This window comes from Psychrobacter sp. M9-54-1 (genome assembly GCF_016613355.1).
Classification (GTDB): domain Bacteria; phylum Pseudomonadota; class Gammaproteobacteria; order Pseudomonadales; family Moraxellaceae; genus Psychrobacter; species Psychrobacter faecalis.
In genome coordinates, this window is sequence record NZ_JADGFW010000006.1 from 115,344 (window position 1) to 173,014 (window position 57,671).

At 43.2% G+C, this 57,671-nt stretch carries 48 protein-coding genes and 1 other RNA gene (2 of these 49 cut by a window edge); 31 read left to right on the forward strand and 18 right to left on the reverse strand.

Features of this window, described 5'->3' with window-relative positions; genetic code table 11:
• The 3 genes from IQ457_RS03945 to IQ457_RS03955 form a co-directional block, all read right to left on the reverse strand.
• On the reverse strand, positions 1 to 792 hold the 5' portion of the coding sequence (locus IQ457_RS03945; protein WP_198327819.1) for a methylenetetrahydrofolate reductase. It extends 57 nt beyond the left edge of the window; only the first 792 of its 849 coding nucleotides appear in the window; it begins with the start codon at positions 790 to 792; the stop codon falls past the left edge of the window.
• Between the two features lie 13 nt (positions 793 to 805).
• A complete protein-coding gene (gene ahcY, locus IQ457_RS03950) occupies positions 806 to 2,197 on the reverse strand; it encodes an adenosylhomocysteinase (protein WP_198327866.1) in 1,392 nt (463 codons plus the stop codon).
• Between the two features lie 344 nt (positions 2,198 to 2,541).
• Positions 2,542 to 4,476 (reverse strand): TonB-dependent receptor plug domain-containing protein, encoded by a 1,935-nt coding sequence (locus tag IQ457_RS03955; protein WP_200662167.1) that lies wholly within the window; start codon positions 4,474 to 4,476, stop codon positions 2,542 to 2,544.
• 391 nt (positions 4,477 to 4,867) lie between these two features.
• On the opposite strand from IQ457_RS03955, the gene IQ457_RS03960 reads away from it, so the two are divergent.
• Positions 4,868 to 6,820 (forward strand): mechanosensitive ion channel family protein, encoded by a 1,953-nt coding sequence (locus IQ457_RS03960; RefSeq protein ID WP_446737529.1) that lies wholly within the window; start codon positions 4,868 to 4,870, stop codon positions 6,818 to 6,820.
• Positions 6,821 to 6,879: 59 nt separating this feature from the next.
• Here IQ457_RS03960 and IQ457_RS03965 read toward each other — a convergent pair whose 3' ends face one another.
• The 5 genes from IQ457_RS03965 to IQ457_RS03985 form a co-directional block, all read right to left on the reverse strand.
• Positions 6,880 to 7,512: a DNA-3-methyladenine glycosylase family protein gene (locus IQ457_RS03965; protein WP_200662168.1), complete on the reverse strand. Its 633-nt coding sequence runs from the start codon at positions 7,510 to 7,512 to the stop codon at positions 6,880 to 6,882.
• A 135-nt stretch (positions 7,513 to 7,647) separates the two neighbouring features.
• Complete coding sequence (locus IQ457_RS03970) at positions 7,648 to 8,379, reverse strand: Smr/MutS family protein (RefSeq protein ID WP_200662169.1); 732 nt, start codon at positions 8,377 to 8,379, stop codon at positions 7,648 to 7,650.
• A gap of 76 nt (positions 8,380 to 8,455) precedes the next feature.
• Complete coding sequence (trpC, locus tag IQ457_RS03975) at positions 8,456 to 9,343, reverse strand: indole-3-glycerol phosphate synthase TrpC (protein WP_200662170.1); 888 nt, start codon at positions 9,341 to 9,343, stop codon at positions 8,456 to 8,458.
• A 129-nt stretch (positions 9,344 to 9,472) separates the two neighbouring features.
• Positions 9,473 to 10,591, reverse strand: coding sequence for an anthranilate phosphoribosyltransferase (gene trpD / locus IQ457_RS03980; protein WP_102076347.1), 1,119 nt, complete (start codon positions 10,589 to 10,591; stop codon positions 9,473 to 9,475).
• Between the two features lie 120 nt (positions 10,592 to 10,711).
• Positions 10,712 to 11,335, reverse strand: a complete 624-nt coding sequence (locus tag IQ457_RS03985; RefSeq protein ID WP_102076345.1) for an anthranilate synthase component II — start codon at positions 11,333 to 11,335, stop codon at positions 10,712 to 10,714.
• 672 nt (positions 11,336 to 12,007) lie between these two features.
• On the opposite strand from IQ457_RS03985, the gene glnA reads away from it, so the two are divergent.
• The 3 genes from glnA to IQ457_RS04000 all read left to right on the forward strand — a co-directional run bounded on the left by glnA (position 12,008) and on the right by IQ457_RS04000 (position 16,049).
• The gene (gene glnA, locus IQ457_RS03990; protein WP_200662171.1) at positions 12,008 to 13,417 is read left to right on the forward strand and encodes a type I glutamate--ammonia ligase; all 1,410 of its coding nucleotides are present in this window, start codon (positions 12,008 to 12,010) and stop codon (positions 13,415 to 13,417) included.
• A gap of 195 nt (positions 13,418 to 13,612) precedes the next feature.
• The gene (locus IQ457_RS03995; protein WP_200662172.1) at positions 13,613 to 14,449 is read left to right on the forward strand and encodes a DUF4124 domain-containing protein; all 837 of its coding nucleotides are present in this window, start codon (positions 13,613 to 13,615) and stop codon (positions 14,447 to 14,449) included.
• 292 nt (positions 14,450 to 14,741) lie between these two features.
• The gene (locus IQ457_RS04000; protein WP_200662173.1) at positions 14,742 to 16,049 is read left to right on the forward strand and encodes an RNA-guided endonuclease InsQ/TnpB family protein; all 1,308 of its coding nucleotides are present in this window, start codon (positions 14,742 to 14,744) and stop codon (positions 16,047 to 16,049) included.
• A gap of 85 nt (positions 16,050 to 16,134) precedes the next feature.
• On the opposite strand, the gene IQ457_RS04005 is transcribed toward IQ457_RS04000, so the two are convergent.
• On the reverse strand, positions 16,135 to 16,851 hold the full coding sequence (locus IQ457_RS04005) for an SIMPL domain-containing protein (protein WP_200662174.1): 717 nt from the start codon (positions 16,849 to 16,851) through the stop codon (positions 16,135 to 16,137).
• A gap of 297 nt (positions 16,852 to 17,148) precedes the next feature.
• Between IQ457_RS04005 and ffs the strand changes: the two genes are divergently transcribed.
• The 12 genes from ffs (at position 17,149) to IQ457_RS04065 (ending at position 32,290) form a co-directional block, all read left to right on the forward strand.
• Positions 17,149 to 17,245, forward strand: an RNA gene (gene ffs, locus IQ457_RS04010) — signal recognition particle sRNA small type.
• Between the two features lie 208 nt (positions 17,246 to 17,453).
• Complete coding sequence (locus tag IQ457_RS04015) at positions 17,454 to 18,050, forward strand: LemA family protein (RefSeq protein ID WP_200662175.1); 597 nt, start codon at positions 17,454 to 17,456, stop codon at positions 18,048 to 18,050.
• A 49-nt stretch (positions 18,051 to 18,099) separates the two neighbouring features.
• Positions 18,100 to 21,135 (forward strand): M48 family metalloprotease, encoded by a 3,036-nt coding sequence (locus IQ457_RS04020; protein ID WP_200662176.1) that lies wholly within the window; start codon positions 18,100 to 18,102, stop codon positions 21,133 to 21,135.
• Positions 21,136 to 21,197: 62 nt separating this feature from the next.
• Positions 21,198 to 22,109 (forward strand): DNA polymerase III subunit psi, encoded by a 912-nt coding sequence (locus IQ457_RS04025; RefSeq protein ID WP_200662177.1) that lies wholly within the window; start codon positions 21,198 to 21,200, stop codon positions 22,107 to 22,109.
• Between the two features lie 123 nt (positions 22,110 to 22,232).
• On the forward strand, positions 22,233 to 23,342 hold the full coding sequence (gene serC, locus IQ457_RS04030) for a 3-phosphoserine/phosphohydroxythreonine transaminase (protein ID WP_200662178.1): 1,110 nt from the start codon (positions 22,233 to 22,235) through the stop codon (positions 23,340 to 23,342).
• A 258-nt stretch (positions 23,343 to 23,600) separates the two neighbouring features.
• Positions 23,601 to 25,433, forward strand: a complete 1,833-nt coding sequence (locus IQ457_RS04035; protein WP_200662277.1) for an extracellular solute-binding protein — start codon at positions 23,601 to 23,603, stop codon at positions 25,431 to 25,433.
• A gap of 132 nt (positions 25,434 to 25,565) precedes the next feature.
• Entirely contained in the window at positions 25,566 to 26,345 is a 780-nt protein-coding gene (gene gloB, locus IQ457_RS04040; RefSeq protein ID WP_191689931.1) for a hydroxyacylglutathione hydrolase, read from the forward strand.
• A 213-nt stretch (positions 26,346 to 26,558) separates the two neighbouring features.
• Positions 26,559 to 27,626, forward strand: coding sequence for a microcin C ABC transporter permease YejB (gene yejB / locus IQ457_RS04045; RefSeq protein WP_200662179.1), 1,068 nt, complete (start codon positions 26,559 to 26,561; stop codon positions 27,624 to 27,626).
• Positions 27,626 to 28,708 (forward strand): ABC transporter permease, encoded by a 1,083-nt coding sequence (locus IQ457_RS04050; protein WP_207161687.1) that lies wholly within the window; start codon positions 27,626 to 27,628, stop codon positions 28,706 to 28,708. Before yejB ends, IQ457_RS04050 begins: the two co-directional genes overlap by 1 nt.
• A gap of 31 nt (positions 28,709 to 28,739) precedes the next feature.
• Positions 28,740 to 30,419 carry an ABC transporter ATP-binding protein gene (locus tag IQ457_RS04055; protein ID WP_446737530.1) on the forward strand — a complete coding sequence of 560 codons (1,680 nt, stop codon included), beginning with the start codon at positions 28,740 to 28,742 and terminating at the stop codon, positions 30,417 to 30,419.
• Between the two features lie 34 nt (positions 30,420 to 30,453).
• Positions 30,454 to 30,696 carry a hypothetical protein gene (locus IQ457_RS04060; protein ID WP_200662180.1) on the forward strand — a complete coding sequence of 81 codons (243 nt, stop codon included), beginning with the start codon at positions 30,454 to 30,456 and terminating at the stop codon, positions 30,694 to 30,696.
• 283 nt (positions 30,697 to 30,979) lie between these two features.
• A complete protein-coding gene (locus IQ457_RS04065) occupies positions 30,980 to 32,290 on the forward strand; it encodes an iron-containing alcohol dehydrogenase (protein WP_200662181.1) in 1,311 nt (436 codons plus the stop codon).
• Between the two features lie 87 nt (positions 32,291 to 32,377).
• On the opposite strand, the gene folE is transcribed toward IQ457_RS04065, so the two are convergent.
• Positions 32,378 to 32,974, reverse strand: a complete 597-nt coding sequence (gene folE / locus IQ457_RS04070) for a GTP cyclohydrolase I FolE (protein WP_200662182.1) — start codon at positions 32,972 to 32,974, stop codon at positions 32,378 to 32,380.
• A 382-nt stretch (positions 32,975 to 33,356) separates the two neighbouring features.
• Here folE and IQ457_RS04075 point away from each other — a divergent pair, with 382 nt between their 5' ends.
• Positions 33,357 to 34,163, forward strand: a complete 807-nt coding sequence (locus tag IQ457_RS04075; protein WP_200662183.1) for an enoyl-ACP reductase FabI — start codon at positions 33,357 to 33,359, stop codon at positions 34,161 to 34,163.
• Positions 34,164 to 34,286: 123 nt separating this feature from the next.
• On the forward strand, positions 34,287 to 34,985 hold the full coding sequence (locus tag IQ457_RS04080; RefSeq protein ID WP_102077056.1) for a YoaK family protein: 699 nt from the start codon (positions 34,287 to 34,289) through the stop codon (positions 34,983 to 34,985).
• A 51-nt stretch (positions 34,986 to 35,036) separates the two neighbouring features.
• Here IQ457_RS04080 and IQ457_RS04085 read toward each other — a convergent pair whose 3' ends face one another.
• Positions 35,037 to 35,198 carry a hypothetical protein gene (locus tag IQ457_RS04085; RefSeq protein WP_200662184.1) on the reverse strand — a complete coding sequence of 54 codons (162 nt, stop codon included), beginning with the start codon at positions 35,196 to 35,198 and terminating at the stop codon, positions 35,037 to 35,039.
• A 375-nt stretch (positions 35,199 to 35,573) separates the two neighbouring features.
• On the opposite strand from IQ457_RS04085, the gene IQ457_RS04090 reads away from it, so the two are divergent.
• The 5 genes from IQ457_RS04090 to IQ457_RS04110 all read left to right on the forward strand — a co-directional run bounded on the left by IQ457_RS04090 (position 35,574) and on the right by IQ457_RS04110 (position 42,955).
• Positions 35,574 to 36,995, forward strand: a complete 1,422-nt coding sequence (locus IQ457_RS04090) for an SLC13 family permease (RefSeq protein WP_200662185.1) — start codon at positions 35,574 to 35,576, stop codon at positions 36,993 to 36,995.
• 143 nt (positions 36,996 to 37,138) lie between these two features.
• Positions 37,139 to 37,747, forward strand: coding sequence for a DUF1543 domain-containing protein (locus IQ457_RS04095; protein ID WP_200662186.1), 609 nt, complete (start codon positions 37,139 to 37,141; stop codon positions 37,745 to 37,747).
• A 1-nt stretch (position 37,748) separates the two neighbouring features.
• Positions 37,749 to 38,063 carry a hypothetical protein gene (locus IQ457_RS04100; RefSeq protein ID WP_200662187.1) on the forward strand — a complete coding sequence of 105 codons (315 nt, stop codon included), beginning with the start codon at positions 37,749 to 37,751 and terminating at the stop codon, positions 38,061 to 38,063.
• Positions 38,064 to 38,163: 100 nt separating this feature from the next.
• On the forward strand, positions 38,164 to 42,492 hold the full coding sequence (hrpA, locus tag IQ457_RS04105; protein WP_200662188.1) for an ATP-dependent RNA helicase HrpA: 4,329 nt from the start codon (positions 38,164 to 38,166) through the stop codon (positions 42,490 to 42,492).
• Positions 42,493 to 42,586: 94 nt separating this feature from the next.
• Entirely contained in the window at positions 42,587 to 42,955 is a 369-nt protein-coding gene (locus tag IQ457_RS04110; RefSeq protein WP_156508500.1) for a hypothetical protein, read from the forward strand.
• Positions 42,956 to 43,071: 116 nt separating this feature from the next.
• Here IQ457_RS04110 and IQ457_RS04115 read toward each other — a convergent pair whose 3' ends face one another.
• Together IQ457_RS04115 and IQ457_RS04120 are read right to left on the reverse strand one after the other, a co-directional pair.
• Entirely contained in the window at positions 43,072 to 44,484 is a 1,413-nt protein-coding gene (locus IQ457_RS04115) for an aspartate ammonia-lyase (RefSeq protein ID WP_068405282.1), read from the reverse strand.
• A gap of 457 nt (positions 44,485 to 44,941) precedes the next feature.
• A complete protein-coding gene (locus IQ457_RS04120; RefSeq protein ID WP_068405285.1) occupies positions 44,942 to 45,277 on the reverse strand; it encodes a hypothetical protein in 336 nt (111 codons plus the stop codon).
• A 253-nt stretch (positions 45,278 to 45,530) separates the two neighbouring features.
• Between IQ457_RS04120 and IQ457_RS04125 the strand changes: the two genes are divergently transcribed.
• Positions 45,531 to 46,151, forward strand: a complete 621-nt coding sequence (locus IQ457_RS04125) for a class I SAM-dependent methyltransferase (protein ID WP_200662189.1) — start codon at positions 45,531 to 45,533, stop codon at positions 46,149 to 46,151.
• A gap of 61 nt (positions 46,152 to 46,212) precedes the next feature.
• Here IQ457_RS04125 and IQ457_RS04130 read toward each other — a convergent pair whose 3' ends face one another.
• Entirely contained in the window at positions 46,213 to 47,070 is an 858-nt protein-coding gene (locus IQ457_RS04130) for an AraC family transcriptional regulator (RefSeq protein ID WP_200662190.1), read from the reverse strand.
• Positions 47,071 to 47,251: 181 nt separating this feature from the next.
• On the opposite strand from IQ457_RS04130, the gene IQ457_RS04135 reads away from it, so the two are divergent.
• From IQ457_RS04135 to IQ457_RS04150, 4 genes are all read left to right on the forward strand, one after another.
• Positions 47,252 to 47,665 carry an organic hydroperoxide resistance protein gene (locus tag IQ457_RS04135; protein ID WP_068405296.1) on the forward strand — a complete coding sequence of 138 codons (414 nt, stop codon included), beginning with the start codon at positions 47,252 to 47,254 and terminating at the stop codon, positions 47,663 to 47,665.
• A 413-nt stretch (positions 47,666 to 48,078) separates the two neighbouring features.
• Positions 48,079 to 48,726: a hypothetical protein gene (locus IQ457_RS04140; protein ID WP_226928921.1), complete on the forward strand. Its 648-nt coding sequence runs from the start codon at positions 48,079 to 48,081 to the stop codon at positions 48,724 to 48,726.
• 129 nt (positions 48,727 to 48,855) lie between these two features.
• A complete protein-coding gene (locus tag IQ457_RS04145; RefSeq protein ID WP_200662191.1) occupies positions 48,856 to 50,430 on the forward strand; it encodes a Dyp-type peroxidase in 1,575 nt (524 codons plus the stop codon).
• Positions 50,431 to 50,489: 59 nt separating this feature from the next.
• On the forward strand, positions 50,490 to 51,638 hold the full coding sequence (locus IQ457_RS04150) for a catalase family protein (RefSeq protein WP_200662192.1): 1,149 nt from the start codon (positions 50,490 to 50,492) through the stop codon (positions 51,636 to 51,638).
• A 172-nt stretch (positions 51,639 to 51,810) separates the two neighbouring features.
• On the opposite strand, the gene IQ457_RS04155 is transcribed toward IQ457_RS04150, so the two are convergent.
• From IQ457_RS04155 to pnuC, 4 genes are all read right to left on the reverse strand, one after another.
• Positions 51,811 to 52,182 carry an MliC family protein gene (locus IQ457_RS04155; protein WP_068405303.1) on the reverse strand — a complete coding sequence of 124 codons (372 nt, stop codon included), beginning with the start codon at positions 52,180 to 52,182 and terminating at the stop codon, positions 51,811 to 51,813.
• Between the two features lie 136 nt (positions 52,183 to 52,318).
• Positions 52,319 to 53,227: a DMT family transporter gene (locus IQ457_RS04160; RefSeq protein WP_200662193.1), complete on the reverse strand. Its 909-nt coding sequence runs from the start codon at positions 53,225 to 53,227 to the stop codon at positions 52,319 to 52,321.
• 45 nt (positions 53,228 to 53,272) lie between these two features.
• On the reverse strand, positions 53,273 to 53,869 hold the full coding sequence (locus IQ457_RS04165; RefSeq protein WP_200662194.1) for an AAA family ATPase: 597 nt from the start codon (positions 53,867 to 53,869) through the stop codon (positions 53,273 to 53,275).
• Positions 53,820 to 54,581, reverse strand: coding sequence for a nicotinamide riboside transporter PnuC (pnuC, locus tag IQ457_RS04170; RefSeq protein WP_200662195.1), 762 nt, complete (start codon positions 54,579 to 54,581; stop codon positions 53,820 to 53,822). The genes IQ457_RS04165 and pnuC overlap by 50 nt, the downstream gene beginning before the upstream one ends.
• A 290-nt stretch (positions 54,582 to 54,871) precedes the next feature.
• On the opposite strand from pnuC, the gene IQ457_RS04175 reads away from it, so the two are divergent.
• The 3 genes from IQ457_RS04175 to lysS all read left to right on the forward strand — a co-directional run.
• Positions 54,872 to 56,017, forward strand: coding sequence for a beta-ketoacyl-ACP synthase III (locus IQ457_RS04175; protein WP_200662196.1), 1,146 nt, complete (start codon positions 54,872 to 54,874; stop codon positions 56,015 to 56,017).
• Between the two features lie 269 nt (positions 56,018 to 56,286).
• Positions 56,287 to 57,378: a peptide chain release factor 1 gene (gene prfA / locus IQ457_RS04180; protein ID WP_102077065.1), complete on the forward strand. Its 1,092-nt coding sequence runs from the start codon at positions 56,287 to 56,289 to the stop codon at positions 57,376 to 57,378.
• Positions 57,379 to 57,527: 149 nt separating this feature from the next.
• Positions 57,528 to 57,671: the 5' portion of a lysine--tRNA ligase gene (gene lysS, locus IQ457_RS04185; RefSeq protein WP_200662197.1), read on the forward strand. Its footprint extends 1,395 nt past the window's final position; only the first 144 of its 1,539 coding nucleotides appear in the window; it begins with the start codon at positions 57,528 to 57,530; its stop codon lies beyond the right edge, outside the window.

Sequence of the window (57,671 nt, forward strand, 5' to 3'; positions counted from 1 at the left end):
GCTATAAAAATGCATGGCAGGTACGCCCTCAGAGATTAGACGCTCACACAAACGATAAACGACATCAAAGCCGAACTCTCGGATAGCAGTACGGTCATCGCCAAAATCTGCCAAGCGCTTACGCACGTAACGTGGGATATCAGCGCCACAGCTATCAGCAAAGCGTACGAGATTGCTTGAGTTGGTAATCGGCATGATGCCAGCGACCAAAGGCTGCGCTACCGTGTCAATACCACGTTTTTCTAAGGTGTCACGCAGATATAAATAGCTATCGGCATTATAGAAAAACTGGGTAATCGACGCATTGGCGCCCGCTTGATATTTATTCACCAAATTGTCGACATCAAATTCAAAGCTACGTGCTTGCGGATGCATCTCAGGGTAGGCTGCGACCTCGATACGGAAGTGATCGCCTGAATATTCGCGGATAAACTTTACTAAGTCTAAGGCAAACGGCAGTTCTCCCATACCGACCTGACCTGACGGTAAATCACCACGCAAGGCAACCAAGCGTGTGATGCCCAAACTTTTATAAAGATCGAGTAGTTCAGCGATTTGACTTTTGTCATCACCAATACAAGACATATGCGGCGCAATATCCGTGTCACCGCGCGCACACAACGCTTGCACGATATCAAGCGTGCGGCCACGGGTTGAACCGCCAGCCCCATAGGTCACCGAAAAATACGCAGGTGATAGCTTATTTAACTCATCATAAGTACTGAGGAGCTTTTCTTGGCCTTGCTCGGTTTTGGCTGGGAAAAACTCAAAGGAGAAAGCAGGCTTAGTCACAGTCTGGCTCCTATTAGTATTTATAAGCGTCAGGCTTAAACGGACCTTCGACAGGTACGCCTAGATACTCGGCTTGTTTTTCAGTCAGTTTCGTCAATGTACCGTTAAAACCAGCAACCATCGCCGCCGCAACTTCTTCATCGAGCTTTTTCGGTAACACTTTGACATATAAATTATCAAAGCGCTCATCGACTGGCAGCTCAGCGAATTTTTCTTCAAACAAGTACATTTGTGCCAATACTTGATTAGCAAATGAGCCATCCATCACGCGTGATGGGTGACCAGTGGCATTACCTAAGTTCACCAAGCGACCTTCAGCAAGCAAAATCAAATAATCGTTCTCGTCATCCGAGCGGAACACTTGATGCACTTGCGGCTTAATCTCAACCCAGCGCCAGTTGTCACGCATAAACTGCGTGTCGATTTCGGTGTCGAAGTGACCGATGTTACAAACAACCGCCCCCGGCTTTAGCGCAGCTAGCATATGTTTGTCACAAACGTGATAGTTACCGGTAGTGGTAACAATTAAGTCAGTATCTTCTAGCAGGCGGGTGTTGATGTTTTCTGCGCCGCCGGTGTTATCGCCGTTGATGTAAGGTGACAATACTTCATAGCCGTCCATACAAGCCTGCATAGCACAGATAGGATCAACTTCTGATACACGTACGATCATGCCTTCTTGACGTAAGCTTTGGGTAGAGCCTTTACCCACATCGCCATAACCGATGACTAGCGCACGGCGACCGGCAAGGAACATATCGGTAGCACGTTTGATGGCGTCATTTAAGCTATGACGGCAGCCGTATTTATTGTCATTTTTAGACTTGGTAACCGCGTCGTTAACGTTGATAGCCGGTACTTTTAGCGTACCTTTACCCAGCATTTCAACCAAACGATGGACACCTGTAGTAGTTTCTTCGGAGATACCATGGATGTTATCAAGCATTTGGGCATAATCGTTATGAATCAAAGCAGTCAAATCACCGCCGTCGTCCAAGATTAAGTTTGCATCCCAAAGCTGACCGGACGCTTCGCCGCCAACGTGGATTTGTTGACGCAAGCACCACTCGTACTCTTCTTCGGTTTCGCCTTTCCAAGCATAAACAGAGATACCAGCAGCAGCAATTGCTGCCGCAGCATGGTCTTGGGTTGAGAAGATGTTACATGAGGTCCAGCGTACTTCTGCACCTAGCGCGACAAGCGTCTCGATGAGAACAGCCGTCTGAATAGTCATGTGGATACAGCCAGCGATTTTTGCGCCTTTAAGCGGCTGGTCGGCTTCGTAGCGACGACGTAAACCCATCAGGGCAGGCATTTCGGCTTCAGCTAGGGTGATTTCACGGCGACCGTAATCAGCAAGGCTAATGTCGGCGACTTTATAGTCAGTGAAAGAGGGGTCGATCATATGGGCAGATGGGGTGTTAGACACTGCGTCCATAATATGCTCCTATCAGTTAATAGATAAAAAGAATAAAAACGCAGGTGCCGTTATTTGCGCTGTTCGTAACCCAAAATGGTCATAAACAGTTAACCGAGCCTAACATAACAAATGATTTGCAAAGCGATAAAGCTTATATGCAATAAGATTTATTATGGTGCAACACCTCTCGGAGGTCGTTATTGTAATTGATGAGGATTAATTTGTCACCTATTGGCTGCGGAAAATCGTAAGTGCTTGCGTCATAAAAAAGGCCATCGATCGATAGCCTTGATTATTTATATATAAGTTCTGGTTCTTACCAAATAAGCTTAAAACCAGTTATAGGTGAGTGAGGTGAAGAAGTTGATACCATCTTGGTTGTAACGTGAACCATATTCCCCAAAAATTTCATTAGTTGAGTAATCTACGTTAGTTAAGTTGTTGATGCGGCTTGTCCATGTTAGATTTGGGCTAAGGTAATAATTACCACTAATATTAAGTAGTGTATAGTCATCCATAAAAGTACTATTGTCTGCTGAGTTATGTATCTTGCCAATATACTCGGCTTCGGTACGAATATCGAAATCAGTTGCTTGATAGCCTACGTAAATAAGCCCAGTATGCTCAGGACGAAATACTAACTGTTTACCTTTATTGACTTCCGAACGATTTTCGGCATTTGTATATGTATAATGTCCACCAAATAGAACATTACTCAATTGCCAGTCCGAGGTGAAGCTATAGCCTGACAGTTTAGCTTCATCCACGTTCCGTGCTTGGAATTTTCCAGTAGCTTCGTCAAATTCATTGTTAATGAGATTATCAACATCACCATTAAAGCCAGTTAACCGTGTATTTTGAAAATTGGTGTTTGATTCAACAAATAACTCTATGTTTTTGCTTTTCTCAACTTTTAAATCTTCATTCGGTACATAATATGAGCTTTCAACGTATAAGTCATTTAAAGAAGGTGATTTATATCCCGTAGCGAAGCTTGTACCAATACGCAGGTTAGGCATTAGTTTAAAAGCATAGCCTAAACCAAACGTGGTTTCATCATCAAATTGAGAATTATCATCAAAACGTACATTCGCTTGAAAGTCGTGTCTACTTTCATTAACTTGATAGCCCAAAAAACCACTATTTATTTTACGTTCATTAATTTTATAGCTATCGACTCCGTTAGCAGGCGTATTATCATTGATGTCTACTTCTTGCTTTAGCCATTCCCCACCAGCCTGTACTTGTCCTATAGGTAACTGATAGGTGGTTAACAAGTTAACCTGTTTCTGTTTGGTTTCAAATTCATCACCAACTTTATTATCCAACTTATCCAAACTCTGACCTGCTGATAAGCGTACTGTCAGCTTATCGTTTTCGTATTGTGAAAATGCGGATACAGCACCGTTTTCCTGCTCGATTTCTGCATCGGCGCTATTATTAAAATCATCAAATTCAGTCGTTGATTTGGCAAAAAGACCTGTTGCACCAATGCTAATATTTTGTGTTAGAGGAATGCTTGCATTTAGTGCAAAGTTATTGCTTTTAAAGCCATCATCATCTTTATTATTACCAGATTGGTATTCAAGGGCACTAATTCCCTTAGTTTGGTTACGACTAGCCGATAGGCTAAGTTTGCTGCCTTGAGCACTTGCAAACTGTGCACTAGCACCGTAAACGTAATGATCGTGTGAACCAACGCCAGCAATAACAGAAAAGTTGCTTTGTTGAACATCGCTACCTTTAGTGAAAATTTGAACAACTCCGCCCATGGCATCAGAGCCATAAATACTAGAGCCTGATGCTCCGTATAGTATTTCAATGCGATCAATCTGGCTTGTTGGTAATAATGCTAAAGCAGGCTGACCTGTGGACATTGAGCCATAGCGTACGCCATCAAGTAATATCAGTACACGTTTGCTATCATAACCACGCACATAAAAGTTACTACTGCTACCCATGCCACCATCTTGCTTAATACTAAAACCAGGCTGGCGCTTTAAAACTTCTAATACTGTCTGACCCTGATAACGCTGCAATTCCTCACTATCAATGACCCGAGTTTGGGCAATGACATTACTGGTCTTAGTTGGCGTCCGCGTCGCCGTCACGACGATTTTATCAAGCTCAACTTGTGGCGACTCGCTGTGATTGATAACGCTACTATCACCAGTCGCAGCTGTAGCACTCATGGCAAAGACGCCTAAAGCACTTAAGATACAAAAGCGAAGATAGGTGGTCGAAGATGAACGAGATAAAGCCATAGTTAATTCCAAAGTTGAATGACAAATTGAACAAAGTAAAAAGTTACAGAAGCGAGAGCCTAAAAGTAAAAAATTACAAAAAGTAATACGAATATTACATAAGGTTATTATCTATAAAACCAGCACATTTATAAACTACTTTGTCCTAATATTTATTCAGCATACGCTGAGTGGTGCTCATGATGGTTGAGGTTTATCTGGGTTGTTTAGCTATTTCCAGTGTTTTTTAGGCTTTTAAATAAATATCATCTGTAAAGGCAAGCGCTATTTTCAACAGTAATAAAAACATGCAATCAAACGCATTGCTGTGATTAATAATTGCTATTATAGTGGCAAATTTCATTTATTTTTTTGTGCTGCCATTCATAAAGTTAAGAGGTTTGTTTTGTCTATTCAGCGTCATCTGAGTGCTCGTACTGCGACATCTTCATCATTTACATCTTTAAAAACAAAAACGCCGCTCATGATAACGGTGTTTTTCTTTGCGATGCTATTGAGTGTATTAAGCGTGGTTTTTTCACATAAGGCGCTTGCTGCCGAAGCCAACATATTAGGCGTGGGTGGTCAAACTGAAGAGGTGGTCAATACCTCGGTGCCCGATTCTTTCGGACGTGATACGCCGCGCCATACTGTACAAGGCTTTATTAAAGCGTTGGGCGATAACGACTATCTGCTGGCCAGTAATTATCTAAATTTATCCAAGTCTGATAATCCAACCACTGTGGTACGCCAATTTAAGCAAGCGCTCGATGCGGGCGGGCGTTTTCAGCCTGATTTGCAAATTAACAATACGCCTGAGGGAAATTTAAGCGATCAGCTACCGCCAAGCCAAGAAAACGTTGGCGTGATTAATGTCGGTGATAAGAGCGTGCCGCTGGTGCTCGAAAGAGTGGCCTCTAAGCAAGGCGAGCAATATTGGCAGTTTTCAAACGATACCCTAAGCTCGATACCAGAAGTGATAGAGAATTATCAGCCGACGCTGGTTTCGCGCTACACCATTGACTCATTAGATGGTAAAAAGCTATTTGGTTATCAGATTTCTGATATATTGGCGGCATTAGCCATTATAGTCAGTAGTTTTATTTTTACTTACATCGTGGTTTGGCTGCTCTATTATTTATTAAAACTGATTTATCCTCGCCTACGAGGTGAGACGTTACCTTTACCTAATAATGTGATATTGCCACTGACCGTCGTTATCACGGCGCTGATATTGGCCGAGGTGATGGTATATGCCGGTATATCAGTGACACTGCGTGAACCAATTAAGCGCTTTACCGACATTGCCTCTTGGGTAGCGACGACATGGCTATTACTGCGGGTTATTGATTCGATATTTACCCGTGCGGTCAATTTAAGTTATAAGAAAAACTATACCGAGCGAGTTTCTATCTTGGGTTTGATGCGCAAGGTGGTCAAAGCGCTATTATTAATCTTTGCGGTTATTGTCATTTTTGGAAATTTAGGATTTGATTTGACCACAGGGATTGCCGCATTAGGGGTCGGTGGTTTAGCCTTGGCACTAGGTGCGCAAAAGACGATTGAGAACTTGGTCGGCAGTGTGGTGGTGGTGGCAGATTCGCCAGTACGCATCGGCGACTATTGTAGCTTCGGCAACCAAGCAGGTACGGTGATTGATATTGGTATTCGTTCATCACGGGTGCGCACACTGAACCGGACGATTGTGACGGTTCCTAATAGTGATTTTTCATCGATGCAAATTGAAAACTATACCTCGCGGGATATGTTTCACTTTTTGCATAACTTATATATCAAACGCAATGCGGATATTGATGTGGTCTTTAAGATGGTCAAAAAATTAGATCAATTTTTGGACGAGCACGAGCTGACCAATCAGGAGTGGAATCAGGCTAATATTTCGGAGCTGCGCCAAGACTGCTACGTCATTCAACTGCGCGCTTATATTAATGCTGTCGATTCGATAGAGTTTTATCGCAAGCAAGATGACTTGTTGGTCGATGTGTTGACCCTGGTGAAAAAATACGATGTCGAGCATGCGCTGCCAACGCAGCAGCTGATTGTCAATCAAGCCGAGCTTGAGCCACAACCTCAGCTAGAAACCGTGACTGATGATTCGATAAACGAAGTAGTGGACGCAAGCGATGCGAGTGAAGCAGACACTGATGCAAATAACGATAATGCTAATGAGCAAAAGGCGCTTGATTTAAATAAAAACGCTGACAGTGCGACGAGTGAGAAAGAGGCTCGTAAAGACACCACTAAAAAGCAAAAACTACAAAGGCATAAACATCGTCTGTTAAAAAAAGGTAAGTTTAAACACGCCAAAAAGAAATTTGGTTTTTCTATATGGAATCAGCCTTAACATTTTGTGTGGTTATTTTGCTTAAGGTTTATTGAACGTTTTATTTATAAAGCTATGGCTTATAAAGGAATAGCAGTTTTTTGACGTAAAAAACCATAATATTGCCATAACAATAAGCTGGCAGCGCTACGGTGCGGTGACCAATCTTGGGTCAGGTTTTTTAATTGTTTTGGCGTTGGGCGCTCTTCTAAATCTAACAATTCCATCGCTGCGACTTTAATGGCTAGATCATCAACTGCCAGCACATCAGCGCGCTGTAACGAAAATAGCAGATACATCTCAGCGGTCCAGCGTCCAATGCCAACCACAGCAGTCAGGGTATCGATAACGTCGTCGTCGGGTAGGGTTGTTAAGGCAGCAAAATCTATATCGTGCTCGACCAAAGAGCGCGTATAACGAATTTTTTGCTTAGAGAGCCCCTGCGCCCGTAAATCCTCGTCTGTCGCTGCTTGAATCGCTGATGGCGTCGTCAAGCCTGCCTCTACCAAGCGTTGCCATATACTGGCTGCCGCTGCGACTGATAACTGCTGTCCAACCATCGCTCTCATTATTTGCGTAAAGCCGCCCGCGTTATGGCGTAAATCAGGCACACCTACTTGCTCATAAACAGGCGCAAATCTTGGTTCGAGAGCAATCAAAGCGTTGATATGTGCTTTTAATTCTTGTTTGTTTTCGATGATTTGTATATTCATAGAGAAATCACTTACTAAAAAATATGCAGCAAAATGATAGGAAGATTTATCAAAGCGCGACTACACAACGAGAGGGTGAACCTTTGATATAAAAAAGGACTGCATGGTGGCAGTCCTTTTTTTCGATCTATAATTTTATTCTTTATCGGTCTGGGTTTTTTTAAGTAGTACCAGTACCGCACCATTGCCACCATCTTTCGGCGGAGCCGAGCAAAATGCCAGTACTTCTGGCAGTTGACGTAACCAACCATTGACGCAGGTTTTTAAAATAGCCTCAGAACCTTTACCATGGACGATTTTTACCACAGTTTCATTGTTTTGCTTGGCTTGGCTGAGCAGTTGGGTCATTGCATCGCGCGCTTCTTCAATGGTGCAACCATGGATGTCTACCGCATCATACCAGCGTAGCTTACCTTTTTTAAGCTGATCAAAGATTTTGTTTTGTAAGGTCGGCTGCTTATAAGACAAATAAGCTTCACCGGCGACAGGGTTTAATAGCGCTTGCATATCTGACAAGCCTGCGCCCAAATCACCAGCTTCGCTCCCTTGAGCAGCCGCACGTTTTGAAAGCGTTGCAGCGTCAGGCTTACCCGCTTTAGAGGCGTTGGCAGGTGTGCGTACATTTTTGTCTTTTAGTTGGTTGACGCCATGCATCGCTTGCATAAATAGCACTTTATCGTCGTCGATATGTTCGCTATCTAATTGCTTGACCGTTTTTTTGACTTGTTTTTGGGTCAAGAGCGAGACAGGTTCGGTTGGTTTTTCATTTTCACCTTCTGGTGAATTGGTATCGCGACCTTTACTCAGTTGCCCTTTAAGCTCTTTTAATTGGTCTTGCATTTCTTTTGAAAACAGAGAGTTTGACATAATAATTAACGTATCGTTGGTGAGTGAATGAGTGATTTAATAATTTATATCGTACATAAAATAGATGTGGTCTACTTTACGCCTGTGCTGCGACGCTCGCAAGTAAGGATTGTAACGCTTGTCCGGGATGATCGGTCTTCATAAACTGCTCGCCGATTAAAAAATGCTGAATATCATGATTGAGCATCAAACGAATATCATGACTGCTATGAATGCCACTTTCGGTGACAATAAGCGGCCGTTCTAGACGGTCATTGGGGTTGGCAGCGAGCGCATCATCGATAGCCAATTCGCGCAGCAGGGTATTTTTTAAATCAAGCGTCGTTTGTAAGTCGACATAAAAGGTATTTAAATCGCGATTATTAATACCGTAAATATTATGCGCTGAACGTGGCAACTGTAGCGCACGCTCAAGCTCATCTGCTGTATGAACTTCAATCAACACATCCATACCCAGCTCAATGCTTAGCGCATGCAGCTCTTGTACTTGCGCGTCATCAAGACAGGCCATAATCAATAAAATACAATCAGCGCCCATTAAGTAAGATTGGTAAATCTGATAAATATCTACCATAAAATCTTTGCGCAATATCGGCAAGCTGCAAGATTCGCGCGCTTGGATTAAGTAGCTGTCATCTCCTTGGAAATAATCACGGTCGGTGAGCACCGACAGACAACTGGCTCCCGCTTGTTCGTATTGCTTAGCAAATTCTGCAGGCGCAAAGTTATGATTAATAATTCCTTTAGACGGCGAGGCTTTCTTAATCTCCGCAATGACACCAATATCGGCGTTGCGTAAAGCATTGGCAAAACCGCGACGGGGCTTTGTATCAGCAGCAACTTGAGACTTTAATGCCTCAAGCGATACTGCCGCCCGAGCAGCAGCAACTTCCTCATGTTTGGTGGCGACGATACGCTGCAACACTGAAGGAATCGCGGTGTCTGATTTTGGCTTGGCGGTCATGGCTATATTCCGTTATTTGGTAAAAAAATTAGGGTAACAATTAGGCTAATAAATTAAGGCTGCATACATAGTTGCGATTAATAAGGTTATGAGCCACGTATTTCTTATTAATTTTAGGCATTTAGCTTATTAAGCTTGGTCAGCTAATTGCTGCGTATATTTGGCTAAGTCATCAAGCTTAATCAAAGCGTCACCATTTTGAATGACTTTTTGGGCGCGGCTCACGCCATTCGGATAGTTGCTGGCAAGTCCTGCGGTATATATCGCAGCTCCGGCATTTAAGGCAATCATATCACGGGCTTTTAGAACAGCGCGGTCATTAGTATCTTCACCTGATAAAGCGGCACGAATCAGCTCAAGACTCTGTGATGGGGAATCGACATCAAGGCCAATTAAGGTTTGTGACTCGACACCCGCATCTTCTGGCATCATCTCATAAACAGAGATTTCACCGTCTTTTAACTCGGCTACCGTGGTTGAAGTTGCAAGACTGATTTCATCCAAACCATCTTTGGCACCGACCACCATTACATGACGCGCGCCCAGATTTTTCATCACTTTTGCCAAAGGCTCACATAACTGGGCGGTAAAGACGCCGATGACCAGATTTGGCGTGCCAGCAGGGTTGGTCAGTGGACCTAAGATATTAAAAATCGTCCGCGCTTTTAACTCACGGCGTACCGGATTGGCGTAACGCATTGCGCTATGGTGGTTGGGTGCAAATAAGAAGCCAATCCCTTGATTCTCAATACACTGCTGCGCTTGCTCTGGTGTCAAGGTTAGGCTAATACCGGCTTGCTCAAGTAAGTCTGAGCTACCAGATTTGGTCGAAACGCCGCGGTTACCATGCTTCGCAACTTGTGCCCCTGCTGCGGCTGCGACCAAGGCAGCGGCTGTCGATACGTTAAATAAGTTAGCGCCATCGCCGCCAGTACCGACGATATCGACCATATAATGACAGTCTTTTGGGCTGATATTGGCAGCTAAGTCACGCATCGCACTGGCTGAAGCCGTAATCTCATCGATGGATTCGCCTTTCATCCGCAGGCCCGTCAAAATCGCGCCCATCATGGCATCGCTGCATCTGCCTTGCATGATGATGAGCATGACTTGATACATCTCATCAAAGGTCAAATCAATATGCTGAAAAATCCTGCCTAATGCGGTGGTCAGAAGCTTATGAATACTCTCATCTGGCAGCTGATTGATGCTCTCAGCATTTTGCAGGCTTTGCTTATCTTGATTCATGATTGATTTTTTGTCCTGCATAGCGGCAGCGGTCATAATATTCTCACTTATTATTATCTTTTATAGTTGTCGTTTAAATACATTCATTGGATTAAAAAGTGGGTTCGTCTTTTAAAGCACTTATCCTACTTTTGGTAAATTATCTGAGGACAAAACTGCTAATTGATGCGTTTGTAAAAAGTTATTCAGTAGCTGATAACCCGCTTCGCTTAAAATCGACTCAGGATGAAACTGTACGCCCTCAATTGCAAACTCGCGGTGGCGAATGCCCATAATTTCTTCGATATTGCCATCAGCATTTTGAGTCCAAGCGCTAACTTCAAAGCAGTCGGGTAAGCTTGCCTGCTCAATCACCAATGAGTGATAACGGGTAAACTGGGCTGGATTTGGCAAGTTGGTAAAAGCGCCTTGACCATTATGATAAATAGCCGATAACCGCCCATGCATGACTGCGCTTGCTTTGACGATTTTACCGCCAAAGGCTTGGCCGATTGCCTGATGACCCAAGCAAATGCCTAATATCGGGATAATGCCTTTAAAGGTCGCAATCACCTCTAGCGAGATACCAGCACTGTCAGGGTCACAGGGGCCGGGACCAATAACAATGGCATCTGGCGCAAGTGCTTTAATCTCATCAATACTGATTTCATCGTTGTGCCAAACTCTGATGTCCTGCTGCAATTCACCGAAGTACTGTACAATATTGTAGGTAAAGCTGTCGTAATTATCGATCATCAAAATCATTATTTGTTCAACTTAGTCTTTTTAACTTTAACTTAGTGTCTTGAGCTTGGTGTTTTTAGCTTAGTATCTTTGACTTAATAGGTTCAACAGCGATGTGATTTTAAACGCTGTTATCTTAACACTATTTCGTTATCTATCAAACGTAGCGCCGTTGCACGCTGATAGCAATAAATGCCCTATAGAGGTGCATTACTAAGTTAAAACTTCTAAAGTTTGCACTGTTATGGGACGTTATTTAATATATTAATCTTTGAGTTTGCTAGCTAGACATAATAATTGCTATGCAAATAACGCTTTAATATAAAAGATTTATATTACGTAAATGTTTGTATTTATTGAAGATAATTATTACTTTCAGCCTTTGGAAATTTTAAAAACTTGATGGCCCGAAGATGAGTTGGCATAGTAGCTGCAATTCTTATAGGTGTGAATAGCTCGCTATTAAAGCGATGTAATATTATTTACCAAGATGCATTTGAAGAGTTCAGCATTATTGGCCAGATGTTGCTAAAATAGCACCTGCATTTATTTGGCTCATAAAAATACTTAAAGCTTAACGCCAGAAAATCAGCTAGGCTTTAAGCAAAAAACAACTTTAAAAAAACTTTCCGTCTAAAATTTTCATTCTACGTTACAATTCTATTACCATGTTAACCATAAGGGAAACTTTCCATGTCGAACAAATTACTTGATCTTATCGAATCATCCAATGCCAAATGGGTCGATTTCCGTTTCACCGATACTCGCGGTAAAGAGCAACACATCAGTTTTCCTGCCTCTACCATCGACGAAGAAGTGCTAGAAGACGGCAAAATGTTTGATGGTTCATCTATCGCTGGCTGGAAGGGTATCGAAGCCTCAGATATGATTTTGCGCCCTGACCCAGAAACTGCTTTTATCGACCCATTCTTTGATGCCGTTACAGTCGTCGTGACCTGCGATATCATCGAGCCATCAACGCTGCAAGGCTATGACCGTGATCCGCGCTCTATTGCTCGCCGGGCCGAAGAATACTTAAAATCAACGGGTATTGGTGATACCGCTTTTTTTGGTCCTGAGCCTGAATTCTTTGTATTTGATGATGTTAAGTGGTCAGTTGATATGTCTGGCGTGAGCCACAAGATCACTGCTGAAGAAGCGGCTTGGTCAACCAACGAGACATACGAGTGGGGCAACATGGCGCATCGTCCACGCGTTAAGGGCGGTTACTTCCCAGTACCACCGGTTGATAGCTCACAAGACATGCGTTCTGTCATGTGTGAGCGTATCGAAGAGATCGTTGGTGAAGGCCGCGTAGAAGTTCATCATCACGAAGTGGCTTCTTGCCAGTCTGAGATTGGTGTTGCATTCAACACGATGGTACGTAAAGCGGATGAAGTTCAGCAATTGAAATATGTTGTCCATAACGTGGCGCACCAGTTTGGTAAAACAGCGACCTTTATGCCAAAACCAATCGTTGGTGACAACGGTTCAGGTATGCACGTACATATGTCGATCTCAAAAGATGGCGTAAACACGTTCTCTGGTGATGAGTATGCTGGTCTGTCTGAGACAGCATTGTACTTCATTGGTGGTATCATCAAGCATGCTCGTGCGCTGAATGCGATTACCAACCCATCGACCAACAGCTACAAGCGTCTGGTACCGCATTACGAAGCACCTATCAAGCTTGCGTATTCTGCATCAAACCGCTCAGCGTCTATCCGTATTCCGCACGTGAGCAGTCCAAAAGCAGTACGCGTCGAAGCACGCTTCCCTGATCCAACGGCGAACCCATACTTGGCATTTGCTGCGCTATTGATGGCAGGTCTTGACGGTATCCAAAACAAGATGCATCCAGGTGAAGCGGCTGACAAGAACTTATATGACTTGCCACCAGAAGAAGAAGCACAAATCCCAACGGTTGCAGAGAGTCTAGATGTTGCACTACAGGCGCTAAAAGACGACCACGAGTTTTTGTTAAAAGGCGATGTGTTCACTAAAGACATGCTAGAAGCGTTTATTGCTTTGAAAGAAGAAGAAGTACAACGTGTCAATATCACCGTCCATCCTGTTGAGTTTGATTTGTACTATAGCTGCTAATTAATAATTAATAGGCTCAATTGTTTTAAATAAGAAAAACCAGCTAAATTATATTTAGCTGGTTTTTTTGTGGGCAATTAAAGTAGACGTTTAATTGTTAAATTTAGTGTAAAGTCATTACTGATTTAATGGCAAAAATATCGCATAATGGTTACGTCTATATATTAATAACAAATCGCTTTAGGCTGATTGATTATGAGTTCATCATTTAAAAGTACTGTTTTTTTAAATAAAGGGTTGTCGGTAAGTTTGCTGACAGGGCTGATTATTAGCACCGCAAGCCTTTACGCGCCGATGGCAAATGCTGCTGCTATTTATAAAGTTGTCGATGAAAAGACCGGTCAAGTGACCTTTACCGACCGTCCGCAAAACTACGAACAGCAAGCTGGCAAACAAATTAGCCAAACCAGCGTCATGACTGGCAGCGACAGTGTGGGTGCAAATAGTTCTAGTCAAACCAGTAATGCCAACAATCAGCCTGTCAATACCGCCCAAGCGCCTGCTGCCGCTAATACCACTGGCACCACTGCTAACAGTAACAAAACCGCTAATAAAGCACCCATTAATTATCAGCTGACGATAACAGAGCCTAGCGAAGAGCGGGCGTATCGTCGTCCGGTACAAAGCATCGATGTCAAGGTGCAAGTAAAACCAGCCCTACAAGTGGGCGATAGTGTGAGCATTTACTTAGATGGCAACGAGGTGGCGCAGGGTTTAAGCGCTTCGATTGCAACTGTTGATATCTTGCCAGGCACGCATAATATCAAAGCGGTGATAAAAGATAAAAAAGGGCAGGCAGCAAAACAGGTCGAGCGTACCGTCTACGTCATTCAAAACACGCAAACCTTGCAAAAAAATAAAAAATTGGCAGAGCAGCTGTTGGCGTATCAGCGCCTACCTTGGCACCAAAAAGTACTATTAAAACTGCGTCAAGATGGCAAACAGCCAAATATGCAGTCCTTTACTAAGCCAATAGTTGATAAACCCATAGTTGATACACCCATGACGCTTGAAGAACCTGTAAAAAAATAACTCTGAGTCATTGTGTTAAAGGCTAGTAGTGAAAGGTTAACAGTGAAAAGATAGCGGCAGTCCATTAACAATAATTGCTAGACATAAAATAAGGGCAGTCACTGAAAGCAGTGATTGCCCTTATTGGTAGAAGTTAGTAATAATATCTATCAAACCGCGAAAGAGGACTCCATCGGACATTAGGGTGGAGGTGAATTTCGCCTCATTGTTACTGTTTATTTACAAATCCTGACCGTGAATTTGGTATGCTTATTAAGCATTATTATATTAATAAACTCGCCAAGACTATTCCATGAAAATCAATAAAGCATATAAATTTAGGCTTGAGCCTAATGCAGAGCAACAGATTATTCTAAATAGTCTTGTCGGCTCTGCACGTTTTGTTTGGAATCAAATACTAGCGATCTCATTTGAGATGTTTGCTAAAAATGAGTATATTAATGCCACCAGTTTGGTCAATAAAATAACTGATTTAAAGAACAATCCTGATTTTTCTTTTTTAAAATCTCAATCAAATGCGGTGTCCTTGCAGCAAAAGATTCGTGACTTGGCATCGGCTTGGTCAAGGTTTTTCGACCCTAAAGTCCATGCCCGATACGAAGAAAATAAGAAGAAACCTAAAAAGCCCAAATCCTTTAAGTTGCTTGATGGCACTGAGCTTCAATTACGACCCCTGATGCCGCAGTGGAAACGTAAAATTGACCGCCGCGACTCCATGCGCTTGGTTCAGTTTGATAAATATTGCCGTGTTGAGGGTAATCGCGTCAAACTACCTAATGGCGTGGGCTTTGTGAAATTTAGAAAATCGCAAGACATCATCGGCACCATTAAAAACATCACCATCAGCAAGAAATCAGGGCACTGGTACGTGTCTTTTGGGTGTGAGCGAGAAATGGATCAAAACCCAATTCACCCCTCTAAAAGCGCCATAGGTATTGATTTAGGCATCACTAAACTGATTACTACCTCAGACGGTCAGCACATCAAACCCAAAAACAGCTTTAAAGCCAATCAAATTAAACTGGCCGCATTACAGCGCCAATTAAGTAGAAAAGTCTTATTCAGTCAAAACTGGAAAAAGCAGAACCGTAAGATTCAAAAATTACACCATCATATTGCCAATATCCGCCATGACTACTTGCATAAAATCACCACCACAATCAGCAAAAACCACGCCATGATTGCTTGTGAGGACTTAAAAGTAGCCAATATGTCGAAATCTGCTAGTGGCTCTGCTACTCAGCATGGGCGCAACGTCAAAGCCAAGTCAGGATTGAATAAATCCATTTTGGATCAAGGCTGGGGCATGATGATTGATATGCTTGAGTACAAGCAGCATTGGACAGGCGGATTACTTGTCAAAGTCAATCCGCAATACACCAGTCAGACCTGCTCTCAATGTCAGCATATTACCAAAGAGAATAGACAAACTCAGGCTAAATTTGAGTGCGTCAAATGCGGGCATAAAGCAAATGCTGATGTGAATGCAGCTAAAAATATTCTTGCGGCAGGACATGCCGTGTTGTCTGTGGAGGGAGGACGCAGTAAAGGTCGCCCGATGAAGCAGAAAACTTGTGATATTCGTGAGAATGTCGCCTAAGAGCTTATGCTTTTAGAATCCCCCACTTGAGCTTGGCGAAAGTGGAGGAGTATGTCAATGCTTAACTCATTACTTACCTCTGCGTTTATTTCGTTAACTCAATCGTGCCATTCGCAGTCACTGAAATGGTACTGTTGCCCGATTCAAAGCTTTGGCTTGGTACTGAGGCATCCGCCGCTTCAGCTTTCATATTCATCGCGCTATACATAGGGCGAGGGTAGTTGCTACCGGTATTTAGATTGACAGTGACGACACGATAACCGCGCGCATCCCATGCACGAGTCAGGTTTTTAGCCTGCTGCTGAAAAGCGCGAGAAGCATCGGTCATAAGCTTTTGCTCTAGCGCATCTTTTTTGGCATCAGAAACCCCAAAGTTTAGGTTTTCCATCACTAAGGTCTCTTGCAAGTCTGCAATCAGCTGACTGGTCGCGGCAAAGTCAGTGCTCTTTAAGTCGATGCTCGCTTGTCCTGTCCAACCAATGATTTTGTCATTTTTATCATAGCGCGGATAAGTGCGCTGCTGACCGGTACTAACCGTCACGCTAGGGTAGCGTTTGGCGATTTTCATGGCGTTATTGATCGAAGTATTAAGCGTTGTAGCTAGCGTCTTAGCATCTGTAGCCTGTGCTTTTTTATACATAGTGGCGCGAACTTCGTCGTTTTGGACTTCTTCTTTGACTTCCGTTTGAAAAGTCAGCTGATCGTAGCCTGTGGGTTCTGCATGGGCGCTACCCATCATCGCGGTCAGAAGGGCGGCCGTACCCGTAGCAAGTGCTGCTTTGTTCATCCAAGTGTTTTTCATAATTATCTCCTAATTAGTGCTAGTAATGGTCATGATAGTTGTATGAGGGATATGGTCAGAAAACTCATTTTTATATGAGTGTTTTCTATATTGGTTTTTATGCAACATACCTTGACTAAAATAGCAAAAAATCAACAATTTGCTATGAGTATTTTGTCAGTTAAGTTGCTGTTTAAATTTGGCTACATCGTCACTTGCACGTAGTACTGATAAGGTTGTCTATTGCCTAAAGCAAACAGTTTGACAATGGGGGTTGTAATAATAAAAAAATCTTGTATAATCTGCAACTGGTGGCTCCATTGGTAGCCTCGCAACATTGTTCTATGAATCCCGCCAGGACCGGAAGGTAGCAACGGTAATAGTTATAATGTGTGCCGAGGATGTGCTGATGGAGTCGCTTTTTCTTGCCTAAAATTTGCCCATAGTTCTGCTATATTGCTTTGAACGAGTCAAACCTTATAATAAGCCCTTCATTGTAAAGGGCTTTTTTTTCGCCTGCATTTCGTCTGATTTTAGACTTTAAACAAAATATATGAGTTAAAATACAATATAGTAACCTTTAATAACAATTTTGTGAACAAAAAACCTTTTGGAGTCTGATAATGAAAATGTTCGTTTGGCTATTCATTGCAGTGGTGATATTGATCGTGGTGTTTGGAGTGTCAGTATTTAATAAGCTGGTACGTGCCCGCAACCAAGCAAAAAATGGCTTTGCACAAATCGATGTGCAGCTAAAGCGCCGTCACGATTTGATTCCAAATTTGGTCGAAACCGCTAAACGTTATCTGACCCATGAAGAAGAGACGCTGACCCGTGTGATTAATGCGCGTAATCATGCCCAAAGCTTGCAAGATTCTACTAAGCATCAGCCAGACTCCCTTGAACATATGGCGTTGTTTGCCAAAGCAGAGGGTATGTTGTCAAAAGCCTTGGGGCAATTCTCAGCGGTTGTAGAAGCCTATCCTGAGTTAAAAGCGGATAGTATGATTAAAGAGCTGATGGATGAGCTCGCCAATACCGAAAATAGGATTGGCTTTGCCCGTCAGCATTATAATGATAGCGTGATGTTTTATAACAATGACCGCGAAGTGTTTCCTAATAATCTTGTCAGCACAACCTTTGGCTTTCGTCCACTTAGCCCATTGGTATTTGAAGATAGAAAGGTAATTGCTCAAGCACCTGTCGTCGATATGGGCTGATGCTCAAATAATGTTAAATGTGTTTAGCTAGCGTTAGGTAAATAAATAGATGGATTTTTTTGGTGCACAGCGTAGCCGTACTCAGCGCAGCTTGTTGCTTTATGGACTATTTTTTCTGATTGTCTTTGCCCATATTGCTGTAGCACTTGGTGTCATGGCGTTGCTGCTCACGCTATTTACCGGTGGCATTTATCATTGGGTATTAATACTGGTGGTCGTATGGACAATCGGTAGCTTTGTCGTTGGTAGTTTTTTAGAGTATAGGCGCTTAAAAGCAGGTGGTCGGGCGATTGCTCAACGTGTGGGTGCAGTGCGCTTATTTATCGACCAAAGCCAAGACACTTGGGAGCATAGCCAAGGAGTTGCCCATCAGCATCAGCCTGTATCAAAAGTTCGCTTTAGTGCCCGCCAGATTGCCGTGCGTGATGAGCGGGATTTTCCGCCTGTTTATCGGCGTTATTATGAGATTGCCCAGCAGCTGGCCATTGCTTCAGGTTTGCGAATGCCAATTTTATATGTGCTGCCTGAAGAACAAGGCATTAATGGTTTTGTGGCGGGTCGCCATAGCCAAGATATGGTACTCGTCGTCACCCAAGGCGCCCTCGATAAACTATCTGATGAGGCGCTATACGGGCTGATAGGGCATGAGTATGGTCATATCTTGCATGGCGATGCGACGTTTAATTTACAGCTAATGGTGGTACTAGCAGGTTTGCAATTACTCTATGACTGGAGTGATTCTATTAATGATTTTGGTTCTGGTTATAAAGTCAGTCATCAAACCACGCAGCAAAACTATTTTGATGGCTCTTTTATTAATAGTGCGGTCAATCAAAGCAACCCTTTACCGCAAAAAGCAATCGATAGCCATGCGCGTCGCACTGAAGCGCAGACAGCCAACTTTACCACTCATAGCGAATGGGTAGCCTACTGGCAAAACCAGTCGCAAAGCCAGCAATCTTCAGCTAAGAGTCAGTCAAGATGGGTACAACATAATAATAAGTTTGATAATCAAGCACCGCGCAATATTTGGACATTATTAATTCATGGTTTGAGCTTTTCTAGTATGGCCAGTGCGCAGCTGATTAAACACAGCTTTAACCGTGAGCGCGAGTTGCTTGCTGATGCGACCAGTGTGCAGCTGACACGTTCGCCGGCTATTATGGAAACCTTAAAGGCCATTCATCAAGATGCGCTTGGTTCGCGCTTAACTGGCATCGCCGATATCAATGGATTAAGTCATTTCTTTTTTGCCAGTAGTGGTGCCGATTTGGGTGACGTATCATGGTTTGCCACGCATCCAAGTTTAAGCGAGCGTATGAGTGCCATCAATGCCAACGCTTATCACGATTTCGCCGTGCAAGTGGCTAAAGAAAAACGTCTCAATCAGCAAAAGATAAAAGAAATTTATGAGCAGCGCCGCTTGGGTGATTGGGGCGTGATAGTAACAAATAGCCTAAGTGAAAATAAATTCACTGATAAAAATATTAATAATACATTCAATGATGTTATTGACGAAGATGCCATTCAAAAAAATACTATTCAAAAAAATACTATTCATAAAGCTGCTATCGAAAAAGAAATCGCAACCTATTCTACTAGTGAGATAAATAATGAATTGCAGAGCGACAGTGGGCTTGAATTTGTTGTAGAGCAAGATGTTGTTATTAATGGGCGTTTGCAGGTGCAAGCAGAAGATATCGGTACTCATCAGCTGCTTAAGCCGTGGCAAGCTAAACCTGATAGTGATTTGCCATCAGATACCTTGATTGGTATCGAAGATATACAAAAGGTATCGCTACCGCAGTATGTGCTCAATCACAGTTATCATCCGCTCGGAGCGCAAGCTCTGATTGAAGCTGTGCTGCTTTGTCATCAGGGTTATGTGCTGTCAACAACAGCAACGTATGATTTAACTGAAATCTGGCTTGGGCTTGATGAGGATAAGAGATTTTCTGCTGAAACTAAAGTCGATATAGATAACACGCGAGTTTTACCGCATACACTCGATCATAAATTATTAGCGGTAGTGGCAAATCTTGATCGGCGCGTAGACAGTGCTTTGATTGCATTGGCGCTAAAGCAACTACGCCAGCATAATTTATCAGAAAACGCTATCAATGAGTTGCGCTTAAAATATGAAGCCAGTCATCGTAATCAAGATCATCAACATTACGTGCAGCAAAAAAAGTGTCGGTCAATGCTATTGCGTTATCAGCGAGGTATCATTGAGCTATTTGAAAATTCCCTAACGGCTGATTTAAGTCAAAAATTTGCTGATAATATAGATAACGATGATTCTATTAATAAGCCTCAATCATTATTAAATCCTTTAGAAGATACCCATTGTCGCTCGCCTTCGATTTTAGCGTTATGGCAGGCGCTACAGCTGCAGCAGTTACTACCCGTATTATCTACTGTATTAAACGATAAACAGGTTCAGTCGCATCTTCACTCTCAATATCCATACTATCAATGGCAGCAAGTATTGCATGCCGGCACGGATGATATTTATGCTCAGCTTGACCCATCAGGGCAGGTGTTTGATGGTCTTGATGTTGTCGCAAAAACCGTGCTTACTGTATTGGCTTATCGCTTATCAAAGGATGCCAAAGGGCAGATAATATCCGCACTAGATAGCGAATTACGTAGCTCAGTGCTCAGCTATAATAGTGCTAGCATTGCTCATTATCTTGTAGATTTACGCCGTCATGCACGTTTGATTGATATTGATTTAGCAGCCGCTAGTGAGGCAAATTTGCAATGGTTGTTATTGACTGCGCAAAGTTTAAATAGTGTCCAATTATTAGCATTAATAGCAGCAGTGCCTATTTTTATAGCGTCTACAAGTCAATCATCTAGTCTTAAAGCCAAAGGTGCTGATAATTATCTACAGAGGCAACAGGGCGACGCTCAAATAGATTATAATGTTATTAATAATAAGCCTTATGATTACAATGATTACCGGCAATGGCTGAGCACGTTGCATACAGTGATGTTACACGATACGATAGTCAGTCAAGATGAGTATGATTGTTTGACCTTGCTTGCCCACCATTGGTTAGGCGTTCGGCAGCTTTTTTGAGCAGATTAATTGACAATAAAAGCCTGTAAATCCATTTTAGATAAGTAGGATAGTAAATAAGCATGAGTGATATCCAAGACCCGCTAATTGTATTGCAGCATCGTATGCAGCAGCGCCAGATTTTAGCGATCATGGGTATCAATCAGTGGGTACAGCCGAGCTCTGAGACATTGAGTATCGCGGATATTTCTGCGCCTGCCTTGCCTGATGCGGTTACAGCTAACGCTAGCATTGTTGCATCTCATTCTAATGCTACTGCTTCTACAACGAGCACTGAACAGCCAAGCATTGAATTTTCTAATAATGAATCTTCTCATATTACATCTCCAAATATTCATGCCATATCAGGTATGGTAGATGATGAGTCTAATCATTCTTATGATGACGCTAATGAGACAGGTTTAAGTCATTCTGACCCACAAAGTCCCGTCATCTATCATTTTGACTCGACTGCCCCTGATATCTCCAAGCCCGCCGTTACCTCACTTGTAAATACGGTCGTTCAGCAAACTGCTCTTGGTGACATAAATAATGTTGCAAGCTTTGAAGATGGCAGCTTTAAAGACAGTGGTTTTAAAAAAGAGGGCTTTAAAGAGGAAAGCTTTAAAAAGGTAGCACCATTTGATTTACAAGGTGGTCGCTATGGCGATTGGGTGATTTTGGTTGATATCCAAGCACTTAATAATGACAGCCAAAAGCTTTGGCAAAATATCACCCAAGCGCTATCCATCAATTGTGAGACAACCTCGTTTCCGATTTGTGAAGGCATGGATACGGCTGAGCTTGCCAATGCCAGCCTTGCAGGTTATATCTTTAAGCTTGGTCGTAGCGAAGAGATAAAAGTGGCGGCGTTAACGGCGTTGCCAGACGGCCTTGAGCATCCGAACTTTATCACGGTGCCGACACTTGATGAGATGCTTAAAGATAGTAGCCTTAAACGCCAGCTTTGGCAGCAGTTATCAAAGCAGAATTAAAGACTTGCCACTTACTATTATTACGACTACTACGACAGAGATTAAAAAATAACGCTAACATTTAATCTTTAACATTTAATCTTTAATGACCACGATGATTTCATCATATTTAGGATAATGATTATGACCACTAAAGCCGCTCCTAACCGTGTACCCAACTTTTCAGCGGGGCCTGCCACCATACCGACCGCCGTCTTAGCACGCGCTCAAGAAGAGCTGCTTGATTGGCAGGGACGCGGTATGTCGGTCATGGAAGTGAGTCACCGTAGTAAAGAGTACGTCGCGATTACCGAAAAAGCGGAAGCCAAATTGCGCTCGCTCATGGACATTCCAGATAATTATAAAGTGCTGTTCTTACAGGGCGGTGCCAGCTTACAGTTTTCAGCGATTCCATTAAACTTATTAAATGGTGGACGCGCAGATTATTTAACGACGGGTACTTGGTCCGGTAAAGCGGTTAAAGAAGCACAGCGCTATGCCAAACTGGGTTTGGGCGAGGTCAATGTGGTGGCATCGGGTAAAGACAGTAACTTTACCAACGTGCCAGATGAAAGCGACTGGAACCTAAGTAAAGATGCGGCGTATTTCCATTACTGCGCCAATGAAACCATTCATGGTTTGCAGATTTTTGAGCCACCACAAGTCGATGCGCCAATTATCGCCGATATGTCCTCTTGCATTTTGTCACAGCCCATTGACGTCTCTAAATTTGGCATGATTTACGCCGGTGCACAAAAAAATATCGGGCCAGCAGGGTTAATTATCGTCATTATCCGTGAAGATTTATTAGGGCAGGCAAGTGAGTGGTGCCCACTACTGATGAACTATGAACATCAGGCGGAAAAAGAGTCGATGTCAAACACGCCAGCGACGTATTCTTGGTATTTAGCAGGGCTGGTGTTTGATTGGTTAGAAGAGCAGGGCGGCGTTGCTGCTATCGGCAAAATTAACCAACAAAAAGCGGATTTATTGTATAAAACGATTGATGACAGCAGCTTTTATAGCAATCCAGTTGACCCCAAATATCGCTCTATCATGAATGTGCCGTTTACCTTGGCAGACAGCAGTCTTGATAAAGTGTTTTTAGAAGAGTCGGAAGCGGCAGGCCTCATGAATCTAAAAGGCCACCGCGATGTCGGCGGTATGCGCGCCAGCATTTATAATGCGGTGCCGCTAGAATGGGTACAGCAGTTGGTTGACTTTATGATTGCCTTTGAAAAAAAGTACGCTTAAGTTAGAACACGCCCTAGTACAAGTTTTAAAACAAAAGACGCAACTTTATAAGCTGCGTCTTTTTTTTATGCCTATTAGCATTTTTTTAAGGGGCATATGCGTTATGTAGCCACCTTAACCCTGCAAAGCATTAGGTTAAAAAACCTAAGTTTGTTATGATAAAATTTCGTCAATCGTCTATTTTGCCGTCAGTCGCGCATTTTTTATCCAAGTTGGTTTAGAGTAGAGGGTCGTTATGAGGGTGGTTATACAGTCATGATGCTAAAAAATACCATGCTAAAAGCCGTCTTGCTCGCCATTACTATCAGCTGGATACCTGCTAGTATCGCGGCGCCAATCACTACGACTGCGCTTGGGCATAATAGTACCACTGAATATATTGACGTGCCGTTCATGCCTTATGCCAATCCCAATGCGCCCAAGGGTGGCACATTATCGCTTGAGGCACGCGGCACCTTTAATGCGGCCAATAAATGGATGACCACAGGTGTGGCGATGGTTGGCACCGACTATCTGTATGATACCTTGATGACGGGCTCACTCAATGAAGCCTTTACCATGTATCCGCAGCTGGCAGATAAAGTCACCTATGATCCTGATGATACCAGCTGGATCATTTACCATATTAATCCTGCCGCGCGCTTTTGGGACGGCTCGCCCGTGACCAGTAGTGACGTCAAAGCCACTTATGATGCGATATTGAATAAAGGTCCGATGTATATCCGCAGCTATTTAGGTGATATTAAAGACATTGAGATTATCGATAAGCAGCGGGTAAAGTTTGTTTTTAAGTCTGATGACAATAAAGAGATATTATTGACGGTCGGCCAGTTTCCTGTTTTTGCTAAATCTTCGATTGATACAGATTTTGAGAAAATCACCTTAACGCCGCTCATGGGCAGCGGTCCTTATAAACTTGGCCGCGTCGATGCGGGGCGTGCGGTCAGCTATGTGCGTGATCCTAATTATTGGGGTCGGGATTTGATGGTCAATCGCGGTCGTTATAATTTTGATATGATTAAGTTTGTCTATTATCAAAGTGATGAGATTGCTTTTGAAGGTTTTAAGTCAGGGCAATATCGTTTCCGTCCGGAGAATAAAGCCTCTAATTGGGCAACAGGTTACAATTTCCCCGCTGTCAAAGCCGGTTTGATTCATAAAGAAACCATCAGCAGCGAAAATCCAGTGCCGATGTTGGGTTTGGTAATGAATATGCGCCGGCCACTTTTTCAAGATATTCGCGTTCGCCAAGCATTGACGGCAGCTTACGATTTTGAGTGGATGAACAAAACTTTATTCCATGGGCAATATGAGCGTCTGCAAAGCTTCTTTCATGGCTCAGAGCTTGCTGCTACTGGTACGCCATCTGTAGCTGAGATGCAGGTATTAAGCCCATTGCTCGCCAAGCTTGAACCGATTCAGCGGCAAGCGGTACTAGACGAATGGCGATTGCCAACCAGCGATGGTAGCGGCTTTAATCGTGAGGGGTTGTTAAAGGCGCGGCAGCTATTGCTAGATGCGGGTTTTTATTATCAAGATATGAAGTTGTATCAGCCAAACGGTAAGCTTGCTCAAATTGAGGTTTTGATGATGGGCGATACCATGGGGCGCGTGCTGTTGCCTTATATTCGTAATCTAAAGCGTTTGGGCTTTGATGCAACCTTACGTCAAGTCGATGGGCCGCAATATTACGAGCGCATACGCCGTTTTGACTATGACATGATAGTTGATAAATTTGATCAGAGCTTATCGCCTGGCGCTGAGCAAGTGGGTTTTTGGGGCAGTGCTGCCGCTGAGGAAGCAGGCAATCATAATACTATAGGTATTAAAAACCCAGCGATTGACAGTGTTATTAAAAAACTGGGCGACGCTAAGAGTCGCGATGAGATCGTCTTATATACTCACGTACTTGATCGCCTGCTACGGGCAGGACATTATTTAGTCCCTTTATACGGCAAATCTAGCACCAATGTTGCCTACTGGAATCAATATCGTCATACTGCAAAGCTGCCGACCAATGCGATCGGTATCGATTATTGGTGGTCAGATAAAGCAGCGGAAGCCCGTGTTAATCGATACTTAAAGCAATAGTTTAAGATAATGGCTCAAAACAGTTATTTAAAAATTATCATTTAAACCAATAAGTAAAGTCACGTTTCATTTGGTTTTTAAAATTTAATAAAAAACATCAGTAATAAAGACAATCACTGCTAAGGACTTCATATGAGTATTCGTATTCACCCGATTAAAGCGTTCAATGACAACTATATTTGGACACTCATTAATGAAAATAATAAGCAGGCGATTGTCATTGATCCGGGTCAAGCTGAGCCAGTGATTGCTTATTTAGAGGAGCATGAGCTGGAGCTGACGTCTATCTGGACCACGCATCATCACCATGATCATATCGGCGGTGTTGCCGAGCTACAAGAGTCTTATCCGATGACCCATCTGGTTGCGCATACAGAACACAACGTCGATGAAGACCAGACCATTAAAGACGGCAGTACGGTCAGTGCTTGGGGCTGCGCCGCGCAAGTATGGGATGTGTCCGGTCATACAGCAAGCCACGTGGCGTATATTTTGGATATAGATGGGCAGAAGCATTGTTTTTGCGGTGATACCTTATTTAGTGCCGGTTGTGGTCGCGTCTTTACCGGTACGATTGAGCAATTGCATGAGAGCTTTAAGCGTTTAAATGGCTTGCCAGCTGAGACGCTGCTGTATCCAGCACACGAATATACGGCCAGTAATCTACGCTTTGGCTTATCTATTGAACCGGCTAATGAAGCGATGCAGCAAGCGCTTGCGCAAGCAGAAGAAAAAACCGCCCAAGGTGTCCCGACGCTGCCCGTTACTTTAGAGCATGAGCGCGCAATCAATGTGTTTTTGCGCACGCAAGAGCCAAGTGTGATTGCAGGGGTGAAGTCTGAAGTCACTATTGATGATGATAAGTCTTTAACTATATTTGCAGCATTACGTGAGCTAAAAAATAACTTCTAAATACTAGGGCGTGTCCTCACTTCAAGCGATTGTATCTAAATGGGCTAAAAATGGCTAAATTTTGCCAAACATCGTCAAATAGCTGACTAATATCCCGATATTATTTGCGCTATTTTCCTCGTTTGACTGCAATTTATCTCATTTTTATGACCATTTTTAAAATGAGGACACGCCCTAAATTGTCATATCTCTTTATTTTAGGAAGCCGCCATTATGGGTCGTTATATCTTAAAAAGGTTATTACTGATATTACCGACGCTATTTTTGATATTGCTGGCAAACTTTGTCATTGTACAAGCGGCGCCGGGCGGTCCTGTTGAGCAGCAACTGGCGCTTATTGAGCAAAGCGCAAAGGACAATGCGCTCGGCGGTAATCTTGGTGCGGGCAGTGCCGGTAATACTAGTACTTACCAAGGTACACGCGGTCTATCGGAGGAGATGGTAGCGGCCATCAATGCGCAATACGGCTTCGATAAGTCAGCACCTGAGCGTTTTTGGCTCATGCTCAAGAATTACGCCAAGCTTGATTTTGGTGAGTCGTTTTTTAAAGGTCAATCAGTGACGGATTTGATTGTCGAAAAGCTGCCAGTATCCATCTCGCTTGGGCTTTGGAGCACGCTGCTGATTTATATGATCGCCATTCCACTGGGTGTGTATAAGGCCATGCATCATGGTTCAGGGATTGATAAAGCCACTGCCATGCTGTTGGCTATCGGCCATGCGATACCCGTCTTTGTATTTGCCGTCATACTGTTAGTTTTTTTTGCCGGTGGCAGCTACTGGAATATTTTCCCATTGCAAGGATTAACCTCTGAGAATTTCGATCAATTAAGCGCCCTTGGTAAAGTGAAAGATTACTTTTGGCATCTGGCATTGCCGCTCCTAGCAAGTACCGTTGGCGGCTTTGCTGGCTTGACTTATTTGACCAAGTTTAGCTTTTTAGAAGAGCTCGGTAAGCAATATGTGCTTACCGCGCGAGCCAAAGGCTTGGGCGAACGGCAAGTGTTATACGGCCATGTGTTTCGTAATGCGATGTTGATTATTATCGCCGGTATCCCAGCGGCCATCGTTGGGATTTTCTTTGCCGGTAATTTTTTGATTGAGATTATCTTTAAACTTGATGGTTTGGGGTTGTTGGGTTTCGAAGCCATTCAGCAGCGTGATTATCCGGTGATATTTGGTACGCTGTTTATCTTTACTTTGCTCGGGCTGTTATTGCAGTTAATCAGTGATTTGAGTTATCACTTAATTGATCCGCGTATTGATTTTGAGGGGCGCTAATGTCAAGTCATCCATTATCTTCTGTACCCTCAAACACATCTTCCATTGTCCCAGAAAAAAAACGCCGCCTAAACCCTATCTGGCAGGCGCGTCTAAAGCGTTTTCGTCATAATCGCCTTGGAGTAACATCGCTATTTATTTTTGCCCTGATATTTGTCATTTGTATGGCAGCCAATGTGATTGCCAATGACAAGCCGCTACTGGTGCAGTATCAAGGTGATTATTATTTCCCCGTATTAAAAGCCTATCCTGAAACGACTTTTGGCGGAGTGTTTGAGACCGAAACCAACTATAAGGACCCTGCGGTGCAAGCTCTGATTGATGGGCAGGGCTTTTATATTATGCCGCCCATTCCTTTTGCTGACCAGACACCCAACGTTGAGCTTGGGATTCCATATCCAGCCGCGCCCAATAGCCAGAACTGGCTAGGCACTGATGACTTAGGACGCGATGTACTGGCGCGGATACTTTATGGGTTGCGGGTATCGTTATTGTTTGGACTGGCACTGACGCTCGCGGGGGCACTCATTGGTATTATCGTTGGTGCGATACAAGGGTATTATGGTGGCTGGGTGGATTTGGCCGGGCAGCGCTTTATGGAAGTATGGGGCGGGATGCCTCAGCTGTTTATGATTATTATTTTGGTCAGCTTATTCAGCCCTAGTATCTTTATGCTGTTTGCGATGATGTTGTTATTCGGCTGGATGGGCTTGGTAGGGTTGGTGCGAGCAGAGTTTTTGCGCGCGCGTAATTTTGATTATGTTCGTGCCGCGCGTAACCTTGGGGTATCAGACAGTCAAATCATGCTCAGGCATATCTTGCCAAATGCATTGGCATCAAGCTTGTCACAACTGCCGTTTATTTTAACGGCTAATATTATTGCTTTAACAGCGTTAGACTTTTTAGGGTATGGCTTGCCACCTGGTTCACCGTCGCTTGGTGAGCTGATGGTACAAGGGAAAAACAACCTTGATGCCCCATGGCTTGCGCTATCAGGGTTCTTTAGCTTAACCTTTATCTTATCATTGCTCATCTTCGTTGGCGAAGCGCTACGTGATGCCTTTGATCCGAGGCGCTCCTGATATGACAACTGATAAGATGATAAACGCTAATATGACGACGACTGAGCAAAGTGCTACTGAGCAAAATGCCTATTTAAATCATAGTCATAGCAACAGCCAAAACAAGCTCATGCTGAGCGTAGATAAACTTAGCATCATAACTCATGCAGGTGTTGCTCTGGTAGATAAGCTATCTTATGAGCTTAGGCAAGGGCAGACGTTAGCTATAGTAGGTGAGTCGGGCTCGGGAAAATCGATTGCCAGTCTTGGGCTGTTGGGTTTGCTACCGGACAGTTTGACCGTTACTGGCAATGTAAAATTAGCAGATGTAAAAGGAATGATGACATTACTGGTAGCTAATAATAAGGCACGTAATGCGGCGCTGCGCTCTATTCGAGGGCAGCGTATCGGTATGGTGTTTCAAGAGCCGATGACGGCGCTAAACCCACTACATACCGTCGGCAAACAAATTGCAGAATCCTTGCGTATCAGTGGCTTAGCCAAAAAACAGTGGCGCGATAAAAGTATCGCTTTATTAAACGATGTCAATATCAACGATCCTGCTGATAAACTGAATCGCTTTCCGCATGAGTTATCAGGCGGTCAACGCCAACGAGTCATGGTTGCTATGGCATTGGCGCAGCAGCCTGATATCTTAATCGCCGATGAACCGACGACCGCGCTTGATGTCACCCTGCAACATGAGATTCTTGAGCTACTAGATAATCTCAAACGTCAGCACAATATGGCGATGATATTAATCAGCCATGATCTCAATCTGGTCAGGCGTTATAGTGATGATGTCATCGTTATGCGCCAAGGGCAAACGATTGAGCAAGGGCAAACGGCAGCGGTATTTAATGAGCCGAAAGCAGAATATACCCGCTCGCTTATTCAGCAAGATTTCGGGCACGCGCTCAGTTTATTGGATGATGAAAGTCAGTTACCAACCGTATTGCAGGTCAGTAACCTAAAAGTGCAGTTTTCGATTGAAAAAAGCTTGTTTGGCGGTACCAAACGCTGGTTTGATGCGGTAAAAGATGTCGATATGACCCTGCGGAAAGGGCAGGCATTAGGTATCGTGGGTGAGTCAGGTTCTGGCAAAACGACGATTGCCCTTGCGCTAAGTCAATTACTCAGTAATCAAGCGCGTGTCAGTGGTCAGATAATGGTCAATGGACAGGACATGACAGCATTGTCCAAACGTGATTTGCGCACCTTTCGCTCGCAAAGTCAAATGGTGTTTCAAGACCCCTTTGCCAGTATCAATCCGCGCATGACAGTCATGCAAATCGTCGAAGAAGGGCTGTTAGTTCAAGGTGTCAATAAAGCAGAATGCCAGCAAGCAGTGATGGATAGTTTGGCGACTGTGCATCTACCAGCTGATTTTGCGCAGCGTTATCCGCATGAACTATCAGGTGGTCAGCGTCAGCGCGTCGCCCTTGCGCGTGCCCTTATTATGCAGCCAAGTTTATTGATATTAGATGAGCCAACGTCGGCGCTTGATAGCACCACGCAGGTTACGGTGGTCAACTTGCTACGGGAAATTCAAGCAAAATTGCAAGTCAGCTATGTGTTTATCAGCCACGATTTAAAAGTAGTACGCGCCTTATGTCAGCATATGATGGTGATAAAAGATGGTGTGTGTATTGAGTCGGGCCCTAGCGAAGATGTGTTTAATAACCCACAGCACCCATACGCACAGCAGCTGTTGCAGGCGAATTTGTTATAACAATAAACGCTATCAATTATTATAAGTAAAAAACATGAGAAAATTATGCTTGATGCTTTTATTTAGCGCTCTATCGCTTAGTGGTTGTTCGGATAGTTCAACCGTAGCTAATACAGAAGACAAATATGCCATTGGCGATCTTGGCGGCGTTTCTGTAAATCTACCTAGAGAATTTGTCGAATTGATTGAATATGATGGCGATCCTAGTTGGATAGCCAAGCGCGTGGGCAAAAAGCCTGAACGAACCTACAACAAGTCGCTACTGAGACTATTTTAAGTTTTCGTAAAGAAGCAAGTTGATGGCTGATTTTCTTTGTATAAGTAAAGATGCGACGCTAGATAACCAGAACATCGCAGTTCATAATAATCATGACATCCTAAAAATGGCGGTGGTACAATAAGTTTAAACAGTAGTCTGCTTTATATAGACGCTGATGCAGTATTTTTATTCACCGTGCTTTTGTTTTGCAAGCATTTCTATTTTGACAGCGGTGATGATTCGCTGATTCAAGTTGTCGCTATTGCTAGTATTAGCATTATTAAAAAGGATTTTTATACCTATGAAAAAACAAAATACAATTTATAAATTGGTCAGTAGTACAGGCTTACAACACGCTGGTTATTTGGCGGTTGCTAAGACGCGTGCCAAAGTGCTAAAAGCGTTCGCTTACGTTGTGCCTATCAGAAGACCGATGTTATTTGTCGGTGAGACCTCATGTGAAGATTTGTGCGACATGCTCATCAATGAAGGCAATACCAATGTTTTTATCGTTACGGACGCAGTATTAAACAAACTGGGCATCCCTGCGAAAGTCACAGACTATCTAGATAGCAAAAATATTAGCTATAAAATCTACGACGGCATTACCCCAGATCCTACTTTTAAAGTCGTCGAAGAAGGATTGCGCAAGTCTGTCGATGCTAAGTGCGACTCGATTATTGCCATCGGTGGCGGCTCGGTTATTGATGCCGCTAAAATGATTGCGATGTCACAGGGCAATAACTGTAAGCCAAAACAGCTTATCGGTATCCTAAAAGCCAGAAAGCCTTCGGTTCCGCTTTATTGTATTCCGACCACAGCGGGCACCGGTTCAGAAGCGACGTTGGGTGCGGTGGTGTCAGATGACAAAACGCATCAAAAAGCCCTGTCTATCGACCCAAGAATGGTGCCATTAGCAGCGGCTATCGATCCGATTATTATGAAAGGCATGCCGGCGCATATCACAGCTGATACGGGTATCGACGTCTTAACCCATGCTTTAGAAGCATGGATGAGTGCCAATGCTAGCGTCGAGACCGATTATTATGCTGCCTCTGCGGTTAAAGCTGTGATGCAAAATCTACCCCTAGTTTATAAAGATGGCAGCAACCTCAAAGCCCGTGAAGAGATGGGTATCGCTGCTCATTACGGCGGTATCGCCTTTAATAAAGCTGGTCTTGGCTACGTCCATGCTATCGCTCACCAGTTGGGGGCGCACTATAGTATCCCCCATGGTCGTGCCAATGCCATCGTCTTACCATATGTGCTTGACGTCAATCGTAAAGGCAGCAAAAAAAGATTGGCAGAGTTAGCTCGCAAGACTGGTATGGTCAAATCGGGTCAAGCTGGCAAGAGTGATAGCGATATTGCCGATAGTCTCATCGCACAAGTACGCGAGCTGATTGCTACCTTAAATATCGATCCAACCGTTAAAAATATGCAAAGCAGTGATTTTAATGATATTGCCAAAGCCGCGGCAAAAGAAGTCAGCGATACTTATGCGGTGCCGACTTATCTATCTGCTGCTGAAATTAAGGATATTTTAACCAAGATTAAGCAAGCCAGTGATGAGCACGCCAGTCGTGATGCAAAAACTGGTAAAGTTGCTTAACCTTAAAAGCCAGTGAATAACCTCTAAAAACAAAAAAAGCATATTACTGATAAGGTAATATGCTTTTTTATGATTTTAAAAACCCACTTAAAACGCAGGACGGCGTTTTGGCACGGCATCTAAAAATTCATTACGCGCTTGATTGTCGTGTACATATTCGCCAAGCATCGCTGTGCTGCGCGTGGTCGAATGCTGCTTGCTGACACCGCGCATCATCATACACATATGCGCGGCATCCATGACCACCGCCACACCGCGGCAACCTGTCACATCCATAATGGCTTGTGCCACTTGTTCGCTTAAATTCTCTTGAATTTGCAAACGACGGGCAAACATATCGACGATACGGGCGAATTTTGACAGCCCTAATACTTGTCCATTTGGCAAATAACCAATGTGCGCGATGCCATGGAACGGCAACATATGATGCTCACATAATGAATAAAATTCAATGTTTTGCACCAACACCAATTCACGATTGGTCGATGGGAATACCGCGCCGTTGACGACTTCCTCCAAGCTTTGATGATAACCTTCAGTCAAGTGCGCAAACGCTTTTGCTGCGCGCATCGGGGTTTCTTCTAAGCCGGGACGCTGTAAATTTTCGCCAGTTGAGATGATTAGCTGACGATAAGATTCGATACTTTCTTGGTAATCTGATGTAATTGTTGGGGTATTGCTCATAAGTTTGGCAGCCATCCAAAATGTGGGTGTAGCTTAACGCTAAATCCTCGTTTACAAATAAGCGTTGTAAAGGACTTTATAAAGATTGTGCAAGCTGGGAAGGGTTGTGATTATACTTGAAAAGCACTCAACTTCATACCGTTATGGACAATCCCTATCAGCTATCTGCAAAAATCGTCACTCAAATGCTGGTTATCTGAAGGGTTACGCGCACAAATATAAACAGTAAAGGTGAGCGATTGGCAAAGAGAGTTATAGTTTACGACTGTTTACTTAAATTGATTCGTGTATAATAAAGCCACTTTATATTTTTACTTGCGCTCTCTTATATTGGCTCATTTTAATGAGTTTCAATAGTTTAATCGTTCAACAAGGAAATATTATGCTACTACAAGGACAACGCTTTGTCGTCACCGGCATCGCCAGCAAGCTCTCTATCGCCTGGGCAATCGCTGAAGCGCTACACCGTGAAGGTGCGTCGTTAATTTTGACGTATCCCAATGATAAAATTAAAAAACGTGTCGATATGGCCGCAGAAGCCTTTGAAGCTGACCTAGTGCTTGAGTGTGACGTGGCGTCCGATGAGTCAATTGCCGCGTGCTTTGAGCAAGTGACCGCGCACTGGGGCGATGGCATTGATGGCGTTGTCCATGCGATTGGTTTTGCGCCGATGGATCAGCTAGACGGCGATTTTGTTAAGGCCACGACCCGTGAAGGCAGCCAGATTGCCCATGATATCTCAAGCTACAGCTTTGTCGCATTGGCAAAAGCAGCGCGCGAGCTGTTAGCCATGCGTCACGGTTCTATGCTGACCTTGACTTATGAAGGGAGTATCTCGGTATTGCCAAATTACAACGTCATGGGTATGGCAAAAGCCAGCCTTGAGGCCAGTGTGCGCTACCTTGCTACCTCGATGGGTGGCGAAGGTATTCGTGTCAATGCCATTTCTGCCGGACCTATTCGTACCCTTGCGGCAAGTGGCATCAAATCGTTCCGTAAAATGCTCGACATCAGTGAAAAAATCGCCCCGCTACAGCGTAATATTACCCAAAACGAAGTCGGTAATGCCGCGCTTTTCTTGCTGTCACCGTGGGCATCTGGTATTACTGGCGAGATTATGTTTGTGGATGCAGGTTTTAATACCGTCGCCATCAGCGAGCAGTTAATGATGCTAGATGAGACAAAATAACAGCTACTCATTATACTGCCAATGCTAGATAATGTACTTTAAGCAGGTCGGAAGGCAGCCAATTGGCTGTCTTTTTTGGTTATAATAGGGGCTTTTTTGGTGCTAAGCCATTGGGCGGCGAATATGATAACCAGATTACCAAAATGGATATTGTGGGGCGGCGCTGTGCTGGCATTTAGTGCTGGCTGCGTCAATACGGCGGCATTGATGGGCTTTACCAATTTGTCTGTCTCGCACGTGACGGGCAACGTCAGCTTGTTTTCAGCCGCGATTGCCCATTTAGACGGTCGCAGTATTTTATATATCGGTGCTTTGCTGCTGTCTTTTTTGGCTGGGGCAATATTAAGCGGTTTTGTGATTGGGCAACGATCATTAAAGCTGGGTCGGCGTTACGGCAGTGCGCTGTATATAGAAGCGGCGCTATTATTGATTAGCTATTGGTTATATCAGCAGCATGATTACTTAGGACAATTGGCAGCGGCGATGGCGTGCGGCTTACAGAATGCGATGGTCGCTACCTATAGCGGCGCGGTTATTCGTACCACCCATTTGACCGGTCTGACCTCTGATATGGGCGCTGCTATTGGCAACTGGCTTGCAGGTCGCCGTATTAGTAAGCCTACATTGGGCTTTCAAGCGATTATTTGGTACTGCTTTTGCGGTGGCGGCGCCGTTGGGGCGTTTTTATATGCCAAAGTTGGCTATGGCGCGTTATTTGTCCCTATTAGCATTGTTTTGAGTGCAGCTTTTTTCTATAACTATATGTCAGACCGTTTGCCAGAAAAAAGACAGCCGAGACAAAAAAAGCGCCCATCTGCTTGATGAGCGCTTTTTATTTTAACTTTTTAATTCAAATAAGCTTAACGAGACAAACTACTTATCGTTTTCTTCGTGATCTTCATGTTCATGCAACCCTTGCATCATATCTAATGCGGAATCGTCGGTACGCTGCTGATCTTTTTTATCCAATCCGTCTTGATTGATATCTTTTGGTGCCATTTTTGTGGTCGCATCGGTTTTATTTGAATTTGGCATAACATACTCCTGTTTGTTTTTATCAATGTCCAATAAAGTCCAATAAAAATTTTAAAAATATAATGGGTAAATTTATCGGCTTTTAGTTTTAATTAACTTATTTAGTATGAGATGGCACTGTAAGCTTGTACATACACGGTGTACGCTTGTTTAGTGACGATGTGTAACGATACATCACACGGATTACTGCTTAATTTTTCTATAACCACATTTATTGCAAAATTATTAGCAGCACTCTTAAATCAGTTTTTTGTTATATATCTGCTATGATGACGGCGTGTTTTTTGCGGTTACCGATTGATGAAGGGTATATCGCCAAAATACGCTTTTATTTTAGGTTTTTTACACTGTCTTTGGGGAAAATAAGGACATTTTATGTCAGAGCAAAAACTAGATAGCCATCTTCCTGATGATGGCAACGAGTATTTATTTACCGATACTTTTCCAAAAGGTACAGGTAAAGGGTTGATAGTGGTCGCTATTGCGGCGGTTATCAGTATGATTATCTATAACGTTTTGCCGTTTGATATCAATGCAAATAAAGGCCTGGCGATGTTGTTTTTCATCGGGGTACTATGGCTGACAGAGGCGGTGCACGTTACGATTACGGCGCTTTTGGTCGTCGTCGTTGGTGCGTTGATTGGCATTCCAGAGTTTGATGCGGAGATTGGCTTACAAAGCTTTGCCAATCCGACGATTTATTTATTCTTTGGTGGTTTTGCTTTGGCAGCGGCACTACATGTACAGCAACTGGATAAAAAAATTGCGTTGAAGATTTTATCGATGTCAGGCGGTAAGCTCAGTACGGCAGTATTTTTGATATTTAGTGTGACAGCGTTTTTGTCGATGTGGATATCGAATACTGCGACCGCGGCGATGATGTTGCCACTAGCACTCGGTATTTTGACCCAAGTTGACCGTGAAAAAGACCGTGGCACCTTTGTTTTTGTATTACTGGGTATTGCTTATTCAGCGAGTCTTGGTGGTCTGGGTACGATTGTTGGTTCGCCGCCAAACGCTATTGCCGCAAAGGCGCTTGATATTGCGTTTGTAGACTGGATGAAGTTTGGTATACCGATGATGTTGGTGCTCTTGCCATTGTTACTGGGTGCCATGTATGTGTATTTAAAACCAAATCTAAATCGTAAGATTGTACTGCTTGAAGACGAGCCTATTGCTTGGAATAAACCGCGCATAGTGACAATTATCGTCTTTATCATTACCGCCCTTAGCTGGATCTTTTCCAAAAAAATCGGTGCGGCATTAGATATTACGGATACCGATGCCGTGATTGCCTTATCCGCTGCTGCTGCTGTAGTGAGCTTGGGTTTGGTGTCATGGAAGCAAGTGTCTGATAATACCGATTGGGGCGTACTCATGCTGTTCGGTGGTGGTATCGCGCTATCGACGATTTTGAAAGTATCAGGTGCGTCTTTGGTACTGGGCGAAACGGTTGCCAATGCGCTGTCTTCATCACCGCTTATTATAGTGATGATTGCCGTATCGGCATTTATTATCTTCTTGACAGAGTTTGCTTCTAATACGGCTTCTGCTGCTTTGTTAGTGCCAGTGTTTGCTGCTATCGCTGAGCAAATGGGACTGCCACAGGAAGTGCTCGTCTTGGTCATCGGTATTGGCGCCTCATGTGCCTTTATGCTACCGGTTGCCACGCCGCCGAATGCGATTGTCTTTGGTACGGGGCTGATTAAGCAAAACGAGATGATACGTGTTGGTGTTATTCTCAATATTCTTGCTACCCTAGTCGTCGGGTTGTGGGCGTATTTTTTCTTAATCTAGTTTAAGCCGTCATTTACTGCTTTCAATAAATCCCGATATTTACTTAAATGTCGGGTTTTTTATTTCCTTTTATTTTCAATGACTGTATAACTAAAGCTTTGAGGATGAGCTTTATAGAATGGCTCGGATAAGGACTGATTAAAATGCTAACACTGTTTATGGTACAACTTGGTGGTCGCCCAAAAGGTCGTTTGATTGAGCAGCACGATATATTTTTTGGCGTGGCCAACCAAGTCAGCGAGCTGATAGACGATATCAATCAGCACTGGCCTGAAGTCAAAAATAAATGGCATATTGACTCGTATCGAGCGATTAGAAAAGTTGATAATTATGCGATTAAATTGGTCGAATCAAGTAGCCAAACAGAGAGTGCCAACGATATAGAGAGTACCAACGATTTAAAATTATTCTTTATCAATTTAGGGGGTTATCAGCGCGGCAGTTTCGAGGAGTTTCATTATAAGCTGCTTATCGTTGCTGCTACTCAAGCGGACGCTATTAAGCAAGCAAAGCAGAGCGAATTTTATAAGCAATTTACTTATAAAGATAAAGAGTCGCCTTTTAATGCCGCCTCGCATATTGATGATAAGTTTGAGGTAGATATCGATGACATATACAACGTCAATGACCTTATCTCTAATGTTCGGTTGTCGATTAAGCCGATTACTAACGATAACAATGAGTTTGCGAATACTGATGATAAAGAGTACGTTGGTTATCTGAGTATCAAGAATTTAAGGAGGTTAGCATAATATGGCTTTAAATATGTACTATAAAAATGGCATCATACGCAAAACGCGCAGCCAAATATCTGATGAGCTATTGACCACGCTTTATCAGATTCATAATAATGCCAATTTTCCACAATTGACGTGGTTAATTGATAACTTTTATGAAAATCCACAGATTCAGCCTAATGTCGCTAAATTATTAGCTGATGAGGTGGTGGCGTTTGAAAGACTGTTACTTTCGTTGCACCTGCCTTTTCCTATGCTGCCTCTGCAAAAGCTCTATAGCTTCTTTACGGGAGCTGCAACTAGTGGGCAGGTAATTTATACCAGTAATTAGTGAATTTTTTGCTTTAGCCTGTTTCTATAACCATCTTGAATCACGCCCAAATTACCCCCATAATCTAAGCACTTCCAAATAATAAATAGCCTAAGTAAATATGTCCAATACTTCTAAGAATACTACAGAAACTGCTACTGAAAACACAACCAACGACCTAAGCTCTAATGAATTTAGCTCCAACGAAAATGAAGCAAATAAAGCCGCCAACCCAAATAATGATGACTCAAATGTTAATGTTACTGTAAACAGTGATAAAGCATCTTCGTACGCGAAGGTTGCCACTGACTTACCAGTTTTAGCCAAAGATAGCTATTATCTCAGCCGTTTAGAACGTGAGCTGGCGCGTGCCGCTGTGGCTAATAATAAAAGAGATCAGAAGGGTTCTGATAATAAAGCAGAGGACGGGCTAACCAAAAAACGTGCGCAGTATGACAAAATAAAAACCCGCTCACAGCAAGCGGTGCAAGCGCGTATTGATAGTATTCCTCAAGATTTAGCAGCGAAGTTAAATCTTGACTTGCCCGTAAGCCAACATGCTGATGACTTGGTTCAAGGTATTATTGATAACCAAGTGATTATCGTGGCAGGTGAGACGGGTTCTGGTAAGACGACGCAATTGCCAAAGCTTGCAATGCTGGCAGGTCGCGGTATTACAGGACAAATAGGGCATACTCAGCCAAGACGTCTGGCAGCACGCAGCGTAGCAAACCGTATCGCTGAAGAGTTGGGCGAGCAGCTTGGTAATACCGTCAGCTTTAAGGTTCGTTTTAATGAGCAAGGGTCGGCACAATCTATTGTCAAGCTCATGACCGATGGTATCTTGCTCGCTGAATTGGGTCATGATCGTTTCTTGAGTAAGTACGATACCATTATCATTGATGAAGCGCACGAGCGTAGTTTAAATATTGATTTTATTATGGGGTATCTAAAAAAACTGCTGCCCAAGCGCCCTGATTTAAAAGTCATTATTACCTCGGCGACCCTTGATACTAGACGCTTTAGTGAATATTTTAGCCATTATGATAAGAAGCTAAAACGTAACGTGCCTGCGCCGATTTTTAATGTCGAAGGTCGCAGTTACCCTGTGGAAGTTCGTTATCGTCCGCTCACTGATGAGCCGGTGAATAGCTCGGATGATGACAGCTACGACGACTTTGAAGAGAATCTACCGCGTGCGGTGGTTGCTGCCGTCGAAGAATGTTTTAGCGATGCACAAAATAAAGGTCATGCTGACCAAGCGGATATCTTGATATTTGCGGCGACAGAAGCAGAAATTCGTGAGCTCCAAGAGGTGCTTGAGCGTCATGGGCCAAAACATACCGAAGTGCTGCCACTATTTGCACGGCAGACTTACGAAGAGCAGCAGCGTATCTTTCAGCCCTCAGGTCGCGGTCGGCGTATCGTTATCGCCACCAACGTTGCCGAGACGGCACTGACCGTACCCGGCATTCGCTATGTGATTGACTTAGGATTTGCGCGGATTTCGCGTTATTCGTATCGCTCACGCGTACAGCGTTTACCGATTGAAGCCATCTCACAAGCAGCGGCCAATCAGCGTAAAGGGCGTTGTGGTCGTGTCGCGCCCGGCGTTTGTATTCGGCTTTATAGCGAGGAGGACTTTACTGGTCGTCCAGAGTTCACTGAACCTGAAATTTTACGTACCAATCTTGCCTCCGTTATTTTGCAAATGGCCAACCTGCGCTTAGGCAGTGTCGATGATTTTGCCTTTATTGAGCCACCTGATAGCCGCTTAGTTACTGATGGGCATAAATTGCTCGATGAATTGGGCGCGATTACTTCTAAAAAAGAAGCCTCTTCTGCTAAGCAAACCAACAAGCCCAAAAAAGGTCTTGACCATCTGGTTCTGACACCGACTGGGCAAAAAATGGCACGTATGCCAATCGACCCAAGGTTGGCACGTATGTTGGTTGCCGGTAGCGATTTTGATTGTATTCGCGAAATGCTCATCGTGGTTGCGGCGCTTGCTGTCCAAGATCCGCGCGAGCGTCCTGCCAATAAGCGCCAGCAAGCGGATCAAAAGCATGCAGAATTTCGCCAAGATGACTCCGACTTTTTATTCTATTTAAGTCTCTGGAAAGCCTTGTTTGAAAAAGACGAAGACGGCAACAAACTGTCTGGTAATCAGCGTAAGAATTTTACCAAGAAAAACTATTTGAGCTTCCCGCGTGTGCGCGAGTGGAATCAAACCCATCGTCAGCTGGTACAAATGGTCACTGAGCTAAAACTGACCGACGTTAAGGAGGCAAAAACTACTAATAAAGGTAGCAATAAAAAAGCTTCTTTAGATAATGTGACGAGCGACCCTACCGCGATTGAAGATGAAGAGCTCAAAGCCGTTAAATATGCCAATTTACATCGCGCGCTATTAACAGGTCTTTTATCTACGATTGCGCATAAAACTGAAAATCGTGGTGAATACTTAGCCGCGCGCCAGCAAAAAGCCAAGATTTTCCCAGCCAGTACGGTGTTTAAACAAGTACCGCCTTGGGTCATGGCCTTTGAAGTGGTGGAAACCTCGCAAGTCTTTATGCGTACCGTTGCTAAGATTGAGCCTGAATGGATTATCTCAGCGGCAAGCGACTTGTTAAAATATCACTACTTTGAGCCGCATTGGTCGAAAAAGACGGGACGTGTTAAAGCTTACGCGCAGATTAGTTTATTTGGGCTGATTATTATTAGTAAACAGCTGACCAACTATGAGCAAGTGAACTTGGCTGAATCGCGAGAAATCTTTATCCGTGATGGTTTGGTGACCGGTAATTTGGGTCGGCAAGCGCCATTTTTACAGCATAATATGGATAAAATCGCTGATATTGAACGTATCGAAGATAAATTGCGTCGCCGTGATTTATTGGTTGATGAAGAAGCACTGTATCAGTTTTATGATAAAAAAATCCCTGAGCATATTGCCAGTCGTAAAACGTTTGAAGATTGGCGGGCCGAGGTGGAAAAAACTGATACTAAGTATCTATTCTTCACCGATGATGACGTGCTTAATAGCCAAGCGCCAACGACAGGCGATTTTCCAGAAGTGTGGAAACTGGGTGATTTAAAATTACCGCTGCGTTATGTCTTTGATCCGTCAAGCGATGATGATGGCGTGACCATTCGTGTGCCACTGGTAGCGCTACCGCAGCTTGATGCGATTGAGCTATTGTGGGGCGTACCCGGTTGGCGCTATGAGTTGGTATTGCAATTACTCAAGTCATTGCCCAAAGACATTCGCCGTCAAATCGTCCCCATTCCTGATACTGCCGATAGCTTGTTTGATGAATTGCAGCCTGCTGGTGGTCAAGGTTTATTAAAGCAGCTGTGCCAAGCTTTAAATCGTCGCGGCATTATGTCGGTGACGCCTGAGAGTTTTAATCCTGCTAGCATCGATCGCTATTTACAGCCGCAAATCTGCGTGGTCGATGACAAAAACCGCATTATCGAAAAAGGTCGCGACCTACAAACGCTACAAATTCGCCATGCTAGTGAAACCCGCCAAGCAGTGAATGAGCAGCAAGGCACACATACCGAGTTCCCTGAGCATTTCGCCTTTAGCAAAAACCATCATAGTGCAGGCGTGGTGATGAAACAGTTTGCTGCCTTGGTCGCAGACGCGTCGGGCGAGGCGGTATCGATTCACCAATATACCGATGTCAATGCAGCGTTGCAGGCGCATCGTATCGGGGTTTTAACTTTAATAAAAGCTAAGCTTGGCGCGAAGAAAAAACAGCTGACCAGTCAGATTGATAAGATATTTAAATTGGCTTTTGCTCCCCTTGGCGATATGGAGAAGCTAAAAACCATCGTCATCGATGCGGCATTGGATGCTGCGCTTGAAGAGCATTATGTGCTATTCGATCATACTGCCGATTTACCTGAAAGCGCTGATGATATTGCCGTAGCCCTTGCGGAAGAATTGCCTTTTACGCCAGAGGAGTTTGAAAAAACCTTAGAAGTCGTCGCTGGTAACTTCCTATTAACGGGTCAAGATGTCATAAAAACGCTTAAAAATGTCTATACGCGTTGGCAGCGTATCCGTCAGAGCTTACTCATGCTTGATAGAGAAATATTTGGCGAGTCTATCGAAGATATCGAAGACCAGCTAGAGGATTTGCAATTGGCTGATTTTGTTTATCGCATGGATTATAGCCATTGGCAGCAGTATCCGCGTTATTTGGAAGCATTAGAGATTCGTCTTGAGCGCCTTGAGCATAATCTGGAAGCGGACCTCGATGGTGTCTACGCTCTCGATGAACATATGGAGCGGCTGGCAAATCGTGCCAATGATAAAGCCATTAGCGAATATCGCTGGATGGTTGAGGAATATCGCATTCAGCTATTCGCGCAGCCGATGAAAACCCGCATGGCGGTATCACCGAAGCGTCTAAATAAAATGTGGGAGAAAGTGAATTAAGGCTCAATTTGAGCTTTAGAACTTATTTATTGACAACATTTTTCTGGGCGTTACACAATAGATTGATGTAATTTTTTTAGCAGGATAAAAAATAATGATTAAATTTAGACTGATAATATTAGGATTTGCATCAACTATATTTATGATTACAGGCTGTGGTGAAACACAAGCCAGTAGCAATAGTGACATAAAGGCAGTCGCACTCGATGATGTGGCAAAAGAAGTACAGTTACGCGGTAAGTTTAAAAGAAGCTTTGAGGTTCATGAACTGGTTTCTAATGGCGTCACTTACTACGTATCAGATCCACAGCAGCTATTAATGAAAGATTCAAAAAGTATCAATCAACAAGGCTATTATAAATATTTCGAGACTTGCGTCGTTGGTAACATCAGCGCTATCGGTAAATATGGTCCTTTAGGTAAATATCAAAAGCAAATAACGGTCAGTGAAATCTGCGCCTAGTTTTGATAGCACGGGTGAATGAATGCACCTTCTTGCTCTAAACAATCTTTATCATCAATAAAAAAAGGCTGGATTAGCAATCGCTAATCCAGCCTTTTTATTTAACTATAGATAAACTATAGCAATACTCTAACCTTTGGATACACCATATTGGCAGGAGACAAAATATCATCTAGAGTTTCTTTGTCCATCAGTTTTTCTTCTAATACGATGTCGTAAACACTGCCGCCAGTTTCTTGAGCTCTTCTCGCAACAAAAGAAGAGGCGTCATAACCAAGGTGCGGATTTAGCGCGGTGACCAGACCGATATTATTGAATACCTCGACACTACACGCCTCGTTGTTCATCATCAGACCATCGATACAGCGCGTGGCAAACATCTCACAAATATTGGCCAGCATGCTCATACCGGTAAACAAGTTAAAGGCAATGACGGGCTCAAAGACATTGAGCTGTAGCTGACCGTTTTCTGAGGCCATAGCAATGGTATGATCAATACCCATGACATGGAAGCAAGCTTGGTTCACCACTTCTGGGATCACAGGATTTACTTTACCCGGCATGATGGAGCTACCAGGCTGCATTTCAGGCAAGCGATATTGCGCCAAACCAGCACGCGGACCCGAAGACTGCAAACGTAAATCATGGGCAATCTTAGAAAGTCTAGCAGCAAAAAGACGCAAATTGCCAGACAAAGCCACATAAGCACTGGTGTCTTGTGTCGCTTCAATCAAATCTTCAGCAATATAATAAGGTCTGCCAGTCAAATCAGACAAGGTTTTGGCAACTTCTTCAGAATAGCCCGCTGGTGCATTCAAGCCCGTACCAATTGCTGTGCCGCCCATATTGATTTCATGAAATAGCGCACGAGTAGATTCGATACGATCCATCTCTTTTTTGATCATGGTTGCAAAGGCGTTGAACTCTTGACCCGCGGTCATAGGCACAGCGTCTTGCAAATGCGTGCGACCCATTTTTAATTGATCGGCAAGCTCCGCGCTTTTTTTCTTAAGGCTGTTATACAAGATATCCATTTTACTTAATAGATGGACACAGTATTCATCTAACGCCACATTCATCGCTGTAGGGTAGGCGTCGTTGGTTGATTGTGACAAGTTGACATCGTTATTTGGATGCACGTGCTGATAGTCGCCTTTCTCGTAGCCTAGGATTTCTAAAGCACGGTTAGCAATCACTTCGTTGGCGTTCATATTGGTCGACGTACCTGCACCGCCTTGGAACATATCAACGATAAACTGATCATGATATTTATCAGCAATTAAATCATCGCACGCTGCTGCGATAGCGTCTTTAACGGTGTCATTTAGCACGCCTACTTTATTATTGGCAATCGCTGCCGCTTTTTTAACGGTGGCAAAGGCACGAATAAAGGTCGAAAACTGGTTTAAGCGCACTCCACTGACCGTGAAGTTTTCAAAAGCACGTAAGGTTTGGATACCATAGTAAGCATCAGCGGGCACGTCACGATAGCCGAGTAGGTCATGTTCTTGGCGAGTAGCAGTTGTCATGCAATAAATCCTTTCAATAAAAAGCCCTGATTAAGACGCAAAGATACCGTCATTTGTTAACATGACAGTAATAGCCTTGCATTGGTAAGTCTATATGGTTGACCTTGTAGCATAAGCCTTTTAGGTAGGGATTAACAATGAATATTTATTACATCACGCATAATAAAATAAAAAACTTTATATTATAAATAGTAAGCGCTAAACGTTTTTATCTGAAGAAGGGCGTAAACTCATTAAATCCACCTTCAAAGCAAAGATAATATGATTTTATCTCTACTTTAATATAGTGAGTGTAAAATAAAAGCGACACGTTATAGATTTTTGCGACTGGTATAAATTTTCCTTGCTTGCTGTTATCACAGAGGCTACGAAAAATTCATCCCAGTCGCACTGTATCGATTTTAGAGTAATTCTACTATAGTTAGTTTAAAGCACTTAATAAGCGCCAAAATTTGCTTTAGGGTTTTGCTCTTATATTTTCTGTCACCACGCCCATCGCATAAAACAGCAAGGCGATAAGGGTCATGGCGACGATAAACGGCGTTAAAACCCAAATTACAATGTTAATGAGTAATGATGATAATAGACCATTAAAGATAATGCTGTGCGGCGCGATAAAATCGGTGATGACATCGACAGCGCGTTTGGCAATCGGGAAAAGTAGGGTGCTGACAGCCAGAATATAGAGATATTTGGCGAAGTCAGGATTGCTTGAGAGGACGATAAAGTAAAAGCCTACATAGTAGCTGATACCTAATGCCCAGCATTTGAGAGTGTAGCTAAAACGAATCATGTGACTTCCTCCCTAAATCTGACGGTGATGTGACCATCCATGCATAACACATCAATACCCAATACATTCTAATAATTGAATATACTATTATATGTTATATTACGAATATACAAGTTAAGTCAACTGTTTTTTATCACCATCTTTATTTAACTAACAGCACACTAGCTACGAGATTACACCCTAAGATTTTATCAATAGAAAATAAATAGCCTAAGCAATGATTAAAAACCAATGCAATAAAAAGGAAAAAACCATGTGGAACGAGCGCTACAACAGAGCAGAGTATGTTTTTGGTACAGAACCCAATGATTTTTTAAAAGAAAATTTTCAAAAAATACCGCTAGGTGGCAGAGTTTTGTGTCTGGCTGAAGGCGAAGGCAGGAATGCAGTTTTTTTAGCAGAACAAGGGTACCAAGTGACCGCCATGGATATGTCTAACGTAGGATTAAATAAAGCTTTAAAGCTGGCGCAAGATAGAGGCGTTGATATCATCACTCAAGTTGCTGATTTAGCTGACTATGAGTTTGGTCAAGCACAGTGGGACAGTATCGTTGCTATCTGGGCGCATCTGCCGCCAGCCATACGCCAGCACGTTCATGCGCAGATTGCACCAGCGCTCAAGCCAGAGGGCATGTTTATCTTAGAGGCTTATACCGAGCAGCAGCTAAGCATGGACGCTGTCGGAGGACCTCCTGCAACACAAGAAGAGCGCTTTGGTTCGTTAGCAGTTTTGCGTGCTGAGCTGGCACAGTTAGAAGAAATAACGGGTATCGAAAAGCAGCGCATGATTTCTGAAGGTAAGCGCCATCAAGGTTTGAGTGCGGTGGTACAGTTTATTGCTAAAAAAACAGATGAGCATGAATTTAGGCGCTAATTTATGAACGTGATTGTCAGTTTTGATAATACTTATATTCTTTGATTTTGACTGCTTAATTCTAGACATGTAATTCAGCACTCGGGCTGATGCCAAATAAGCGTTTATATTCTCGGCTAAATTGGCTCGGGCTTTCATAACCGACTTGCATAGCGATTTGGGCGATTTGAGTGTCATTTGCTTGGATCAGTCGTCTTGCTTCCATCAAACGCAGGCTTTTTTGGTATTGAAGCGGGCTTAACTGAGTAATTTCCTTAAAATGATGATGAAACCCTGAGACACTCATCCCGCAGCGACTGGCCAATTCTTCGATAACTATTGCCTCATTTAAATGCGTCTTTATCCAATCGGTAGCTTTGCTAATACGGTGCGTATGGCTGCCATTGACTACCAGTTGGCGCAATTTATTGCCTTGCTCTGCTATAAGCAGGCGATAGTAAATCTCCTGCTGAATTAATGGAGCAAGAAAACCAATATCATTTGGATAATCAAGCAAGTGTATCAGGCGCTCAAATGCCGCCATGATGGTACTGTCCAATTGCCACTTTATTCCTAAATGACCTGCAGTATTAGGTAGTTTCGGCGGTATTTTTGCTAAAACCTCACTAATCATAACAAGGTTTAATTTCATAGACAGCACGATAACCGGACGCTCTACCGTCGCATGCCTTATGTGCATGCTTAAAGGGATATTAACGGGGCAAAACATGAGATTACTTTTGTCAAACCTTTGACAGTCGGCACCTAAGTAAATCTCGCGCGCACCTTGTAAAACGATGCAGATACTAGGTTCTTGAATATAGCTGACGGCTTTACTGGGTTTATCAGCACAGTAAAAAAACAAACCTGAAACGGCGGATTCAATGGTTTTGTTTCTAGGTAATAACGATAGGAGTTGCTCGATGGTTGATTGATTCATTAGCTTTTCTTATTTTATACAATTGCTCGATACTATAGAGTTTTGTAGGATTGGGCAAGAGGTTTGGAGCTATGTTCTAACAGATTGTCGCGCTGAGTCTTATACTAGCCTTATTGAGACTGATGCAGCCTCATGATTGATTGAATCAAATTTTGTGTAAATAAAACATAAGGAATAGATAATGAAAATATTTTATAAAACTCGCGCCACAGCAACCGGCGGTCGTTCTGGTCACACCGGTCTTGATGATGGTTCGTTAGGTTTTGATTTGGTTTCTTTTCAAGAGCAAGATAAAAAAGGTGTCAATCCAGAACAGCTTTTTGCCATGGGTTACGCCGCTTGTTTTGATAGCGCCTTAAATATGACGGCGCAGCACATGAAACTGCCGATCACTGCGTCAAAGACCTCGACCCAAGTTGGTATTGGTATGAAGGCCGATGGCAGCTATAACTTAGATATCGATTTGTACGTTGAGGTGTCTGGTATCGATGAAGTACAAGCGCAAACCCTTGTTGAGGCGGCTCACCAAGTATGCCCGTACTCCAATGCTACTCGCGGTAATGTGGATGCGCGTTTGCACGTGACTGTGGTTTAGATATCATTTTATTAAACAATGGCTTTGATAGCTGAGTGAGTAGATACACTAATAACTATAAACAAGTATAAGAATACCGTGACTTTCAATTGCTTGGATATATAACGTATCCAAGCAATTTTTTTATCCAAACAAGATAAAGGTCATTTGTTTAACTCTATAAACGAATAAAGCGCTCTTTGAGCAAAATAAAAATAATATCAATACTAAAACTTTGTTCGAAATTAAATAGTAGTGACGTTTGCTCTCTGTTCTATTTTGTGTGAATAACTTGCTGCGCTTCGAGTTTTTCTTTATGTCTGTTATGGTAAAAACTAATAAGTTGATAGCGAAATGACAGCTTATTTTTATAAAGTATCTTTTTTACAAAGTGCTTTTCAAATTATAACAACATAATAATAAGGGCAAATATTATGAATAATGACACTAAGAACAATAATGCTAAAGACGCTGATGCTAAGAATAACAAAAAGCGCATTATCGATAATTCTGAAGATTTAAAAGCCAAAATCACCGAATCTATTGATGACTTTAGGTTGCGCGCTGAGCTTTTGATAGCTAATTTAAAAGAGGGCGGCGATGATGGTTATGACCATTCGACGACCACTGCCGGTGAGAAAGGGCTTAAATCCGGAAAAGTTTCAGAGCTAACGGTGATTGCACCGTTAAAAGAAGGTGGGGCAGAACGGCTAAAAAAAGTCTTAGAGATTGCTGGCGGTAATTTGGCAGGGGCAACGCGGGTTGGTACGTTGCACGACTTGCGTTTTGTGTTTTTAGACAATGATACCAGAGTGTTGTTTTGTACGGCTTATGATGGCGATTGGGACCCTTATATCGACGACTTTGCCACTAAAATTCCTGAACTGATGGATATTTTATTTGGGAGCGTTGAAGGTTGGCCTGGCATTAAAGACCCGAGTGTCAAACAGTTCATTTTAGATCATCAAATCACTGCCGCTGGTTGGTATGTAGGAGTTCCGCATCTGACTATTCAAGATATTCGCCGCCAAGACCGCATTGTTAAAGGCATTAATAAAGCGCTGGATGAAGCACAGTCTTAAAGTTTGTGATAAAACAATAAGATATCACTAATTTATGCCATCCTTTTATATCACCATTTTTAAATGGGCTGGGTGATATAAAAGGTAAGGGCAAAGTAAACTCAGACAATGATAAAAATAGGGTTAACAATGAGTAAAAACACTGGAAATAATAATAAAAATGATAGTACTTCAAAAGATAATCATCCTTTAACCAGCAAACTGCATGAATTAAAGGATGACTTTGGCAATCGTATCGTAGACAACAATATTGAATCTTGGTTAGCAGATATTAAAAAAGAAGTCGGCGATGGTATCGAGACTTTAGCGAATAAAGCACGCGGCGTCTTTAATCCAAATACCGTTACCATGCAGCTAGAAGACATTCAATCCATTATTTTACGCGATCGACCAACGCCTTATTATGGAACAATCGTTGCGCTGAAAATCAATAATGCAGAAGCTGGGCGCCAACTTTTGAAAACCGTTTTACCTGACGTGACTGGCAGTAAGGCGTGGCATAAAGACATGCAAGCGACGCTATCTATTGTCATGACTTATGATGGTTTAGAGGCGCTCGGCGTGCCGCGGTCGTCATTGGATAGCTTTCCAGAATCCTTTAAAGCAGGAATGGCGAAGCGCGCAGAAAAGCTGCAGGATTTCGATATCAATGCCCCCGAAAACTGGGCTGCCCCTTTTGGTGATAAAGGCGATATCCATGTCGGTGCGGCCATTATTGCTGATAGTAAAGATAAATGGCAAATAAAGCTAAAGGAGCTGCAAGACAATATTCAGTCATATATCGATGAAGATAATCCCGCCAATGGCGATATTGAAATTCTTATGGAGCATGCTTTTGGTTCAGACAATAATGTCAAAAACGTCTTCGGCTATCGCGATGGTATCAGTAATCCAGAGATTCAAGGCAGTGGTATACAAACGCCGCCAAGTCTTGACGGTGAGGCGATAGCAGCAGGCGAGTTCGTATTAGGTTATAAGGGCGAGGCGGGCACGATAGCACCAATGCCGCAGCCAGAAGTCTTGGGCAAAAACGGCTCATTTATGGTATTGCGTGCCTATAACAGTCATGTCGCCGCCTTTAATAAATTTCTAAAAGAAAATACGCAGAGTGACGAAGAAGCTGAGTTGCTGGGCGCAAAAATGTGGGGGCGTTGGCGCTCAGGGGCGCCTGTGGTCTTATCTCCTGAGCACGATGATAAAGCACTGGGCGATGACCCCAACCGCAACAATAACTTTGGCTATAAAGACGATCCTTATGGCAAAAAATGTCCATTTGGTGCCCATGTACGGCGTATGAATCCAAGAGACAGCAAAGACTTTATTTTATCAGACGTACGTATTCACCGTATCGTTAGGCGCAGCGTCGGTTTTGGCGAGGTGTTGCCGCCCGATGTGACTGAGGACGATGGCAAAGAGCGCGGGCTATTTTTTATTGGTATCAATGCTCATGCTATGGAGACTGTTGAATTTTTACAATCGCAATGGATTAATGATGGTAATTTTATGAGCTTAGGAGAAGAAAAAGATCCGATGCTTGGTGTCCATCATGGCGATAAAGACGCCGCTGCTGATACCTTTACCGTACCTGCTGTCCCAATTCGTCAGCGCTATCACGGTATCGAAACTTTCAATACCTTGTACGGCGGTGAGTATTTATTTATCCCAAGCTTATCGGCGCTAAAATGGATGAGTGAATTGTCTTAAAAGCTTAAAAATACCGTTTCATTTACAAGAATAACTACTGATAAAAAAGGATTAAAAAAATGCTAAAGAAATTATTCAAACCTAAATATGTACCTTATGACGCAAAATATATTGCGCTGAGCGCAGAAGACGAGCGTAATATTCGCACCATTACCGATGATATCAAAAACTATATCGCTCGAAGTGATAAAGCCAGTAACGTCGATTACCATACGCGCGATGCTCATGCCAAAGGCTACTGCGCCCTTAAAGCCAAGTTTGAGATAGTAGATAATTTGCCTGCTGAATACGCGCAAGGTTTGTATGCCAAAGCAGGTATTCATGATGCCGTCATTCGTTTTTCTAACGGTGCCTCGCGCGTTTCGCCTGATCGTAAGCTTGGCTTAGCGCAAGGTTTGGCGATTAAGGTCTTTGACGTAGCGGGTGAAAAACTCGCTCCCGGCGAAGAAGATAGTCCTAACTTTGATTTTAATTTAATCAATCATCCGGTGTTTTTCTGTAATCGAATCGAAGATTATGCCTATATCTCTAAGCTATTTTTAGAGCTGCCAGAATACGCTGAAAAAGGCGCAAGAGGCAAAGCGCAATTGGCTTTTAATTGGTTGACCAATTACGGCTCAAGATTACCGACCAAAGAGTCTTTTAAAACCTTTAAAGCACTGGGCGGATTTATAACCATTGAGCCAAAAAACACCTTGCTTTATGATTTTCATTCGCAAGGCGTAGTGCGTCATGGCGATTATATGGCAAAGATAAGAGTCACGCCAACTAAAGCTGCGGCTAAAAAAATCACCCGTCGTGAGCTCGATGTAAATGCACGCGAGGAAGCAATTTGCCCGCTGATTATCGATGAAATACGCGAGCATGATTATCAGTTTGACGTGCAGATTCAGCTGTGTCGCAGTCTTAAAAAGCAGCCGATTGAAGAGATCACCACCGAATGGAAAGAGAAGGACGCGCCATTTGTGACGGTAGCGAGACTGACAATTCCTTGTCAAGATGTGCCGGATGACGGTCATTTTGAGATTATGGAAAACTTATCCTTTACACCGTTTCGCTGCCTAGAGGAAAATCGTCCGATTGGCAATTTGCAGCAGTCGCGACTAAAGGCCTATCAAATAGCTTCAGAAACTCGTCATAAGCTAAACAATGTCAAACGGCGCGAACCTAAAAGCTTAAAAGAAACTTTCGATAAGTCATTCTTTTAATTGCTTCTAAATGCCTAAGTTGGTTTATTAAAGATAAGTTTAAATAAAAAATTAAGGCACAAAAAAGAGCCAGTAGTTTGACTGCTGGCTCTTTTCTTTAAATAGGTTTAAGTAGAAATACAGATGTTACTTAAGTCACTGTTTATTAACTACCAGTCATTACTTATGATTATTATAGTTGGCAATTAACTTGGTATTCTTGACCTTTGTCTGTTTTGATGGTCATGATGCCGTAATCTGCTTTAGTGTGCCAATCGTAAGTGGTCTGTGGGTTCACATCGTTGACATAGCGAGCGCCAGAACCTGAAACGGCTTGTTTCATGCTAACTTTAGCGTTGTCTAAGCCAACTTTTGGTAAAGTAACGTTTAGGTTGGCGGCTTCACCGTTTGCAGTATACGCAGCAGTGATTTGACCGTCGTCTTCACAAGTAAATGATTGAGTTACTGGTTGAGTATTGGCTGGTGGCGTTGTGGTGGTCGGCGCGCTGGTCGCACAAGCAGCGAGTAGTACGGCAAAAGGGGCAACAGCGAATAATTTTTTCATAATAGTCCTCAAAAATTAATGTGAATTTTATTGGTTACGCTAAGGCCGTATCATACAATAAAAAATGTAATTTCGTGTTGTGGTTCGTATTTGGGCAAGTAACATCAGCTAGCACTTTTATCACTGCACGGTCTAGTCAGTAAGGTCTTGCTTGTCCTTTGTTTAAAATGAAGACCAACACTGCGCCTAATATCACTACACTTGCGACAATAAAATCTAAAGTTAATTTCTCTGACAAAAATATCATACCGAATAGGGCGGCAAGTACCGGTACACAAAGTTGAACTACTGCTGATTGGGTGGTTTTTAAGAGCGGCATCGCCATATACCAGACACTGTAACCGATGCCAGAAGCGATAGCACCCGATGCGACTGACAATATGATACCTGTCATGCTGATATCGTTTAAATAACTCATACCTAATAATGCCAATATTGGCACAGCCACTAGGCTTCTTATAAAATTAAAGCCAGTCGTTCTGAGCGGTGTGACGCAGTTTTTACCACGTATGCTATAGATACCCCAAGCGCTACCGCTTATTGCCATTATAAACGCCACAGAAAAGGAAGGCGTGCTAGCTGATGGCAGCATCAAGTATACAAAACCTATCAATGCGATCAAAAGCGCTGTCCACTGCACGCGAGTTAATGGTTCTTTATGATAAATGCCCCAACCAATCATTGTAAGCTGCACGGCGGCAAATAAAATAAGCGCGCCCGTCCCGGTATCAAGCGCTTGATAAGCCACTGAAAAACATAGTGCATATATAACTAAGCAAAGACTACTAAACCAGTCGCCTTTATCTTTTAAGACAGGCTTATCAATACTGCCAGTCTGTTTTGGACCATTTCTTCTTAAACGGTTTCTTCTTAAAAAATACGCTTGCAGCAGCATGATAAGACCAAGGCACGCGGCAGCGCTAAGCAAGCGGATAACGGTAAAATTCCAGGCATCAATTGCGCCGTCTGCCAATGCCATTCTACAAAGCAAAGAATTGGCGGCAAAGGCTATTAAAGCGATCATCGTAAATAGGGCAGCTTTCAAAAATAATTCCTACAGGCGCGATAGGTTTTTGCCTAAGATTTGGGGTTATTTTTCTAGCTTCTTAAGCCATTTAGCCACTTGTTGCACCCGTTGCCCTCTATCGCCACCGATGTGTTGAAAATCTTTATTATGCAAGGTTAATTGACTGGCAAAATAAGCACTGATATCTTCACGCTGATGCCGGCTATCACGCAAATCATCGGCGACCCACGGGATATCCACTTCGGTCAAGAGTATCAAATCGTAATGGTGTGTCAATGCCGCTTGGCTAAGCGCTTTAGGGCAGTCGCCGTAATACCAGTTGGCATACACCATCAGCTCAAATAAACTGGTATCACAGAATAAATAACGGTTATTATCAGGCAATTGCGCGGCTTGTTTGGCAAGTTTATTTTCTAAGTCAATTTGACCTTGCGCGATAGGTAGTAAATCATCCCACGTGCAAGTCAGTTGCTCGTTATCCCATTTTGCTTGCAGGTAAGTGCGCATATATTCTGGTACCCACGGACTGCCAAAATGCGCAGCCAAATCGCGGCATAACGTGGTCTTGCCGGTGCTTTCTGCCCCTAATATTGCGACATTAAAGACCGATTTAGGCGTATGCTGCGTGAGATTGTACGCGGTAGCGTCGTTGCCATTCATAGTATGCCCAGATTGCGATGAGAGTGAAGACTACATACTGTAGCGCGGTAAAAGTTAGACCTTTATAAAAATACAGCGGCACGGAAATCGCATCAGCAATAATCCAAAGTAGCCAGTGTTCGATTTTACGCCGCGCCATCAGCCACATTGCCATTAAAAACAACGCGGTGGTCAGCATGTCGGTGTAATCGACCCACGTAAATAAGTGCAAGCCCAATACCGCGCCATCGAAGCTAAAGTTATTATTGATAACAGGTCTAAAATAATAGACCAAAGCGACAAAGGCGACGGTCGCTGCCGCCAGTACAGTGAGAATAGGGAGATCTTTTTTGTTTAAATGTTCAACGTCAATGGCAGAGTGAGCGTCCGCATTATAGGTGTGTGCATCTTGCTGCTGGCTGGTTGGATTTATATGGTCATGATGCTTTTTGATGTCTGTATTGTGCTTATTTTGCGTCCAATTTATCCAACCATAAATACTCATGATACTGTAGTAGGCGTTGATAAACATATCGCCGAACAGTTGCCATTTCCAAAGTAGATAGACAAAAATAGCGGTGCTGACCAATCCAATAGGAAAAACCAAAATATTGGTTTTGCTGGCAAGTAAGACGCTACTGACCCCAAATACGACCGCAATCAATTCTAAGGCAATAAATAGGGTCGAGTAGTCAGCATACTGCCCAAATAACCAGTTTAAGAGTTCCGCCATTGCTATTCCAAAAGTAAAAAGTAAAGCGAGAGTTAACAAACAAGTTGCAACCAAATGATGATAATTCACGGCAATTATAGCGCAGCTGTCGACAAATGAAGCCAATCTTTACTTATTCTCATTAAGAAATGGATTATTTGTAACAAAGTATTAGAAAAATTATATTATTCAGGCATAATAAAGGCACTTATTTTAAGTTTACAGTTATTCACCGAAAATTAGACGACTGTTGTTTTTCTCCACTTTTATGCTTATTGCAAGCACCATCGTAGTAGACAAGGAAGCGTATCATGACGACTTGTATCACGGGCACTGGCCTATATATCCCCCCTTATAGCATTAGTAATGAAGAGTTAGTAGAGTCATTTAACCAGTATGTTGATAATTACAATGCCAAACATGCTGACGCGATTGAAGCTGGTACAGTTACGGCGCTAGAGCACTCATCAGCGGCTTTTATCGAAAAAGTATCGGGCATCAAATCACGTTATGTGATGGAAAAGGACGGTATCTTAGACCCTGAAATTATGGCACCTGTCATTGCCTATCGTAATTTGGGCGAAGAGCTGTCTATCATGGCAGAAATGGGCGCTGCTGCATTGAAAGATGCGCTCGCTGATGCAGGTCTTGAGGCCAATGATTTAGACGGTATTATTCTTGCTTGCTCAAACTTCCAGCGTACTTATCCTGCGGTCTCTATCGAGATTCAAAATGAGATTGGTATGGTTGGTGGCTTTGCTTATGATATGAACGTTGCTTGTAGTGCGGCGACTTTTGGTTTATCGCAAGCACATGGTTCTATCGTTTCGGGTCTTGCCAAACGCGTTGCGGTTGTGAACGTTGAGATTACTTCAGCGCATCTAAACTGGCGCAACCGTGATAGCCACTTTATTTTTGGTGACGTTGCAACAGCTTGCATCGTAGAAGAGCTTGATACGCCAAAAGGCTACGAGATTCTAAACGCCAAGTTATTCACTCAGTTTTCGACCAATATCAAAAACGAATACGGCTTTATGGATCGCTCTGAGTTCTTGGCGGCACAGACTGAGATGTACCCCGATATCAAAGAGCCGGTCACTGACAAACTGTTTTTACAAAACGGTCGTAAAGTATTCCGTGAAGTCTGTCCAAAGGTTTCTGAGATTATTACTGAGCATTTGCATGAAAACAATCTGCAAGCCAGCGATGTCAAAATGATGTGGCTACATCAAGCCAATGCCAATATGCTGGATTTAATCTTGCGTACCGTTATCGGTAAAGAAGCGGATAAAGCGATTGTACCAAGTGTCATTGATGAGTTTGCCAATACCAGCTCCGCAAGTCCTATGATTGTGTTCCATCGTTATAAAGACGCGCTACAATCTGGTGATTTGGGTGTGATTTGCTCATTTGGCGCCGGTTACTCGATTGGCTCGGTACTGGTTCGTAAGGTTTAATTTAATAGTTCATCAAAGCTCTGTTTTAACCATAAAAATAGCTAAGAGTATTCTTAGCTATTTTTTTTATGCTCGCCGTTTGTTTTTTTGTTTCGTGATGCCTTTTTATAGCTATAGCAAGCAGAATTGAAGGTTGGTATATGGGTGTAATCGCGTATAAATTGAGCAGTTTGCGAATATAATGGCAAGATTGCTGAGAGGTTTTAAATTAAGCGCAAAAATTTGCTATAATCACTCTCTTATTTTACTCATTTTAAAAAAGTCCTTTTATGAAAGAATCCTTACGCCTGCGTTTAGACCAGATGGTAGACCGTTATGAAGAGGTCACCGCTTTATTATCCGACCCAAGTGTCATCAGCGATAATAATAAATTCCGTGAATTGTCCGTTGAGCATAGCGACTTGATGGAGATCACGACGTTATGGCAGAACTATGTGCGGGCAGAGACGGATCAAGCGGATGCAGAGGCGATGCTTGCGGAATCATCAGACCCTGAAATGAAAGAGATGATGCAGGATGAGATTGACAGTGCGAGTAAGACCATTGCTGAGATGGAAGAAGCGCTTAACGTCATGATGTTGCCAAAAGACCCCAATGATAAAGTGCCAGCGTTTTTGGAAATTCGAGCGGGGACAGGCGGTGATGAAGCAGCGATTTTCTCGGGTGATTTGTTCCGTATGTATCAAAAATACGCGCAAAACCAAGGCTGGACGGTAGAGATTTTATCAGCCAATGAGGGCGAACATGGCGGTTATAAAGAAATCATTACTCGTGTGTCGGGCAATAGCGTGTATGGTCGTTTAAAGTTTGAGTCGGGCGCGCACCGCGTCCAGCGTGTACCTGAAACCGAGAGCCAAGGTCGTGTCCATACCTCAGCGTGTACGGTTGCCGTTATGCCAGAGGTTGAGATTGATGATAGCGTCGATATCAATCCTGCCGATATTAAAATGGATACCTTTCGCTCAAGCGGCGCCGGTGGTCAGCACGTTAACACCACCGACTCGGCGGTACGTTTGACCCACATTCCAACGGGTACCGTGGTAGAGTGTCAACAAGAACGCAGTCAGCATAAAAACCGTGCCCATGCGATGAAAATGCTGGTGTCCAAAATTCAGCAAGCAAAAGTACAAGCACAAGTCGATGTGGCGGACTCAATACGTCGCGACTTGGTCGGTAGTGGTGATCGCTCAGAGCGTATCCGTACCTATAATTTCCCGCAAGGCCGTATGACCGACCATCGAATCAATTTGACGTTATACAAACTTGATTCGATTATGGAAGGCGACTTAGATGAAATCCTTGATGCGCTGCTGCGTGAGCACCAAGCAGACTTGATGGCCAGTATCGGCGGCGGTGATTAAAAGCATAAACTGTCTAAGTTCACTCAGATATAAGCCTAAACCCAGAAAGATTTTGCTATTTTTCCATATTAAAAATAAGTTTTATTTGAACGTTTTATTTTAATTCTACTTCGTTTATTCCTTTAATTATCTAATAATTTGAGAGTATTATGTCAAAGCACAACAATCAAAATCCGAATCAAGAGCAAGCCCCAGAAGACGCGAACGAGCTGATTGCTCAACTGCAAACCAAGCTTGATGACATCAAGGCGTCAGGTAAGCAGCCTTATCCGAATACCTTTAAGCGCACGGAC

Coding starts and splice junctions, on each gene's coding strand:
- ahcY (WP_198327866.1), bottom strand. CDS start 2,197: ATGATCGACCCCTCTTTCACTGACTATAAAGTCGCCGACATTAGCCTT.
- IQ457_RS04075 (WP_200662183.1), top strand. CDS start 33,357: ATGCTACTACAAGGACAACGCTTTGTCGTCACCGGCATCGCCAGCAAG.
- glnA (WP_200662171.1), top strand. CDS start 12,008: ATGTCGAACAAATTACTTGATCTTATCGAATCATCCAATGCCAAATGG.
- IQ457_RS04090 (WP_200662185.1), top strand. CDS start 35,574: ATGTCAGAGCAAAAACTAGATAGCCATCTTCCTGATGATGGCAACGAG.
- IQ457_RS03995 (WP_200662172.1), top strand. CDS start 13,613: ATGAGTTCATCATTTAAAAGTACTGTTTTTTTAAATAAAGGGTTGTCG.
- gloB (WP_191689931.1), top strand. CDS start 25,566: ATGAGTATTCGTATTCACCCGATTAAAGCGTTCAATGACAACTATATT.
- IQ457_RS04145 (WP_200662191.1), top strand. CDS start 48,856: ATGAGTAAAAACACTGGAAATAATAATAAAAATGATAGTACTTCAAAA.
- IQ457_RS04095 (WP_200662186.1), top strand. CDS start 37,139: ATGCTAACACTGTTTATGGTACAACTTGGTGGTCGCCCAAAAGGTCGT.
- yejB (WP_200662179.1), top strand. CDS start 26,559: ATGGGTCGTTATATCTTAAAAAGGTTATTACTGATATTACCGACGCTA.
- IQ457_RS04020 (WP_200662176.1), top strand. CDS start 18,100: ATGGATTTTTTTGGTGCACAGCGTAGCCGTACTCAGCGCAGCTTGTTG.
- pnuC (WP_200662195.1), bottom strand. CDS start 54,581: ATGGCGGAACTCTTAAACTGGTTATTTGGGCAGTATGCTGACTACTCG.
- IQ457_RS04035 (WP_200662277.1), top strand. CDS start 23,601: ATGCTAAAAAATACCATGCTAAAAGCCGTCTTGCTCGCCATTACTATC.
- IQ457_RS04055 (WP_446737530.1), top strand. CDS start 28,740: ATGACGACGACTGAGCAAAGTGCTACTGAGCAAAATGCCTATTTAAAT.
- IQ457_RS04125 (WP_200662189.1), top strand. CDS start 45,531: ATGTGGAACGAGCGCTACAACAGAGCAGAGTATGTTTTTGGTACAGAA.
- IQ457_RS04155 (WP_068405303.1), bottom strand. CDS start 52,182: ATGAAAAAATTATTCGCTGTTGCCCCTTTTGCCGTACTACTCGCTGCT.
- IQ457_RS03970 (WP_200662169.1), bottom strand. CDS start 8,379: ATGTCAAACTCTCTGTTTTCAAAAGAAATGCAAGACCAATTAAAAGAG.
- hrpA (WP_200662188.1), top strand. CDS start 38,164: ATGTCCAATACTTCTAAGAATACTACAGAAACTGCTACTGAAAACACA.
- IQ457_RS04060 (WP_200662180.1), top strand. CDS start 30,454: ATGAGAAAATTATGCTTGATGCTTTTATTTAGCGCTCTATCGCTTAGT.
- IQ457_RS03965 (WP_200662168.1), bottom strand. CDS start 7,512: ATGAATATACAAATCATCGAAAACAAACAAGAATTAAAAGCACATATC.
- trpC (WP_200662170.1), bottom strand. CDS start 9,343: ATGACCGCCAAGCCAAAATCAGACACCGCGATTCCTTCAGTGTTGCAG.
- IQ457_RS04120 (WP_068405285.1), bottom strand. CDS start 45,277: ATGATTCGTTTTAGCTACACTCTCAAATGCTGGGCATTAGGTATCAGC.
- IQ457_RS04015 (WP_200662175.1), top strand. CDS start 17,454: ATGAAAATGTTCGTTTGGCTATTCATTGCAGTGGTGATATTGATCGTG.
- IQ457_RS04135 (WP_068405296.1), top strand. CDS start 47,252: ATGAAAATATTTTATAAAACTCGCGCCACAGCAACCGGCGGTCGTTCT.
- IQ457_RS04100 (WP_200662187.1), top strand. CDS start 37,749: ATGGCTTTAAATATGTACTATAAAAATGGCATCATACGCAAAACGCGC.
- IQ457_RS04000 (WP_200662173.1), top strand. CDS start 14,742: ATGAAAATCAATAAAGCATATAAATTTAGGCTTGAGCCTAATGCAGAG.
- IQ457_RS03955 (WP_200662167.1), bottom strand. CDS start 4,476: ATGGCTTTATCTCGTTCATCTTCGACCACCTATCTTCGCTTTTGTATC.
- IQ457_RS04165 (WP_200662194.1), bottom strand. CDS start 53,869: ATGAATGGCAACGACGCTACCGCGTACAATCTCACGCAGCATACGCCT.
- IQ457_RS04025 (WP_200662177.1), top strand. CDS start 21,198: ATGAGTGATATCCAAGACCCGCTAATTGTATTGCAGCATCGTATGCAG.
- IQ457_RS04050 (WP_207161687.1), top strand. CDS start 27,626: ATGTCAAGTCATCCATTATCTTCTGTACCCTCAAACACATCTTCCATT.
- serC (WP_200662178.1), top strand. CDS start 22,233: ATGACCACTAAAGCCGCTCCTAACCGTGTACCCAACTTTTCAGCGGGG.
- IQ457_RS04130 (WP_200662190.1), bottom strand. CDS start 47,070: ATGAATCAATCAACCATCGAGCAACTCCTATCGTTATTACCTAGAAAC.
- trpD (WP_102076347.1), bottom strand. CDS start 10,591: ATGAATCAAGATAAGCAAAGCCTGCAAAATGCTGAGAGCATCAATCAG.
- IQ457_RS04085 (WP_200662184.1), bottom strand. CDS start 35,198: ATGCCAAATTCAAATAAAACCGATGCGACCACAAAAATGGCACCAAAA.
- IQ457_RS03985 (WP_102076345.1), bottom strand. CDS start 11,335: ATGATTTTGATGATCGATAATTACGACAGCTTTACCTACAATATTGTA.
- IQ457_RS04005 (WP_200662174.1), bottom strand. CDS start 16,851: ATGAAAAACACTTGGATGAACAAAGCAGCACTTGCTACGGGTACGGCC.
- IQ457_RS04150 (WP_200662192.1), top strand. CDS start 50,490: ATGCTAAAGAAATTATTCAAACCTAAATATGTACCTTATGACGCAAAA.
- prfA (WP_102077065.1), top strand. CDS start 56,287: ATGAAAGAATCCTTACGCCTGCGTTTAGACCAGATGGTAGACCGTTAT.
- IQ457_RS04175 (WP_200662196.1), top strand. CDS start 54,872: ATGACGACTTGTATCACGGGCACTGGCCTATATATCCCCCCTTATAGC.
- IQ457_RS04115 (WP_068405282.1), bottom strand. CDS start 44,484: ATGACAACTGCTACTCGCCAAGAACATGACCTACTCGGCTATCGTGAC.
- IQ457_RS04110 (WP_156508500.1), top strand. CDS start 42,587: ATGATTAAATTTAGACTGATAATATTAGGATTTGCATCAACTATATTT.
- folE (WP_200662182.1), bottom strand. CDS start 32,974: ATGAGCAATACCCCAACAATTACATCAGATTACCAAGAAAGTATCGAA.
- IQ457_RS04065 (WP_200662181.1), top strand. CDS start 30,980: ATGAAAAAACAAAATACAATTTATAAATTGGTCAGTAGTACAGGCTTA.
- IQ457_RS04080 (WP_102077056.1), top strand. CDS start 34,287: ATGATAACCAGATTACCAAAATGGATATTGTGGGGCGGCGCTGTGCTG.
- IQ457_RS04140 (WP_226928921.1), top strand. CDS start 48,079: ATGAATAATGACACTAAGAACAATAATGCTAAAGACGCTGATGCTAAG.